Origin of the sequence: Phenylobacterium sp. (assembly GCF_030693625.1) — a bacterium.
Taxonomy (GTDB): domain Bacteria; phylum Pseudomonadota; class Alphaproteobacteria; order Caulobacterales; family Caulobacteraceae; genus Phenylobacterium; species Phenylobacterium ferrooxidans.
On the sequence record NZ_JAUYAF010000004.1, the window covers coordinates 1 to 54,340 of the forward strand.

At 69.0% G+C, this 54,340-nt stretch carries 46 protein-coding genes and 1 pseudogene; 22 read left to right on the forward strand and 25 right to left on the reverse strand.

Annotated elements, in window-relative coordinates:
- Window positions 1-255: 255 nt before the first annotated feature.
- On the forward strand, window positions 256-1,791 hold the full coding sequence (locus tag Q8N10_RS00505) for a YifB family Mg chelatase-like AAA ATPase (protein WP_304775665.1): 1,536 nt from the start codon (window positions 256-258) through the stop codon (window positions 1,789-1,791).
- Here Q8N10_RS00505 and Q8N10_RS00510 read toward each other — a convergent pair.
- From Q8N10_RS00510 to Q8N10_RS20985, 4 genes and pseudogenes are all read right to left on the reverse strand, one after another.
- Entirely contained in the window at window positions 1,774-2,199 is a 426-nt protein-coding gene (locus tag Q8N10_RS00510; RefSeq protein WP_304775668.1) for a hypothetical protein, read from the reverse strand. The genes Q8N10_RS00505 and Q8N10_RS00510 overlap by 18 nt on opposite strands.
- Window positions 2,200-2,268: 69 nt before the next feature.
- A complete protein-coding gene (locus Q8N10_RS00515) occupies window positions 2,269-2,631 on the reverse strand; it encodes a hypothetical protein (RefSeq protein ID WP_304775671.1) in 363 nt (120 codons plus the stop codon).
- 171 nt (window positions 2,632-2,802) lie between these two features.
- Window positions 2,803-3,180: a hypothetical protein gene (locus Q8N10_RS00520; RefSeq protein WP_304775672.1), complete on the reverse strand. Its 378-nt coding sequence runs from the start codon at window positions 3,178-3,180 to the stop codon at window positions 2,803-2,805.
- Between the two features lie 124 nt (window positions 3,181-3,304).
- A pseudogene (locus Q8N10_RS20985) lies at window positions 3,305-3,475 on the reverse strand (response regulator transcription factor); the annotation flags it as partial.
- Between the two features lie 221 nt (window positions 3,476-3,696).
- Between Q8N10_RS20985 and Q8N10_RS00525 the strand changes: the two are divergent.
- Together Q8N10_RS00525 and Q8N10_RS00530 are read left to right on the forward strand one after the other, a co-directional pair.
- Window positions 3,697-5,193: a response regulator gene (locus Q8N10_RS00525; protein WP_304775674.1), complete on the forward strand. Its 1,497-nt coding sequence runs from the start codon at window positions 3,697-3,699 to the stop codon at window positions 5,191-5,193.
- A 39-nt stretch (window positions 5,194-5,232) separates the two neighbouring features.
- Entirely contained in the window at window positions 5,233-6,963 is a 1,731-nt protein-coding gene (locus Q8N10_RS00530; RefSeq protein WP_304775675.1) for an MFS transporter, read from the forward strand.
- On the opposite strand, the gene Q8N10_RS00535 is transcribed toward Q8N10_RS00530, so the two are convergent.
- The 3 genes from Q8N10_RS00535 to rlmN form a co-directional block, all read right to left on the reverse strand.
- A complete protein-coding gene (locus Q8N10_RS00535) occupies window positions 6,960-7,793 on the reverse strand; it encodes a serine protease (protein WP_304775677.1) in 834 nt (277 codons plus the stop codon). The two genes, Q8N10_RS00530 and Q8N10_RS00535, sit on opposite strands and share 4 nt — an antisense overlap.
- 7 nt (window positions 7,794-7,800) lie before the next feature.
- Window positions 7,801-8,229: a DUF350 domain-containing protein gene (locus Q8N10_RS00540; protein ID WP_304775679.1), complete on the reverse strand. Its 429-nt coding sequence runs from the start codon at window positions 8,227-8,229 to the stop codon at window positions 7,801-7,803.
- A gap of 69 nt (window positions 8,230-8,298) precedes the next feature.
- Window positions 8,299-9,480 (reverse strand): 23S rRNA (adenine(2503)-C(2))-methyltransferase RlmN, encoded by a 1,182-nt coding sequence (gene rlmN / locus Q8N10_RS00545; RefSeq protein ID WP_304775708.1) that lies wholly within the window; start codon window positions 9,478-9,480, stop codon window positions 8,299-8,301.
- A 171-nt stretch (window positions 9,481-9,651) separates the two neighbouring features.
- Between rlmN and Q8N10_RS00550 the strand changes: the two genes are divergently transcribed.
- The 4 genes from Q8N10_RS00550 (at window position 9,652) to Q8N10_RS00565 (ending at window position 13,223) form a co-directional block, all read left to right on the forward strand.
- On the forward strand, window positions 9,652-10,653 hold the full coding sequence (locus Q8N10_RS00550; protein WP_304775681.1) for an NADPH:quinone oxidoreductase family protein: 1,002 nt from the start codon (window positions 9,652-9,654) through the stop codon (window positions 10,651-10,653).
- A gap of 67 nt (window positions 10,654-10,720) precedes the next feature.
- Window positions 10,721-11,575, forward strand: coding sequence for an SDR family NAD(P)-dependent oxidoreductase (locus Q8N10_RS00555; protein WP_304775684.1), 855 nt, complete (start codon window positions 10,721-10,723; stop codon window positions 11,573-11,575).
- 3 nt (window positions 11,576-11,578) lie between these two features.
- The gene (locus Q8N10_RS00560; protein ID WP_304775686.1) at window positions 11,579-12,304 is read left to right on the forward strand and encodes a 2OG-Fe(II) oxygenase family protein; all 726 of its coding nucleotides are present in this window, start codon (window positions 11,579-11,581) and stop codon (window positions 12,302-12,304) included.
- Window positions 12,305-12,353: 49 nt separating this feature from the next.
- Window positions 12,354-13,223, forward strand: coding sequence for a DMT family transporter (locus Q8N10_RS00565; protein ID WP_304775710.1), 870 nt, complete (start codon window positions 12,354-12,356; stop codon window positions 13,221-13,223).
- 159 nt (window positions 13,224-13,382) lie between these two features.
- Here the strand turns inward: Q8N10_RS00565 and Q8N10_RS00570 are convergent, their stop codons facing one another.
- On the reverse strand, window positions 13,383-13,802 hold the full coding sequence (locus tag Q8N10_RS00570; RefSeq protein WP_304775688.1) for a YkvA family protein: 420 nt from the start codon (window positions 13,800-13,802) through the stop codon (window positions 13,383-13,385).
- Window positions 13,803-13,862: 60 nt separating this feature from the next.
- Between Q8N10_RS00570 and Q8N10_RS00575 the strand changes: the two genes are divergently transcribed.
- Both Q8N10_RS00575 and Q8N10_RS00580 read left to right on the forward strand, forming a co-directional pair.
- The gene (locus Q8N10_RS00575) at window positions 13,863-14,645 is read left to right on the forward strand and encodes an SDR family NAD(P)-dependent oxidoreductase (protein ID WP_293497509.1); all 783 of its coding nucleotides are present in this window, start codon (window positions 13,863-13,865) and stop codon (window positions 14,643-14,645) included.
- A 215-nt stretch (window positions 14,646-14,860) separates the two neighbouring features.
- Window positions 14,861-17,566 (forward strand): PAS domain S-box protein, encoded by a 2,706-nt coding sequence (locus Q8N10_RS00580; protein ID WP_304775691.1) that lies wholly within the window; start codon window positions 14,861-14,863, stop codon window positions 17,564-17,566.
- Window positions 17,567-17,569: 3 nt separating this feature from the next.
- Here Q8N10_RS00580 and Q8N10_RS00585 read toward each other — a convergent pair whose 3' ends face one another.
- Window positions 17,570-18,763: an alanine racemase gene (locus Q8N10_RS00585; protein ID WP_304775692.1), complete on the reverse strand. Its 1,194-nt coding sequence runs from the start codon at window positions 18,761-18,763 to the stop codon at window positions 17,570-17,572.
- A complete protein-coding gene (locus tag Q8N10_RS00590; protein ID WP_305663840.1) occupies window positions 18,760-20,265 on the reverse strand; it encodes a helicase HerA-like domain-containing protein in 1,506 nt (501 codons plus the stop codon). Before Q8N10_RS00590 ends, Q8N10_RS00585 begins: the two co-directional genes overlap by 4 nt.
- Window positions 20,266-20,495: 230 nt before the next feature.
- Here Q8N10_RS00590 and Q8N10_RS00595 point away from each other — a divergent pair, with 230 nt between their 5' ends.
- The gene (locus tag Q8N10_RS00595) at window positions 20,496-21,617 is read left to right on the forward strand and encodes an AI-2E family transporter (protein ID WP_304780237.1); all 1,122 of its coding nucleotides are present in this window, start codon (window positions 20,496-20,498) and stop codon (window positions 21,615-21,617) included.
- 201 nt (window positions 21,618-21,818) lie between these two features.
- Window positions 21,819-26,660: an NAD-glutamate dehydrogenase gene (locus Q8N10_RS00600; protein ID WP_304780240.1), complete on the forward strand. Its 4,842-nt coding sequence runs from the start codon at window positions 21,819-21,821 to the stop codon at window positions 26,658-26,660.
- On the opposite strand, the gene Q8N10_RS00605 is transcribed toward Q8N10_RS00600, so the two are convergent.
- The 4 genes from Q8N10_RS00605 to Q8N10_RS00620 all read right to left on the reverse strand — a co-directional run bounded on the left by Q8N10_RS00605 (window position 26,657) and on the right by Q8N10_RS00620 (window position 32,085).
- Entirely contained in the window at window positions 26,657-27,964 is a 1,308-nt protein-coding gene (locus Q8N10_RS00605; RefSeq protein ID WP_304780243.1) for an Hsp70 family protein, read from the reverse strand. The genes Q8N10_RS00600 and Q8N10_RS00605 overlap by 4 nt on opposite strands.
- A gap of 149 nt (window positions 27,965-28,113) precedes the next feature.
- The gene (locus tag Q8N10_RS00610) at window positions 28,114-30,402 is read right to left on the reverse strand and encodes an NADP-dependent malic enzyme (RefSeq protein ID WP_304780246.1); all 2,289 of its coding nucleotides are present in this window, start codon (window positions 30,400-30,402) and stop codon (window positions 28,114-28,116) included.
- A 120-nt stretch (window positions 30,403-30,522) separates the two neighbouring features.
- Entirely contained in the window at window positions 30,523-31,167 is a 645-nt protein-coding gene (locus Q8N10_RS00615; RefSeq protein WP_304780248.1) for a glutathione S-transferase family protein, read from the reverse strand.
- Window positions 31,168-31,470: 303 nt separating this feature from the next.
- Entirely contained in the window at window positions 31,471-32,085 is a 615-nt protein-coding gene (locus Q8N10_RS00620) for a TetR/AcrR family transcriptional regulator (RefSeq protein WP_304780251.1), read from the reverse strand.
- A 206-nt stretch (window positions 32,086-32,291) separates the two neighbouring features.
- Here Q8N10_RS00620 and Q8N10_RS00625 point away from each other — a divergent pair, with 206 nt between their 5' ends.
- The 3 genes from Q8N10_RS00625 to Q8N10_RS00635 all read left to right on the forward strand — a co-directional run bounded on the left by Q8N10_RS00625 (window position 32,292) and on the right by Q8N10_RS00635 (window position 35,349).
- Entirely contained in the window at window positions 32,292-32,912 is a 621-nt protein-coding gene (locus Q8N10_RS00625; protein WP_304780254.1) for a glutathione binding-like protein, read from the forward strand.
- Window positions 32,913-33,100: 188 nt separating this feature from the next.
- On the forward strand, window positions 33,101-33,868 hold the full coding sequence (gene dapB, locus Q8N10_RS00630) for a 4-hydroxy-tetrahydrodipicolinate reductase (protein WP_304780753.1): 768 nt from the start codon (window positions 33,101-33,103) through the stop codon (window positions 33,866-33,868).
- A 35-nt stretch (window positions 33,869-33,903) separates the two neighbouring features.
- A complete protein-coding gene (locus tag Q8N10_RS00635; RefSeq protein WP_304780256.1) occupies window positions 33,904-35,349 on the forward strand; it encodes an amidase family protein in 1,446 nt (481 codons plus the stop codon).
- Here the strand turns inward: Q8N10_RS00635 and dut are convergent.
- Both dut and coaBC read right to left on the reverse strand, forming a co-directional pair.
- Window positions 35,346-35,861 carry a dUTP diphosphatase gene (gene dut, locus Q8N10_RS00640; protein ID WP_370690220.1) on the reverse strand — a complete coding sequence of 172 codons (516 nt, stop codon included), beginning with the start codon at window positions 35,859-35,861 and terminating at the stop codon, window positions 35,346-35,348. The genes Q8N10_RS00635 and dut overlap by 4 nt on opposite strands.
- Window positions 35,792-36,985, reverse strand: a complete 1,194-nt coding sequence (gene coaBC, locus Q8N10_RS00645) for a bifunctional phosphopantothenoylcysteine decarboxylase/phosphopantothenate--cysteine ligase CoaBC (RefSeq protein WP_304780262.1) — start codon at window positions 36,983-36,985, stop codon at window positions 35,792-35,794. The genes dut and coaBC overlap by 70 nt, the downstream gene beginning before the upstream one ends.
- 120 nt (window positions 36,986-37,105) lie before the next feature.
- Here coaBC and Q8N10_RS00650 point away from each other — a divergent pair, with 120 nt between their 5' ends.
- Window positions 37,106-37,648: a hypothetical protein gene (locus Q8N10_RS00650; protein WP_304780264.1), complete on the forward strand. Its 543-nt coding sequence runs from the start codon at window positions 37,106-37,108 to the stop codon at window positions 37,646-37,648.
- A complete protein-coding gene (locus Q8N10_RS00655; protein WP_304780267.1) occupies window positions 37,641-38,138 on the forward strand; it encodes a cupin domain-containing protein in 498 nt (165 codons plus the stop codon). Before Q8N10_RS00650 ends, Q8N10_RS00655 begins: the two co-directional genes overlap by 8 nt.
- A gap of 103 nt (window positions 38,139-38,241) precedes the next feature.
- Here the strand turns inward: Q8N10_RS00655 and ubiB are convergent, their stop codons facing one another.
- Window positions 38,242-39,747, reverse strand: a complete 1,506-nt coding sequence (gene ubiB, locus Q8N10_RS00660) for a 2-polyprenylphenol 6-hydroxylase (protein WP_304780271.1) — start codon at window positions 39,745-39,747, stop codon at window positions 38,242-38,244.
- A gap of 3 nt (window positions 39,748-39,750) precedes the next feature.
- Window positions 39,751-40,509, reverse strand: a complete 759-nt coding sequence (locus tag Q8N10_RS00665) for a class I SAM-dependent methyltransferase (RefSeq protein ID WP_304780274.1) — start codon at window positions 40,507-40,509, stop codon at window positions 39,751-39,753.
- Between the two features lie 89 nt (window positions 40,510-40,598).
- Between Q8N10_RS00665 and mutM the strand changes: the two genes are divergently transcribed.
- The 6 genes from mutM (at window position 40,599) to dnaA (ending at window position 46,284) form a co-directional block, all read left to right on the forward strand.
- A complete protein-coding gene (mutM, locus tag Q8N10_RS00670; protein WP_304780277.1) occupies window positions 40,599-41,462 on the forward strand; it encodes a bifunctional DNA-formamidopyrimidine glycosylase/DNA-(apurinic or apyrimidinic site) lyase in 864 nt (287 codons plus the stop codon).
- A gap of 147 nt (window positions 41,463-41,609) precedes the next feature.
- Window positions 41,610-42,470, forward strand: coding sequence for a TraB/GumN family protein (locus tag Q8N10_RS00675; protein ID WP_304780281.1), 861 nt, complete (start codon window positions 41,610-41,612; stop codon window positions 42,468-42,470).
- 30 nt (window positions 42,471-42,500) lie between these two features.
- On the forward strand, window positions 42,501-43,277 hold the full coding sequence (locus Q8N10_RS00680) for an enoyl-CoA hydratase (RefSeq protein WP_304780283.1): 777 nt from the start codon (window positions 42,501-42,503) through the stop codon (window positions 43,275-43,277).
- Between the two features lie 173 nt (window positions 43,278-43,450).
- Window positions 43,451-44,035, forward strand: a complete 585-nt coding sequence (locus Q8N10_RS00685) for a GDSL-type esterase/lipase family protein (RefSeq protein ID WP_304780286.1) — start codon at window positions 43,451-43,453, stop codon at window positions 44,033-44,035.
- A 104-nt stretch (window positions 44,036-44,139) separates the two neighbouring features.
- Window positions 44,140-44,409 carry a 30S ribosomal protein S20 gene (gene rpsT, locus Q8N10_RS00690; protein ID WP_293497186.1) on the forward strand — a complete coding sequence of 90 codons (270 nt, stop codon included), beginning with the start codon at window positions 44,140-44,142 and terminating at the stop codon, window positions 44,407-44,409.
- A 411-nt stretch (window positions 44,410-44,820) separates the two neighbouring features.
- A complete protein-coding gene (gene dnaA, locus Q8N10_RS00695) occupies window positions 44,821-46,284 on the forward strand; it encodes a chromosomal replication initiator protein DnaA (RefSeq protein ID WP_304780289.1) in 1,464 nt (487 codons plus the stop codon).
- A gap of 309 nt (window positions 46,285-46,593) precedes the next feature.
- Here dnaA and pnp read toward each other — a convergent pair whose 3' ends face one another.
- The 7 genes from pnp to infB form a co-directional block, all read right to left on the reverse strand.
- Window positions 46,594-48,726, reverse strand: coding sequence for a polyribonucleotide nucleotidyltransferase (gene pnp, locus Q8N10_RS00700; RefSeq protein WP_304780291.1), 2,133 nt, complete (start codon window positions 48,724-48,726; stop codon window positions 46,594-46,596).
- A 245-nt stretch (window positions 48,727-48,971) separates the two neighbouring features.
- Window positions 48,972-49,241 carry a 30S ribosomal protein S15 gene (gene rpsO, locus Q8N10_RS00705; protein ID WP_304780294.1) on the reverse strand — a complete coding sequence of 90 codons (270 nt, stop codon included), beginning with the start codon at window positions 49,239-49,241 and terminating at the stop codon, window positions 48,972-48,974.
- A 3-nt stretch (window positions 49,242-49,244) separates the two neighbouring features.
- Window positions 49,245-50,189: a tRNA pseudouridine(55) synthase TruB gene (gene truB / locus Q8N10_RS00710; protein ID WP_304780297.1), complete on the reverse strand. Its 945-nt coding sequence runs from the start codon at window positions 50,187-50,189 to the stop codon at window positions 49,245-49,247.
- Between the two features lie 9 nt (window positions 50,190-50,198).
- The gene (gene rbfA / locus Q8N10_RS00715) at window positions 50,199-50,606 is read right to left on the reverse strand and encodes a 30S ribosome-binding factor RbfA (RefSeq protein WP_304780300.1); all 408 of its coding nucleotides are present in this window, start codon (window positions 50,604-50,606) and stop codon (window positions 50,199-50,201) included.
- Between the two features lie 90 nt (window positions 50,607-50,696).
- Complete coding sequence (locus Q8N10_RS00720; protein WP_304780303.1) at window positions 50,697-51,488, reverse strand: dienelactone hydrolase family protein; 792 nt, start codon at window positions 51,486-51,488, stop codon at window positions 50,697-50,699.
- A 35-nt stretch (window positions 51,489-51,523) separates the two neighbouring features.
- Window positions 51,524-52,030, reverse strand: coding sequence for a DUF2939 domain-containing protein (locus Q8N10_RS00725; RefSeq protein WP_304780305.1), 507 nt, complete (start codon window positions 52,028-52,030; stop codon window positions 51,524-51,526).
- Between the two features lie 181 nt (window positions 52,031-52,211).
- Window positions 52,212-54,340: translation initiation factor IF-2 (gene infB, locus Q8N10_RS00730; RefSeq protein ID WP_305663841.1), on the reverse strand; the 2,129-nt coding region annotated here is incomplete at its 5' end.

A 54,340-nucleotide genomic window follows, 5' to 3' on the forward strand; every position in this document is an offset into this window, starting at 1 on the left:
TCGGCCAGCAAGGCTCGACCCGACGGCGTCAGACGGGCATTCTTATGGACGTTCATCCGGGGTCTCCCGGTTAGAGGTTGGAGCTTCGCAACCCCACTCTCTCAACCCGATCCCGGGTGAACAACCTTCATAGCTTCGACATCTAGGCCACGGAAACCCCTCATCTTCTCCATAGGTTCCTTTTTTGTTCTTGATCCGACCCGCGCGGCGTGATGGGGTTGTGGATAAAACATGCTCAAACCGGGGACGTGAGCCATGGCAGCACGGGTCGTCACGCTGGCGTTTCAAGGGGTTGAGGCGCGGCGCGTCGATGTCGAGGTGCAGCTCACCGGCGGCGAGTTCGCCTTCATCGTCGTCGGCCTGGGCGACAAGGCGGTGGGCGAAAGCCGCGAACGGGTGCGGGCGGCCTTCTCCGGCCTTGGCCTGGCGCTGCCGGGCAAGCGGATCATCGTCAACCTGGCGCCGGCCGACCTGCCCAAGGAGGGCAGCCACTACGACCTGCCCATCGCCCTGGCCGTCATGGCCGCCATGGGCATCATTCCCCCCGACCGGCTGACCGAGTGGGCGGCAATGGGGGAGCGCTCCCTCGATGGCCGCATCGTCCAGGTGGCCGGCGCCCTGCCCGCCTCGGTGGCGGCCGGGGCCCTGGGCCTGGGCCTCATCTGTCCGGAGGCCTGCGGGGCCGAAGCCGCCTGGGCCGGAGACACCCAGGTCCTGGCCGCCCCCTCTCTGATCTCGCTGGTGAACCACTTCCGCGGAACCCAGATGCTGGGGCCGCCCAAGCCGGGCGCCATCCTGGACGGCGAACGGGTTCCGGACCTGAAGGACGTCAAGGGCCAGGAGAACGCCAAGCGCGCCCTGGAGATCGCCGCGGCGGGGGGCCACAACCTGTTGTTCACCGGACCTCCCGGCTCGGGCAAATCGATGATGGCCGCCCGCCTGCCTGGCCTCCTGCCCCCGCTCTCGCCCGCCGAGCTGCTGGAGACCTCGATGATCCACTCGGTGGCCGGCTTGATCGCCAAGGGCGAACTGACCCGAGCGCGCCCGTTTCGGACCCCGCACCACTCCGCCACCATGGCGGCCCTGACTGGCGGCGGCGTCCGGGTGAAGCCGGGCGAGGTGTCGCTGGCCCACAACGGCGTGCTGTTCCTGGACGAACTGCCGGAGTTCTCGGCCCAGGCCCTGGACTCCCTCCGGCAACCCCTCGAAACCGGCGAGGTGGTGGTGGCCCGCGCCAACGCCCACGTGCGCTATCCGGCTCGCTTCCAGCTGGTGGCCGCCCAGAACCCCTGCAAGTGCGGCCATGGCGGGCCTGGACGCGGCGCCTGCGGCCGCGCGCCTCGCTGTCAGACCGACTATCAGATGAAGGTCTCGGGCCCCTTCCTCGACCGCATCGACCTGCAGATCGACGTGCCCCCGGTCAGCGCCGCCGATCTCGCCCTGCCCGCGCCCACCGAAGGCACCGCCGAGGCCGCCGCCCGCGTGGCCCAGGCTCGCGACCTGGCCGCCGAGCGCGCGACGACGTCGGGCCATGAGCACGCCGCCCCGGTCAACGCCCGGGCGGAGGGGGAATGGCTGGAGACCATCGCCGAGCTTGATCCGCAGGCCAAGGCCCTGCTGGCCAGGGCCGCCGAGGCCAATGGCCTGACCGCGCGGGGCTGGACGCGCACCCTGCGGCTGGCCCGCACCATCGCCGACCTGGAGGGGGCCGGGCCGATCAAGCGGGTGCACGTCGCCGAGGCGCTGATCTATCGGCGGGTCGGCGCGGGCGGCCTAAGCCCGGTGGGCTAACCGTTCGCGGTGCATGTTCCAGGCGCCGACGGCCAGCGCCCCCAGCACCAAATAGCTCCAGATCACCAGGCCCCGGAAATAGGCCAGGGTGCGGACCCCGGGATCGACGGCGATGGCGACGTGGGTGATCACCGCCAGCAGCTGGAAGGCCGCGGCGAACAACAGCCAGTTTCGGTCGGTGGTGGCCGCGAACCAGACCAGCAGCAGCATGAACATCCCGTCCACGATGAAGACCCCCCACTGGGGGTCCATCAGACTGTTGCGGTAGGCGAGCGGAGTCAGGATCCAGGCCGCCAGGTTGGCCAGGGCGATGGCCCGCTCAGGCCCCTTGCCCCGCCACAGGGCGAAACCGGAGACCAGCAGCATCAGGGCGATCCAGGTCTGCTGCGCGAGGGTGGCGAAGACCAAAGGCGTCGGGCCCCCAGCGACTGAGGGCCCGACCTTGGCAGAAGTCGGCCTTGGCTTGTAGCGGTGTGTTCAGGCGGCGCGCGCGGCCCGGGCCACGGCGCGCAGGGTCGGGGCGGCGTCGCCCGCCATCTGCGGCTTGGGCAGGGAGTCGCCGTACATCACGGCGCCCAGGCCCATCTGCTTCTGGGCGAGGCTGAGTTCCATGTGGGTCTCGCAGATGGCGCGCCGCGCCGTCGCCAGGGCGGCGAGGGCCTCACTGGCCCGCTCCACGGCGCCCTGGCCGATCAGGGCCGAGATGCCGGCTTCGGAGCGCAGGCCCGGCATGATGCCGGCCAAGGCGGCGGCCTTGGCCAGGGCGAGGTCAATGGCGGCTTCGGCTTCGAAGAGGCTGGCGGCGACCTGGTCGGCCACCAGACGGCGTTGCTTGAGCATGAGGGATCTCCTGCACGCCGGGCGACCCGGCGCGGTGCTGCTAAAACGAATGGGGTTTGGGGGTTAGCTAGGCGAGGTCTTGCAGGGCGCGGAGGCCGGCCAGCATGCCCCCGAAGGCCAGCGCGGTGATGATGGCGATCAGGCCGATCAGCCCCAGTCGGACGGCGGGGGTCAGGGCATTTCGGCCGATCCCTCCGGCGGAGGCTGAAAGCCCTCGTCCAAGAGCGCCCAGGTCATGCAGAGGATTTCCCGCAGGACCATTTCCGGGGGCTTGAAGCGCGACATCTTGCGGGTGGCCGAGACCAGGTCGCGAGCCATCCCCGCCTTGACCGGACAGCCCGCCAGATCGGCGAGCTGCCGCTCCAGCTGGCTCCAGGTGAAGCTCGGGGTCGGATACGCCTCGTCCTCCAGCGCCGGCCAGCGGGCCTCGAAGGCCTGCACCTCCTGGCCCAACCGCGTCACCCGGTTCACCGCCGCCCTCTGCTCCTGGCCTTCCCAGTCCGGCTGGGACGGGTCCACCTCGAGCAATGCTTTCATCCAGTCGGCCATCGGCCTGTCCTCCCCTGTCGCCCCGAGAAGGCGCTGCGGGAGGTCGGCTGTCTGTCCTGATCGGATCGTGTCCTGACGCGATCAGGACACCGCGGTCGTGGTCGACCAGGCGCCGCGCGGCGGTGTAGCGGTCATCGACCCCCAGCTTGCGCCGCGCGCGGTCGCAATAGGTGTCGACGGAGGTCTTGGACATGCCCAGTTCACGGGCGATCTGCTTGGAACTCAGATGTCGGTCCACCAGGCGAAGACATTCCCGCTCGCGCGGCGTGAGGAGTTCGACGGGGTCCTCGGTCATTTCCAGTGCTCGCCCATAAGGTGGATAGTTAAGAGCGGGCCCGAACCTGCGTCCAGCCGTAACGGTGCAGATGCGCCAGTTTCGCTTATCGATCAGTCATTTGCGGCCTGCGGGCGGCCAACTCACATACCGCCGTTCGCTACGCCAGAAAGTTGCATCCGTCGCGCGGGGCGGGGCGGGCGCTTGACCGCCCGTTAAGCCGCGCGGGCTAGGCTGCTTCCATGGCCCGCAAAACCCCGACCACCCCCGCCCCCGACGCCCGCGTCAGCGCCGAGCAACTCGCCTCGCTCAGCCACGAGTTCCGCACCCCGCTGAACGGAGTGCTGGGGATGGCGCGCCTGCTGGAGGGCACCGGCCTCACGGCCGAACAGCGGGCCTATGTCGCCGCCCTGCGGGACTCCGGCGAACACCTTCTGGCCCTGGTCAATGACGTGCTCGACTTCGCCAAGCTGGGCGCCGACAAGATCGAACTGCATCCGGCCACCATGGACGTGGAGGGCCTGCTGCGCTCGGTGAGCGAACTGCTCTCGCCGCGCGCCCAGGAAAAGGGCCTCGAGGTCGCCTGGGCCGCCCCTCCCGGCATCGGCCAGGCTCTGGCCGACGAGGGCCGTCTGCGCCAGATCCTGCTCAACTTCGCCGGCAACGCCGTGAAGTTCACCGAGACCGGCGGGGTCCTGCTGAGCGTCACCGAGCGCGACGGCTCGCGCCTGCGCTTCAGCGTCTCCGACACCGGCCCCGGGGTCACCCAGGCGGCGCGGGAGAAGATCTTCGAGGCCTTCGCCCAGGCCGACCCCTCCTATGACGGCGCCCAGCTGGGCGGCGCGGGCTTGGGCCTGGCCATCGCCCGCAAGCTGGCCGCGGCCATGGACGGCGAGGTGGGCGTGGAAGACGCCCCCGGCGGCGGCGCGCTGTTCTGGTTCGAGGCGGCCTTCCCCCGCATCACGGCGCTCGGCGAGGCGCCCCTGGCCGGCCGGACGGTGGGCGTGCTCTCCCCCAACCCGGTGGTCGCCGAGGCCGCGCGCCGCCAGATCGCGGCCGCCGGCGGCAAGGCGGTCATTGGCGAGGGCAAGCAGGCCCAGGTCCTGCTGGTGGACCACGCCCTGGCCCCCTCCTGCCCGCCGGACTCCCGCCCCGCCATCATCCTGCTGCCGCCGAACGAACGGGCCCGCATCGAGACCTACCGGGCCCAGGGCTTCGCCGGCTACCTGATCAAGCCCCTGCGCCGCGCCTCCCTGGCCGAGCGGGTCCTGGCCGTCCTGGGCGAAGGCGCCCAGCGCGCCGACGCCGTCGAGGACGAACGGATCGCGCCGGCCATCGCGCCCGGCGCGCGGGTGCTGCTGGTGGAGGACAACGCCATCAACGCCCTGCTGGCCCGGACCCTGCTGGCCCGCGAGGGCTGCAAGGTCGACCATGCCGGCGGCGGCGAGGACGCCATGGCCGCTCTCAAGGTCGGCCGCTACGACCTGATCCTGATGGACATGCGCATGCCCGGCATGTCGGGCCTCGACGCCACGCGAGCCCTTCGCGCGTCGGGCCTCGACACCCCGGTGGTGGCCCTCACCGCCAACGCCTTCGAGGACGATCGTCACGCCTGCCTGGCGGCGGGGATGAACGACTTCCTGGTCAAGCCGCTGGCCCCGGACGCCCTGCGCGGGATCCTGGCCAGGCTGACCCGCGGCGGCTGGACGGAAACCCCGGACCGCGCCAAGGTCGGCTAGGTCGGGGCCTGCCCCGACGACGATCCGGGGGAGGCCGCCATGACCATCGAAGCCGCGCCGAAGCGCAGCGCCTGGAGCGCCATCAAGGTCTATGGCGAGCGCCGCGCCCTGGTCATGCTGGCCCTGGGCTTCGCGTCCGGCCTGCCCAACCTGCTGATCTTCGACACCCTGTCGGCCTGGCTCCGTGACGCCGGGCTGAGCCTGGAGGTGATCGCCTTCTTCAGCCTGGCGACGCTCGCCTATTCTCTCAAGCTGCTCTGGGCCCCGATGATCGACCGGGCGGCCATACCGGGCCTGACCCAGTGGCTTGGCCACCGCCGCTCCTGGATGCTGGTCTGCCAGGCCCTGATCATGCTGGGCCTGTGGCTGATCTCTGGGGTGGATCCCAAGACCAGCCTCGGCCTGATGGCCGCCTTCGCGGTGTTCGTGGGCTTCACCTCGGCCACCCAGGACATCGTCATCGACGCCTGGCGCATCGAGGCGGCCGACACCGAGAAGCAAGGCGCCATGGCGGCCGCCTACCAGTGGGGCTACCGCATCGCCATGATCGTGGCCGGCGTCGTTCCGCTGGCCATGTCCGACGTGGTGGGCTGGAGCCTATCCTACGCCCTGATGGCCGGCCTGATGGTGGTGGGGGTCGCAGGCGTGCTGGGGGCGCCGCGCGAGGCCAAGCACATCCTGCGGGATATCGACTTCCAGGGCGTCGCGGGGGTTCCGTGGCGCGACGGGATCGAGTGGGTCATTCGCCTGGCCATCGTCCTGCTGGGCGCCCTGATCTTCGGCTCGGGCCTGGCGGGCAACGCCACCGTTCTGCAATCGGTCACCACCGCCATCGGCCAGCCCCAACTGGGCGACGCCATCAAGGCGGCCTGGGAAGCCAAGCCCTTCGGGGTGTTCGCGCAGGTCGGCGGCATCCTCACCGGCGTGGCCCTGATCGTGGTGGCCGCCCTGCCGATCCCCGGCGCGCCGACCAGACCCGGCCGCTACCTGTCAACGGCGCTGGGGGCGCCCTTCATCGACTTCTTCCGCCGCTACGGCGACGTGGCGGGGCTGATCCTGGCCCTGATCTGCGTCTACCGCCTGAGCGACTTCGTGCTCAACATCATGAACCCGTTCTACATCGACCTTGGCTTCGACAAGCTGCAGATCGCCGAGGTCCGCAAGGTGCTGGGCGTGGTGATGTCGGTGATCGGGGTGGGCCTCGGCGGCTTCTGCGTCGCACGCCTGGGCCTCATGCGCTCCATGGTGATCGGCGCCTTCGCTGGCCCCATCTCCAACCTGGTCTTCGCCTGGCTGGCCTTCCAGGGCCCCAACCTCTGGGCGCTCAGCGTCGCCATCGGGGTGGACAACATCGCCTCGGGCTTCGCCGGCACCTGCCTGATCGCCTACATGTCCAGCCTGACGGGCGCCGGCTTCACCGCCACCCAGTACGCCATGTTCTCGTCCTTCTACGCCCTGCTGGGAAAGCTGGTGGCGTCCCAGTCGGGCAAGGTGGTGGAGGGCTCGGCCAAGGCCGCCGACCAGGGCGGCATGTTCGCGGGGCTCAAGGGCCTGTTCACCGGCCTGCCGCCGGAGACCTTCGCCAGCGCCATGGAGAAGTCCGGCGTGACGCCCGCCGCCCTCGGCTCCGGCTATGTGGTGTTCTTCGTCTATTCCGCCCTGCTGGGCGTGCTGGGGATCATCCTGGTCTTCATCGTCGCGGCGCGGACCGCCGACATGCCGGCCGGCGGGACAGAGGCCGACCCCGAACCCGAACCCGAACCGGCCTAGTTCGTCGACAGACAGATCACCTGGGCCACCCGCAGGTCGCGGCGCAGGGCGTCGGCGACGCGGCCGTAGTTGTCGGTGGTGACGCTCTCGCCGACCGCGAAGCTGGCGGGACGTTCGTGGGCCTCGGACATGGCCGCGCCAAGCGTCTCAGGCGCGGTGGTGTAGATGCGGCCCCGGCGGGGGGCCTCGGCCACGGTCACCCCGATCACCCGGCCCGCGCTGTCGAGGGCCGGCGCGCCCGACAGGCCAGCCAGCGTGCCCTTCAAACCGTCGGTGCGACCGGTCTCGGCCCAGACCAGCACCGGCTCGGTGCGGGCGCCCCGGCCCCGCACCACCAGGTTCTCACGCCCCAGCAGCCGCGAGGTGGCCTCGCCGGACTGGCCCTGGGGGAAGCCCGGATGATAGGCGCGGTCGCCCCGGCGCAGCTTCTGGTCGAGGCCCAGGGGCAGCGGCGGCGCCCCGCCCTCGGTGGTCAGGATCGCGGCCTCGCCCCGCTGGTCGATGCGGACCTTGGCGGCCACGCCGCGGCCCTCGGCCACCACGATGGCGGCCTGGGTGCAGCCGTCCACCACGTGGCGGGCGGTGACCCAGACCCCGCGCTCGGCCACGGAAAAGGCGGTCCCCAGCCCCGGCTCAGCCTGGGCGGGGACGTCCACCACGATGGAGGGATCAAACGGCGAGGCGGGCCCCAGCGGCACGCCCTCTTCCCCGGGCACCGGCGGCGGCGGCGGCGGGGCGTCGGCGCGCTCCTGCCGGCCGACCGCGGCGATCAGCAGCGCCAGCACCACAGCCGCATAGACCAGCCAGTCCGGCAGCTTGGGGAAGAGCATGGCCCCCTCAGCCCGCCACGGCGGCGGCGAGGATCAAGGCGGTGGCGAGCTTGGCGCCCACCAGCAGGGCGGCGGCGGAGATCTCGCCTTCCTGGATTCGCTGGGGCAGGCCGCGCAGCAGCATGTCCACCAGGCGGAAGATCAGCAGTTGCACCACCACCGTCGAGGCGCCCCAGATGCCGATCTCGATCAGCGATGTGGAGGCCGTCAGCGACACCGCCAGCGGGATGGACAGGCCGATCATGACCCCCCCAAGCGAGAGGGCTGCGGCCGAGTTCCCCTCGCGGATCAGGGCGATCTCGCGGTGTGGGGTCAGCAGCACGTAGAGGACGCTGCCGAGGAACAGGATCAGGACCGTCAGCCCCGCATGCAGCAGGGTGATGGGAAAGCCGGTGGCGAAGGCCTGGATCTCAGGCGACTGGAGCTCTGGCGGCATCGGGATCCTTGGGCGAGGAACTGGCGGTCCCCATCGTTAGCATGGACTTTTCGGCGAGGCGAAAACCGTTCAGGCGGCGGGCGAGTCCAGGACCTCGGGCTCCGCCACGGCCTTGCGCCGGGCGCTGGCGCGGACCTTCTCGCTCTCGCTCTTCAGCTGACCGCAGGCCGCCAGGATATCGCGCCCGCGCGGGGTGCGGATCGGCGAGGCGAAGCCGGCCCGGTTGAGGATGGCGGCGAACTTCTCGATCGCCCCCCAGTCGGAGCAGACATAGTCGGTCCCCGGCCAGGGGTTGAAGGGGATCAGGTTGATCTTGGCCGGGACGCCCTTCATCAGCTTCACCAGGGCCAGGGCCTCGGCGGGACTGTCGTTGACGCCCTTGAGCATCACATATTCGAAGGTCACCCGACGGGCGTTGGACAGGCCCGGATAGGCGCGGATCCCAGCCATCAGCTGTTCGATCGGGTACTTCTTGTTGAGCGGCACCAGCACGTCGCGCAGCGGATCGTTGGTGGCGTGCAGGGAGATGGCCAGCATGGCCTGGGTGCGGTTCCCCAGCGCCTCCAGCTCCGGGACCACGCCCGAGGTGGAGACCGTGATCCGCCGCCGCGAGATGGCGATGCCCTCGCCGTCCGAGATGATGTCGATGGCGTCGGCGACGTTGTCCAGATTGTAGAGCGGCTCGCCCATGCCCATGAAGACGATGTTGGAGAGCCGGCGATCCTCCTTGGGAGACGGCCATTCGTCCAGGTCGTCGCGGGCCACCTGAACCTGGGCCACGATCTCGGCGGCGGTCAGGTTGCGGACCAGGGCCTGGGTGCCGGTGTGGCAGAAGGTGCAGTTCAGGGTGCAGCCCACCTGGGACGAGACGCACAGCGCCCCGGCCCGGCCAACGTCGGGGATGTAGACGGTCTCCACCTCGATGCCCGGCGCCATGCGGATCAGCCACTTGCGGGTGCCGTCCTTGGACACCTGGCGCTCGACGATCTCAGGCCGGGTCAGGGTGAAGGCCTGCGCCAAGACCGCGCGGGTCTCCTTGGCGATGTCGGTCATCGCCTCGAAGTCGGTGACCCCATAGTGGTGGATCCAGCGCCACATCTGGTTGGCGCGCATCCTGGCCTTGGGCGCCGGGACCACGTCGGCGGCGATCAGCGTCTCCACCAGGCCCTTGCGGGTCAGGCCGCAGAGGTTCGGCTTCGTCGGAGCGGCCGCCACCGAGGCGGCGCGCGAAAGGTCGAGGGTGAAGCCCAAGGGGAGGAACTCGCTGGCTGGAAGCTCGCCAATATAGGGCCTGGCGCCTCCCACGCCAAATCGGCCCATCGCCGCGCAGGGTCAAACAAATGTTCGGCGCCGGACTTCCGCCCAGGGAAGGGCTGCGCTAGCGTCCGCCAACTTTCGAAAAACGATGTCCGGGAGACGATGATGAAGGCGCTGCTGAGCAAGACCACCGGGGGCCCTGAGACCCTGTCCTACGAGGATGTGGACTCCCCGGAAGTCCGTCCCGGCTTCGCCGTGATCAGCACCAAGGCCGTGGGGATCAACTTCCCCGACGTGCTGATGATCGAGGACAAGTACCAGATGAAGCCGCCCCGGCCCTTCTCCCCCGGCGGAGAACTGTCGGGCGTGGTCAAGGCGATCGGCGAAGGCGTCACCAATGTGAAGGTCGGCGACCGGATTCTCGCCAACACCGGCTGGGGCGGCCTGGCCGAAGAGGTCCTGCTGCCGGCCAACCGTCTGTGGCACATCCCCGACAGCATGCCCCACGACGTGGCGGCGGCCTTCATCCTCACCTATGGCACCAGCTATCACGCCCTGAAGGACCGCGGTCACCTGAAGGCCGGCGACACCATGCTGGTCCTGGGCGCCGCCGGCGGCGTCGGCCTGTCGGCCGTGGAGCTGGGCAAGGCCATGGGCGCCCGCGTCGTGGCCGCCTGCTCGTCCCAGGAGAAATGCGACCTGGCCATCAAGCACGGCGCCGACGCGGGCGTCGTCTATGGCCGCGGCCCCTTCGACCGCGACGGCCAGAAGGCGCTCGGCGCGCTCTTCAAGGAAGCCGGCGGCGAGAACGGCTTCGACGTGATCTATGACGCGGTCGGCGGTGACTATGCCGAGCCCGCCCTGCGCTCCATCGCCTGGGAGGGCCGCTATCTGGTGATCGGTTTCGCCGCCGGCGACATCCCGAAGATCCCGCTGAACCTCACCCTGCTCAAGGGCTGCGACATCGTCGGCGTCTTCTGGGGCACCTGGACCACCAAGAATCCGGAACTGTTCGCCAAGTCGGTGGAGGAGCTGCTGGAGCTCTATGCCCAGGGCAAGGTGAAGCCCCACGTGTCGGAGCGCTTCCCGCTCTCCAAGGGCGCCGACGCCATCGCCCACCTGGGCAGCCGCAAGGCCATGGGCAAGGTCGTGGTGACGGTCGACTAGGCCGGCGCCTCTCGACGCGGCGACCACCGCGCTTTAGTGATCGCCGATCATATAAGGGGAGAGCGCAATGGCGGGACGTCTTGAGGGCAAGGTCGCGGTGATCACCGGGGCCGCCTCCGGCATCGGCCTGGGCACGGTGGAGCTGTTCGTGTCCGAGGGCGCGTCCGTCGTCGCCGCCGATATCCAGGACGAAAAGGGCGCCATGCTGGAGAAGCGTTTCCCCGGCAAGGTCGCCTACGCCCACTGCGACGTGACGCAGGAGGCCGAGATCGAGGCCGCCCTGAAGCTCGCCAAGAGCGAATTCGGCGGCCTCGACATCCTGTTCAACAACGCCGGCATCTCCGACCGGATGACCTCCATCGCCGAGATCACCGCCGACGGCTGGAGCTGGATCTTCGACGTCCTGGTGCGCGGCCCGGCTCTGGGCATGAAGCACGCCGTGCCCCTGATGCTGGAGCGGGGCGGCGGCTCGATCATCAACACCGCCTCCATCGCCGGCCTGCAGGCCGGCTGGGGCCCCATCGCCTATTCCAGCGCCAAGGCCAGCGTCATCCACATGAGCCGCGCCGCCGCCGCCCAGCTCTCGCCGCAGAAGATCCGCGTCAACGCCATCTGCCCGGGCCTGATCGCCACCTCGATCTTCGGCGCCTCGCTGGGCCTGCCCCGCGAGGTGGCCGACCAGATGGCCGCCCGCGTCGCCGACAACGCCGCCAAGGTGCAGCCGGTGCCTAAGGCCGGCATGCCCGAGGACATCGCCAAGGCCGCCCTCTACCTGGCCTCCGACGACTCGGCCTTCGTCTCGGGGACCCACATCGTGGTGGACGGCGGCATCACCGTCGGCGGCCGCCATGCCTGGGACGCCACCGCGGGCTCGCCCTTCGCCGCCCTGTTCGGCGACGCCCTGCCCGGCGCGACGGCCTGAGGCTTGGCCCGGGCGCTGCAACTCAGCCGGGGCCTCGACTCCGCCAGGCTGCGCCCGGCCTTTGAGCGCTTCGGCCGCCTGCACCTGCCTGGCATCCTTCCAGTCCGGGACGCCCAGGCGATCCATGCGGCCCTGATCGCCGCGCCCTACCACCGCTCCCTGACCGCCTCGGGAAAGAGCTACGACATCGCCCTCGACACCCTGGCCGCCATGCCGCCCGAGCGCCGGGCGGAGCTGGAGGCGGCGATCCTGGAGGGGGGCAAGACCGGCTTCCAGTATCAGTTCGACGCCTGGCGGCTCTCGGACCTGATGGAGGCCGGCCAGCGCACCGGCGGCGCCCTGGCGCCCCTCGAGGCGGTCTATGATCTGATCAACAGCGAGGGGTTCCTGGCCTTCATCCGCACCCTCACCGGCGACCCCCGCTGCGCCTATGCCGACGCCCAGGCCACCCGCTACCGGCCCGGCGACTTCCTCACCGCCCACGACGACGACGTGGCGGGCAAGAAGCGGCTCTACGCCATGGTGCTGAACTTCACGCCGGCCTGGCGGCCCGACTGGGGTGGACTGCTGGCCTTCCACGACGCCGATGGCCATGTCAGCGAGGCCTATACGCCTACCTTCAACGCCCTGAACATCTTCCGCGTCCCCCAGCAGCACGCGGTGACCCAGGTCGCCAGCTTCGCGGGCGCGGAGCGGCTCTCCATCACCGGGTGGATTCGTGAGCGCTGACGCCCCGGCCAAGCCCGGCCTGTCCCCCAACCTGCACGGCGCCCTGTGGATGGTGGCCTCGGCCCTTGGCTTCACCGCCATGACCACCCTGATCAAGTATCTGGGGGACGACTACGCCGCCTCGCTGCAGACCTTCTACCGGCAGTTCTTCGGCTTCCTGATCATGCTGCCGGTGATCCTCAAGCACCGCGGCGCGGCCTTCGCCACCACCCGGCCCGGCATCCTGATCTTCCGCTCGGCGGCCGGCACGGTGGGGATGATCCTGTCCTTCTACGCCTTCCAGAAGATGCCGCTGGCCGACGCCAACGCCCTATCCTTCACCCGCACCCTGTGGCTGGTGCCGCTGGCCTTCTTCGTGGTGCGCGAGCCGGTCGGTCCGCTGCGCATCGGGGCCGCCGTCGTCGGCTTCCTGGGTGTCCTCATCATGCTGCGCCCCGGCGGGGGCGATGAGTTCGTCATCGGCCTGCCGGCCATGGCCATGCTGGCCTCGTCCTTCCTCTTCGCCCTCACCATCACCGGCATGAAGGTGATGACGCGCGATCATGCCCCCATGGTGCTGCTGGTCTGGTCGGCGACGCTCGGCCTGGTGCTGGCCGTGCCCGGCGCATTCCTGACCTGGCGTTGGCCAGAGCCTGTCGACCTGGCCCTGCTGGCGGCCATGGGCGTGCTGGGGACCATCACCCAGGGCTGCTACATCAAGGGCATGTCCATCGGCGACGCCGGCGCCATGGCCCCCATCGACTATATCCGCCTGGTCTTTACGGTGATCGTCGGCTTCGCCCTGTTCCAGGAGGTCCCGGGGATCTGGACCATCGTCGGCGCGGCCGTGGTGGTGGTCTCCACGCTCTTCATCACCTGGCGCGAGCACGTGACCAGCAAGGCCAAGATGGCCGCGGCGGCGCTGGTGGAGCCCGTCTAGAGCCTGATCCGTTGAGGCGGAATCGCTTCGCGATTCCGCCGATGCGGTGAATCAGGCTCCAGATATAAGCGAGAGCATGATTCACGCCTGAGCCGGGACCGCTGCGCGGTTCCGTCTCAAGCGATCATGCTCTAGGTCGTCATTGGGAACCGGGGCGACCTACCGCCCCATCCGCTCCAGGAAACCCTTGGCCGCCGCGCGGTGCCGAGGCTTCAGGTTCTTGCCCACCACCGCCATCATGGCGGCGAAGACCGCCGCGTCGTCGGTGAAGCCGATCACGCCCAGGATATCGGGGAGCGCGTCGGTGGGCAGGACGAAATAGGCCAGCGCCGCCATCATCAGGCCCTTGGCGGCCTTCGGGGTCGCCGGGTCGCGGGCGCAGTACCAGACCGACAGGGCGTCGTCGGCGAAGGGGATCTTGGCCGCCACCTTGCGGAACTTGGGCCAGAAGCCCTCCGCCACCCGCTGCTCATTGACCTTCTGCACCGCCGGGACCAGGGCGCGCTTGGGGTCGACCTCAGACCTTGGGTCGAAACCGTCGGCATTGACGTCGGGTGACGCTTTTGACTTGGAGCTCATCGGGCTAAAGCCTCGGGGGAAACAAGATCTGATCTAAACAGAACCGGGAGCGACGCGTCCATGAAACTCAATTCCTCTATCGCCGCGGTTGTCACCGGCGGCGCCTCGGGCCTCGGCGAAGCCACGGTCCGCCAACTCGCGGCCCAGGGCGTGAAGTGCGCCATCTTCGACATGAACGAAGCCAAGGGCGAAGAAGTCGCAAAAGAAGTCGGCGGCATCTTCTGCAAGTGCAACGTCACCTCCGAGGAAGAGGTCGACGCGGCCTTCGCCAAGGCCCGCGCCGCCCACGGCCAGGAGCGCATCCTCGTCAACTGCGCCGGCACCGGCAACGCCATCAAGACCGCCGGCCGCGACAAGGCCACCGGCGAGACCAAGCACTTCCCCCTCGACGCCTTCAACCTGATCATCCAGATCAACCTGGTGGGCACCTTCCGCTGCATCGCCAAGTCGGCCAAGGGCATGCTGGACCTGGAGCCCCTCGAGGACGGCGAGCGCGGCGCCATCGTCAACACCGCCTCGGTGGCGGCCGAGGACGGCCAGATGGGCCAGGCGGCCTATTCGGCTTCCAAGGGCGGCGTGGTCGGCATGACCCTGCCCATCGCCCGCGATCTGGCCAGCGAAGGTATCCGGGTCAACACCATCCTGCCCGGCATCTTCGACACCCCGCTGATGCGCGGCGCCCCGGAAGCGGTGAAGCAGGCCCTGGCCAACTCCGTGCCCTTCCCCAAGCGCCTGGGCCAGGCCGACGACTACGCCCAACTGGCGCTGACCATGATCACCAACGGCTATTTCAACGGTGAGGACGTCCGCCTGGACGGCGCGATCCGGATGGCCCCGCGCTAGAGCCCTTTCCGATCTGATTGCTTCAATCAGATCGGATAAAAGGGCTCTAATTCAAAACGTTAGAGCATTTTTCGATCCGATAAACGTTTCACACTTATCGGAAAATACTCTAGGCGGAACACCCTGCGGCGGAGGGAACCTGAAGCCAAGCTTTACGTTCCCTCCGGTTAGGGGTTCGGTATGCCCGGAACCCTGAGTGGGGGCATTGTCGCGTCATGATGGGTCGGTGGGCGCAGCGCTTCGCAGTCGCGATCGAGCGCCCTCTCGTCGGCTATCCGGCGGCGCTCGCCGCCGTCGCCGCGGCCGTGCTGGTGCGCGCCGTGGCCGGCCTGGTCATGACCTCGCCCCCCAACTTCATGGCCTTCTTCCCCGCCGTGCTCTTCGCCACCCTGGTGGCCGGACTGCGGGGCGGGCTGCTGGCCACGGCCCTGAGCGCCGGCGCGGTCTGGCTGCTATGGATCCCCAAGACCACCCTGGAGGAGACCTGGCGGTCGCAGCACGTTCAACTCCTGCTGTTCGTCGTCACCGCGGGCCTCACCGTGCTCATCGCCAAGGCCATCCGTGTGGCCGTCCTGCGCGGCGCGGCGGCGGAGGAGCGGTTCCGCATCTTCCAGGAACAGGCCCTCGACGGCTTCGTGATCATGGAGCCGGTCCGTGAGGCGGGCCAGGTGGCCGATTTCAGATGGACCTACGCCAATCCCGCCGCCGAACGAATGGCGCCTGGAGGCCAGGGCCTCACCGGGCGTCGGGTGAGCGAGGTCTTCACCGGCCAGACGGCCAGCGACATGATCGAACGCCTGCGCCTGGCGCTCGACAACGGCGTTCCCGACGACCTGGACGTCCGCCGCGTCATCGACGGGCAGGAACGCTGGATGCGCTCGAGCGCCATGCGGCTGGGCGATGGCCTGGCGGTCAACTTCCACGACATCACCGACCAGCGCCGGGCCGAGGAAGAGGCGCGCCGCAGCCGCGACGAGTTCGAGCACATCGCCAACGCCGCCCCGGTGATGATCTGGATGAGCGGGGTCAATATGGGCGCCATCTGGTTCAACGCCTCCTGGCTGGCCTTCACCGGCCGGCGCATGGAGGAGGAGTTGGCCCGCGGCTGGCTGGAGGAAGTTCACCCGGAGGACCGCCAGCGCGTCCTGGCCACCTATGACGAGCACTTCGCGGCCCGAAGCCGAGCCCGGCTGGAATACCGCATCCTGCGCCACGACGGGGTCTACCGCTGGATCGATGAGGCCGCGGCGCCGCGCTTCGACCGGGACGGCAAGTTCCTGGGCTATATCGGGTCCTGCTCGGACATCACCGACCGCAAGGCCGCCGAGACCCAGCTTCGCGGCGGCGAGGCCCGGGTCCGGGCCCTGGTGGACTCCCTGCCCCAGCTGCTCTGGTCAGCCCGCCCCGACGGGGATTTCGACTATCTGAGCCCGCAGTGGGTGAACTTCACCGGCGTCCAGGCGGCCGCCCACACCGGCGAGGGCTGGCTGCACGCCGTCCACCCCGACGACCGCGACGACCTGCGGGCGGCCTGGTCCCAGGCCATCCAGGGCGGATTGCCCTTCGACCTCGAGCATCGCCTGCGCCGCCATGACGGGGTCTGGCGCTGGTTCACCACCCGAGCCTCGGCCGTCCGCGAGGAGGACGGCTCGATCCGCCGCTGGTTCGGCTCCTCCTCCGACATCACCGAGATCGTCGAGGCCCGTCGCCATCTGGAGGAGCGCGTCGCCGAACGCACCCGCGAACTGGAGGCCAGCCTGGAGGAACGCGCCCGCGCCGAGGCGGCGCTCGCCCAGGCCCAACGCCTGGAGACCGTCGGGCGGCTGACCGGCGGGGTGGCCCATGACTTCAACAACCTGCTGACCGTGGTGATCGGCGGCCTCGACATGATCCTCAAGAACCCGGCCGACACCGCCCGGGTCAAGCGCCTGTCGGAGGCGGCCCTGGCCGCCGGCCGCCGCGGCGAGCGCCTCACCCGGCAGTTGCTGGCCTTCTCACGCCGCCAGGAGCTGAAGCTGGAGGTCATGGATGTCGGCGCCCTGATCGAGCAGGTCGAGCCCCTGGTCCGCCGCGCTGTGGGCGAGGCCATCGAGCTGAGCGTCGACTGCGAGGCCGGCGTCGGCGCGACCCGCCTGGACCCGGCCCAGTTCGAGGCCGCCCTGCTGAACCTGGTGGTCAACGCCGCCGACGCCGTGGAGGGTAGCGGCAGGATCAACATCCACACCCGCCGCGTGACCCTGGCGGACGGCGAGGTTTCCGGCGCCTCGGCCGGCGAGCACGTGGCGGTCAGCGTTTCCGACACCGGGGCCGGCATGAGCCCGGAGGTGATGCAGCGCGCCTTCGAGCCCTTCTTCACCACCAAGGACGTCGGCAAGGGCACGGGGCTTGGCCTGGCCCAGGTCTACGGCTTCATGAGCCAGTGCGGCGGCGCGGTGGCCATCGACTCGCGCCCCGGCGAGGGAACGACGGTCACCCTCTACGTCCCCGCCATCGACGCGGTTCCCACCGTCGACCCGGTCCGGCCAGTCACCGACGACAGCTGGGCGGCGGGAACCGCCATCCTGCTGGTGGAGGACGACGCGGCGGTCCGCGCCGTCACCGAGAGCCTGTTGCAGGAGATGGGCTGCGAGGTCACCACCGAGATCGACGGGCCCTCGGCCATGGCCCGCCTGCAAACCGGCCAGGCCTTCGACCTGCTGATTTCCGACATCGTCATGCCCGGCGGCATGAACGGCGTGGAGTTGGCGAGCTGGACCCACGTCCATCGCCCCGACCTGCCTATCGTGCTCACCACCGGCTATGCGGGCGACCAGTTCGCCAATGGCGCGACAGAGATCACCTGGCCCGTGGTGCGCAAACCCTTCCGCGCCGAACAACTCAGCGCCGCCGTGCGCGACGCCCTGGGCCGAGTCCCGAGCTAGCGCCTACTGGGAAGCGCCGCGGCCCTCGACCCTCACCAGGTCCACCAGCACGTCGCCGCGCACCATGTGCAGGAGGTCGTAGCGGTCGATGGTGGGGTCGCAGTGGGGGGCCGTGAACTCGACTCTGTCGCCACGGCTCACCGTCCGATGTTTCGGCCGCGTGACCATGCCGTGCTCGTCGCCGAAGAAGCGGTACTTCGATCCCGCCCAGTCCTCCCCCAGAGGCTCCGGATCGGGCCCATCTGTGGCGAAGGCCTTGAGGCCGGCGTCCACCGTCACCCAGCGTTCTGCGTTGGCGCTGATCACCCGGCCCTGGACCATCAGGCTTGTCTCAAAGGTCCCGTCCTCGTCAGATCCCAAGGCCTCGCGGTACTCCCGGTCCATGAAGGCGTAGGAGCCGGCCTGGATCTCGTTCAGCACCCCCTGGGCCGCGTCGGCCGAGAAGGTCCCGGTGCCGCCGCCGGTCATCAGCGTGATCTCATGGTCCTGCGCCCTCAGGGCCGACGCCACCTCCGACAGCTTGCCGATGCCGTCGGCCACGGCGGCGGTGCGGGCGTTGGCCCCGCTCATATGCTGCCAGTGACCGCCGTAGCCCTGCACCCCGATGAGCTTCAGCGAGGGCTGGGCGGCCAGCGCCGCCCCAACCGCCACGGCCTGCTCGACGCTGGCGACACCCGTGCGGCCCATGCCCAGATCGACATCGATGACCACCCGCACCGTGACGCCTGCGGCCTGCGCCGCCTGGCCGATCTCGGTGGCGCCGTCCGGGTGGTCGACGGTGATGGCGAAGTCCGGGTCGAGCCCCGCCAGCTTCGCCGCCCGCGCCGCCGAGGGGGCGCCGGCCAGGGACGAGGTTATCAGGATGCCGCGAATCCCCGCCGCCGACAGGGCCTCGGCCTCCCCCAGCTTGGCGCAGCAGACCCCCACGGCGCCGGCGGCGAGCTGTCGCCGGGCCAGGGCCGCGCACTTGTGGGACTTGGCGTGGGGCCGCAGGGCGAGACCCGCCGCCTTGGCCCGCGCTGCCATGCAGGCCACGTTTCGGTCAAAGGCGTCGAGGTCGATGACCCCGGCCGGGGTCGGTATCCGCCAGCGCGAGCCCGGCTGGCCGATCAGGGCCAGGGAGAGGGCGGTGGATGGCCGCTCGGCCAGGGCGCCGAGGTCGGCGGCGATGACCTCCAGGGGACGTTCGGCGCTCATCGGCGGCTCCGCTTCAGGCCGCCCATCAGGCCGCGCATGATCTCGCGGCCCGCCGTGCTGGCCACGGTCCGCAGCAGTTGCTTGGCGAAGGTCTCGCCCATGGACTGGCGGTTCGAGGCGCGCGCCGCCGGACGCCGGGCGGGTGGGGGCTCATCTCCCCAGGGCGCCGTGGCTGGCTCAGCCCGGCGTGTCTGCACCGGCGGGGCCGCAGCGGCTTCGGCCGCGGCCGTCGCGCGGGCCGCCAGCTTCTCGAAGGCCGAGTCACGATCCTGGGCCTCGTCATAGAGGCCGCGCACCGGGCTGGCCGCCATCACCGCGGCGCGCTCAGCCGGAGTCAGGGGGCCAAGCCGCGAGGCGGGCGGCCGGATCAGGGTCTTCTGCACCATGGTGGGCGCCCCCTTTTCGTCCAGCACCGAGACCAGGGCCTCCCCGACCCCCAGGGCCTGGATCGCCTCGGCGGTGTCGAAGGCCGGGTTGGTCCGGAAGCTGTCGGCGGCGGCCTTCAGGCCCCGCTGGTCGAGGGGGCTGTAGGCCCGCAGGGCGTGCTGCACCCGGTTGCCGAGCTGGCCCAGCACGGTCTCGGGGATGTCGGCCGGGTTCTGGGTGACGAAATAGACTCCGACCCCCTTGGAGCGGATCAGCCGCACCACCTGCTCCACCTTTTCCAGCAGCGGCTTGGGGGCGTCGCGGAACAGCAGGTGCGCCTCGTCGAAGAAGAAGGCCAGACGCGGCTTGTCGGGATCGCCGATCTCCGGCAGCTCCTCGAACAGTTCGCTCATCAGCCACAGCAGGAAGGTGGCGTAGAGCCTCGGGCTGGCGATCAGCTTGTCGGCCGCCAGGATGTTCACATAGCCGCGCCCCGAACCGTCGGTGCGCATCAGGTCCGAGAGCCGCAGGGCCGGTTCGCCGAACAGGTTCGCGCCCCCCTGGTCCTCCAGCGTCAGCAGTTTGCGCTGAATGGTGGCCACCGTGGTCGTGGAGACATTGCCGTAGCGGGCGCCCAGTTCCTTGGCGTTCTGGGAGGTGTAGGTGAGCGCCGCCTGCAGGTCCTTCAGGTCCAGCAGCAGCAGGCCCTCCTCGTCGGCGGCGCGGAAGACGACGGAGAGCACGCCTTCCTGGACATCGTTGAGCTCCAGCATGCGGGAGATCAGCAGCGGGCCCATCTCGGAAACCGTGGCGCGGATCGGGTGGCCCTGCTCGCCGAACAGGTCCCAGAACACCACCGGGGCGGCGGCCGGGCGCAGCTCCAGGTTCATCACCTTGGCCCGGGCCAGCATCTTCTCATTGGGGGTCCCGGCCGCGGCGATGCCGCAGAGATCGCCCTTCACGTCGGCGGCGAAGACCGGCACCCCGGCGTCCGACAGACCCTGCGCCAGGGCCTGCAGGGTCACTGTCTTGCCCGTGCCCGTGGCCCCGGCCACCAGGCCGTGGCGATTGGCGCGGTCCAGCCGCAGGGTCTCGAGGTGGTGGGAAAACCCGATCAGGACGCCGTCGTCGGCCATGGAATGCTCCTTGGAATTCGGGGGCCACGCTATCGTCAGCCGCGCGCCGCATCCACGCCCAAGCGCAAACAATCGCACCGGGCCAGATTGTTTCGCCGATCCGGTCTGATCTGGCCCAGCCTTGCCGCTTGCGCGGTGATTCGCGCGAAGAACGCACCATCGTCCCCGGAAAATCAGGCTAGAGGTCACCGTCATTGACGACGCCCGCGACCCCGAGGACAGTCGGCCCCATGCCCGCCGCCGAACCGACCACCAACGTCTCCCGCACCTGTCTCGTCATCCTGGCGGTGATCGCCAGCGGCGCCACCATCTACTGGCTGGCCGACATCCTCACCCCCCCGGCCATGGCCATGTTCCTGGCCATCGTCATCGACGGGTTCGCTCGGGTGCTGAAACGCCGGCTCCCCTGGATGCCGACCCGCGCCGCCATGCCTCTGGCGGTGACGGTCTCGATCCTGCTGTTCGGCACCGCCCTGTTCGTCATCGCCGACAACGGGGCCAGCTTCGCCACCCAGCTTGTGACCTATGTGCCCAAGCTCAACACGCTGATCGCCCAGGTGGCCACAGTGGCCGGGATCGACGCGGCGCCCACTATCGACCAGCTTTTCCGCCGGCTCGACCCCAGCAAGTACCTCGGCGACGTGGCCCGGGGCGTCCAGGGCTTCGCCTCCAACGCCCTCTTCATCCTGATCTATCTGGGCTTCATCATCGCCTCGCGGCACGCCTTCGAGCGCAAGATGGTGGGCATGTCCGACAACCGGGCCCGACGCCACGAGGCCCTGGAGGCCTTCCAGCGCATCCGTGACGGGGTGGAGCAGTACCTCTGGGTCCAGACCGTCACCGGCCTGATGATCGCCGGCGGGTCCTGGCTGGTGATGGCGGTGATCGGCCTCGACAACGCGGTGTTCTGGGCCTTCCTGATCTTCATCGCTTCCTACATCCCGATCATCGGCGGGGCGGTGGGCATTCTCGCGCCACCCCTCTTCGCCCTGATCCAGTTCGAGCCCTATTGGCCCGCCATCGTCCTGTTGGGGGTGCTGCAGCTCATCCAGTTCGTGGTCGGCAACGTGGTGCTGCCGCGCATGCAGGGCGACAGCCTGAACATCGACCCGGTGGTGGTCCTCCTCAGCCTGGCCTTCTGGGGCGCGATCTGGGGCGTGGCCGGCATGTTCCTGTCCACGCCTCTGACGGTGATGGCCATGGTGATCCTGGCCCAGTTCGACGGAACCCGCTGGGTCGCCGTGCTGTTGTCGGCCGATGGGGAGCCCGGAAAACTGCGAGACCGAAAGCAGGGCCTCGCGCCTGACGAAACGCCGAAACCGAAACGCGGCCGCAGCGTCACGCAAGCGTGAGGCGGGCCGCAAGACCGGGGTCTTAAACTTGGCCATTCAATGCCTATCTGAGTGTGGCTCGGGCAAGACCCGACACCTCGACGCCCGCTTTCTCAGCCCCCGGGCGCCACGAGGACCGAGTGTTCCGCCACCCCCCCCAGGCGGAACAAGGCGCCGCCGGACACTCTCCTCCGGCGGCGTTCTCGTGTCCGGAGCCCGCCGATGACCCGTCGCTCGAAGTCCGCCAACGCCCTCACCAAGGCGTTCCTGGCCCTGACGCCGGAAAACGGCGCCAGCAGAGCCTTCATCGACCAGGCCGCCGCCGACGCGGCCCCGGACGAACTGCCCGAGCTGCCGATCGAGGAGCTGGCCGCCGCGCTGGCCGATTTCTGGGCCTTCGCCGAGACCCGCAGAAGCAAGGCGCCGACGATGCGTCTGGTGCACGGGGAGGCGGGCCTCGACCGACTCGAGATCGTGCAGGACGACACCCCCTTCCTGGTGGACAGCGTCATGGGCGAGATCGCCGACCAGGGCCTGTCGGTGCGGGCCATGTTCCATCCCGTGGTCAGCGTCGCGCGCGACCGCAAGGGCGCAAGGAGCGAGACGGGCCCCTTGCGCCGGGAATCCATGATCCAGGTCGTGCTGGAGACCGTGGGCGAGGACCGCGAGGCCGCCCTGATCGCCGGCCTGAAGACCACCCTGGCCGACGTTCGGGTCGCGGTCGGCGACTTCCCCGCCATGCTGGCCCTGATGGCGCGCGCCATCTCCGAACTGGAGGCGGCGCCCAGGAGCGAGGTGCGCGACGAGGATGTCGCCTTCCTGTCCTGGCTGCACAACGAGCACTTCGTCTATCTCGGCGCCCGAGTCTACGAGTACCCACGCCTGAAGAACGGCGACTACGCGCCCGAGGAACCCCTTTATCAGCCGGAAGACGGACTGGGCGTGCTGCGCGATCCCGAGCGCACCGTCCTGCGCCGCTCGTCGGAGCCCGCGGTCCTCACCTCCCAGATCCGCTCGCGGATGACCGATCCGCCGGTGACGGTGGCCAAGTCGAATGTTCGCTCCCGGGTCCATCGGCGCGGGTACATGGACTATGTGGGGGTCAAGCGGTACGGAGCCGACGGCAAGCCCTGCGGCGAGGTCCGTTTCGTCGGCCTGTTCACCTCCGAGGCTTATGACGAACCGGCCCACGACGTGCCGCTGCTGCGCGCCAAGGTGGCTCACATTCTCGCCAAGGCGGGCGCCGCCCCGGGCGGCCACAACGAAAAGCGCCTGCGCAACATCGTCGAGAACCACCCCCGCGACGAGCTCTTCCAGGCCAGCGAGGCTGACCTGCTGGCGACCTCCCTGGCCGTCCTGCACCTCTATGACCGACCGCGCGTGCGGGTGTTCGAACGCCGCGACCCCTATGACCGCTTCGCCTCGATCCTGCTGTACGTGCCCCGGGAGCGCTACGATTCAGAGCTGAGGACCAAGGCTGGCGAGATGCTGGCCCGCGCCTATGGCGGCCGTGTCTCGGCCTACTATCCCCACTTCTCCGACGCGCCCCTGGCCCGGGTCCACTTCATCATCGGCTTCACCCCAGGCGCCCATCTGGAGCCCGATCTGAAGGCGGTCGAAAGCCAGATCGCCGCGGCCAGCCGCACCTGGGAGGACCGCTTCGACGCCGCGGTCCGGGCCAGCGGCCGCGCGACGGCCGAGGTCACCGATATCCTCACCCGCTACGCCCAGGCCTATCCTGCCGGCTACCGCGACCGCTATGACGCTGCCGAGGCCCTGGCCGACCTGGCGGTGATCGACAGCCTGGAGGCCGACGAGCCGGTCCGTGTCCGCGCCTACCGGCGGGCCTCCGACGGCAAGACCCAGTTCCGGTTCAAACTCTACCGCCCCGGAGCGCCGGCTCCGCTCGCCGACGTCCTGCCGATCCTCGAGAACATGGGCCTGAAGGCCATGGTGGAGACCGGCTATCCCGTCACCCGCGCCGGCGCCCCGCCCGTCTGGGTCCACGACTTCGAGCTGAACGACGAGCGCGGCGAACACCTGGTCTTCTCCGAGGTGAAGGCCGCCTTTGAATACGCCTTCGTCGCCGTCTGGAGCGGCAAGACCGAGAACGACGGCTTCAATCGGCTCGTGCTGGAACTCTCCATCACCTGGCGCGACGCCGCCCTGATCCGCGCCCTGGCCCGTCACCGCCAGCAGTCGGGGCTCGATCCCAGCCAGCGGGTTCAGGAAGAGGCGCTGTCCAACCACCCCGGCGTCGCCCGCCTCATCCTGGATCTCTTCCGCACCAAGTTCCATCCGGCCATCAAGGCGGGGCTCGAGGCCCGCCAGACGCAGGCGGACGCGGTGATGGCCGAGATCATCGAGGCCCTCCAGCTCGTCGAAAGCCTGGACGACGACCGGGTGCTGCGGCGCCTGGCCCTGCTGGTGGGGGCCATCAAGCGGACCAACTACTACCAGCCCAATGCCGACGGCTCGTCCAAGCCCTACATCAGTTTCAAGGTGGCGTCGGGCGAGCTGGCCGACCTCCCCCTGCCCAAGCCGTTCCGCGAGATCTTCGTCTGGGCGACCCATGTCGAGGGCGTCCACCTCCGCTTCGGTCCGGTGGCCCGAGGGGGGTTGCGCTGGAGCGACCGGCGCGATGACTTCCGCACCGAGGTCCTGGCGCTGGCCAAGGCGCAGAACACCAAGAACGCCGTCATCGTCCCCGTCGGCTCCAAGGGCGGCTTCTATCCCAAGCAGCTTCCCAAGGGCGGGACGGCCGACGCCGTGCGCGCCGAGGGCATCCGGGCCTATACGACCTTCCTGCAGGGCCTGCTGGACATCACCGACAACCTGACCCCGGACGGCAAGGTCATCCACCCTGAGTACGTCGTGGTTCACGACGCCGACGATCCCTATCTGGTGGTCGCCGCCGACAAGGGCACCGCGACCTTTTCCGACATCGCCAACGGCATCGCCGAGTCCTACGGCTTCTGGCTGGGGGACGCCTTCGCCTCCGGCGGGTCGGCGGGCTACGACCACAAGGTGATGGGCATCACCGCGCGGGGCGCCTGGGAGGCGGTGAAGCGCCACTTCCGCGAACTGGGCAAGGACATCCAGACCGAGCCCTTCACCGTCGTGGGCGTTGGCGACATGTCGGGCGACGTGTTCGGCAACGGCATGCTGTTGTCCCCCGCCACCCGGCTGCTGGCGGCCTTCGACCACCGCCACGTCTTCCTCGATCCCGATCCGGACCCGGCGACAAGCTACGCCGAGCGGGCCCGTCTGTTCGAGCTGCCGCGGTCCTCCTGGGAGGACTACGACCGCCAACTGATCTCCAAGGGTGGCGGGGTCTTCCCCCGCAGCCTGAAGTCCATCCCGCTCTCCGCCGAGGTCCGGGCGATGCTCGAGATCGACGCCGACAGCGCCACGCCGGCTGAACTGCTCTCGGCCATCCTCAGGGCGCCGGCCGAACTGCTCTATCTCGGCGGCATCGGCACCTATGTGAAGGCCCGCACCGAGGGCCACCTGGAGGTGGGGGACAAGACCAACGACGCCCTGCGGGTCAATGGCGCCGACCTGCGGGTCAAGGTCGTCGGCGAGGGCGCGAACCTGGGCTTCACCCAGGCTGGCCGTATCGAGTTCGCCCTCAAGGGCGGCAGGATCAACACCGACGCCATCGACAACTCCGCCGGGGTCGACAGCTCCGACCATGAGGTCAACATCAAGATCGCGACGGGGATTCTTGAACGAACAGGCGTTCTGACCCGACCCAAGCGCGACAAGCTGCTGAAGTCGATGACCGATGACGTGGCCGCTCACGTCCTGGCCCACAACTACGACCAGACCCTGGCCCTGTCCCTGATGGACCTGGACGCTCCCGGCGAGCTGGAACCCCACGCCCGCTTCATGTTGTCCCTGGAGTTCGCCGGCCGCCTGGACCGCACGGTGGAGGGCCTGCCCGACGCCGCGGTCCTCGCCGCCCGCGCTGAGTCCGGCCTGGGCATGACGCGGCCCGAGGAAGCCGTCCTGCTGGCCTATGGCAAGCTGGAGCTGTCCCATGACATCGTCGCCTCCCGCGCCCCCGACGACCCGCACTTCGAGGCGGTGCTGGAGGGCTATTTCCCCAAGGCGCTGCGCAAGTACGACGACGCCCTGCGCAAGCACCGCCTGCGCCGCGAGATCATCGCCACCGTGGTGGCCAACGATGTGATCAACCGCTGCGGACCGAGCCTGCCGTCGCGGCTGATGGCGGCGGCCTCCTGCGACCTGCGCGCCTTCGTCGCGGGCTACGAGGCCGCCAAGGCGGTGCTGGGCCTACCCGCCGTGTGGGACGCGGTGGCCGCCCTCGATCCCGAGATCCCGGGCCAGACCCCGGCCGCGGGCCAGATGGCCCTGTTCCGCCGCCTGGCCTTCACCCTGCGCGGCGAGACCTTCTGGCTGGCGCGCCGGGCCGGGCGCACGGGCGCCAGCGTGGGGGACCTGATCAAACGCTATGGCCCCGGCACCGCGACCCTGCGCAAGCTCGGCCCCCAGGTGCTGTCGGAGGTCGAGCAGACCCGCACCGCAGCCCAGATCGCCAAGCTGGTGGAGGCCGGAGCGCCCGAGGCCCTGGCGGCCCAGGTGGCTAACCTGCAGCCCCTCACCACCGCGGTGGATCTGGTGGACCTGGCTGAGGCCTCGTCCTGGGCTCTGCCCAATGTGGCGCGCCTCTATCACCAGACCGGGGCGGTCTTCGCCTTCGACCGCCTGCGTGCCGCGGCGGGCGGTTTCACGGCCGGCGACGCCTTCGAGCGCACCGCCGTGCGCCGCCTGCTGGAGGACCTGCTGGCCGAGCAGGCGGTTCTGACCCGCTCGATCATGACCTTCGCCGCCAGTCCCCAGGCCGGAGAGACCCCGGAAGCCGCCCGCAAGGCCATCGCGTCCTGGACCGCCCTGCGCCGTGACGCCGCCGAAGCCGCGGCCAAGTCCATCGCCGAGATCGAGGCGGCCGGCGGCGGCTGGACCTTCGCCAAGCTCACCATCGCCAACGCCGCCCTGCGCGAACTGGCGGCGAGCGCGACGACGGAGAGGAAGGCCTAGGCCGAAAGCTCCGCCCGGCGGCACCAGCGGTCCAGGTCCCGTTCCCGGCCCATGAGCGCCAGGCCCGAGGCGATGGATTCCAGTTCGCTGCCGCTCTCGATCCGCGACGGGTCAAACCGGCGATGGAAGATGGCGCGCACCGCCGGCACCAGGGACGAGCCGCCGGTGAGGAAGATGCGGTCGATCTGCCCCGGTTGCAGCCCCGCCTCGGCCAGGGCCTCGTCGACGGCGGTCTCGATCAGGCCAAGCTCCGGCGCGATCCACGCCTCGAACTCCCCGCGGGGCACGTCGCGAACGATCTCGATGCTGCCCGCCTCAAAGCGGAACTGGGCGCTGGTGTCCCGCGACAGGGCCTCCTTCAGCCGGCTCACCGAGCGGTACAGCAGGTAGCCGTAGTTCTCATCCAGGGTCTCCACCAGCCGGGCGATCTTGTCGGGTTCGACCGCCTCGCGCACCAGCTTGCGGATCTCGCGCATGTCGCGGCTGGCCCGCATCAGGGCCAGCTGGTCCCAGCGGGCGAAGGTGGAATAGTAGCGGTTGGGGATCGGCAGGGTCTTCCCGAAGGAGGTGTAGCTGCTCCCCTTGCCCAGCTCCGGCGACACCAGATGGTCGATGATCCTGTAGTCGAAGGCGTCCCCCGCCACACCGACCCCCGACCGCCCCAGCGGCGTCGAGGTGATCTCGCCGTCCTGGCGGGAGAAGCGAATGATCGAGAAGTCGCTGGTGCCGCCGCCGAAGTCGCCCACCAGCACCGTGGCGTCCTCCTTCAGCTCGCGGGCGAAGAAGAAGGCGGCCCCGACGGGCTCGTAGGCGTAGAGGATCTCCTTGAACCCCAGCCGCGCGAAGGCCGTCTCGTAGCGCCGCAGGGCCAGCTCCGGATTGGGCGCGCCGCCGGCGAAGGTCACCGGCCGGCCGACGATCACCCGGTCGGGCAATTCCGCGAGCCCCGCCCCCGCGTGGTCGCGCATCTTCAGCAGGAAGGCCGAGAGCAGGTCCTCGAACTGGTAGCGCCGCCCGAGAATCTGGGTCTCGGTGAAGCTCTCCGAGGCGGCGAAGCTCTTGAAGGACTGGATGAAGCGGGTCTCCAGCGGGTCCTCGACATAGGCCTCGATGGCCCAGGGGCCCGCCTCCACCGTGCGGTCGTTGGGCCGGTCGGGGGGCGCGTGGAAGCTGATCGCCGAGCGGAAGGCGAAGAGCTCCCCCTCCGGCGCGGGGAAGGTGACGAGGGTCGCGGGCCCGGCGTCGCCGGCCAGGGCCACAACCGTATTGGTGGTGCCGAAATCGATGCCGATCGTACCGGCCATGGCGCGCGCTCCGTCTTTGCTTTGTCGCGTGACGGGCGCCTGAACCGGCATCCACTTCGGGCTGTCACGCTTCGGCGGGTGAGAGACGACGGATCGCCACCCACCCAACGGCGCGCGACCCGCTTAGTTCGTGAGGCCGGCCCGACGCATCAGGTTTGAGCCTCCACCAGGTCCTGCTCATAGGCCGCCACGGTGGCCATCTGCAGGATGCGGCTGACCGAGGCCGAGAGCGGGCAAATCTGCACCGACTTCGACAGCCCCAGCAGCAGGGGGCCAATGACGGTCGCCCCGCCCACGGCCTGAACCAGCTGGGTGGAGATGGCCGCCGAGTGGATGGCCGGCATGATCAGCACATTGGCCGGACCGGTCAGGCGCATGAACGGGTAGTTGACTCGCTTCTCGGGATCCAGCGCCAGCTCCGGCGGCATCTCGCCCTCATACTCGAAGTCCACGTCCATCTCGTCGAGCATGGCCACCGCCTCGCGCACCTTTTCGCTGCGCTGGCCCATGGGGTTGCCGAAGGTGGAATAGGACATGAAGGCCACGCGCGGGGTGTAGCCCAGCACGCTCACCGTGCGGGCCGCCTGCAGGGCGATCTCCACCAGCTCGTCGGCCTCCGGCATCTCGGTGACGTTGGTGTCGGCGATGAACAGGGTGTGGCCCTTGGCCAGCACCACGCTCATGCCCATCACCCGGCCGTCGGGGGCCGGGTCGATGACCTGCAGCACCTCCTCCAGCACCTGGTCGTAGGAGCGGGTCACCCCGGTCACCATGCCGTCGGCGTGGCCCAGCGCCACCATGGCGGCGGCGAAGGAGTTGCGGTCCTGGTTGATCAGCCGCTGGACATCACGCTTCAGGAAGCCCTGCCGCGCCAGCCGGCCGTAGAGATACTCGACATATTCGGGATTGCGGTGCGACAACCGGGCGTTGATGATCTCCAGTCCGCTGTCCTTGGGATCCAGGCCGGCGGCGACCATGTTCTCCAGCACCAGGTCCTCACGTCCCACCAGCACCGCCTGGCCGAGGCCGGCGCTCTGGAAGGCGTAGGCGGCGCGGATCACGCTGGGCTCCTCGCCCTCGGCGAAGACGATGGTCTTCTTCGGCGCCGTTTGCACCGTGCCCTGCAGCTTCTGCAGGAAGGCCGCGGTGGGGTCGAGGCGCTGGGCCAGCGAGGCCCGGTAGGCGTCCATGTCCTCGATGGGCCTGCGGGCCACGCCGGAGTCCATCGCCGCCTGGGCCACGAAGGGCGGGATGTACCAGATCAGCCGCGGATCGAAGGGCGAGGGGATGATGTATTGCGGGCCGAACTTGAGCTGCTGGCCGTGATAGGCCGCGGCCACCTCGTCGGGCACATCCTCACGGGCCAGCTGCGCCAGGGCGTTGGCGCAGGCGATCTTCATCTCCAGGTTCACCCGGCGGGCGCGCACGTCCAGCGCCCCGCGGAAGATGTAGGGGAAGCCCAGCACATTGTTGACCTGGTTGGGATAATCGCTGCGGCCGGTGCCGACGATGGCGTCGGGACGCACGGCGTGCACCTCCTCGGGCAGGATCTCGGGGTCGGGGTTGGCCATGGCGAAGATCAGCGGATTGGGCGCCATCTTCATGATCATGTCCTGGGTCAGGACTCCCTTGGCCGACAGGCCCAGGAAGACGTCGGCGCCCACCAGGGCCTCGGCCAGGGTCCGGGCGTCGGTGTCCACCGCGTGGGCCGACTTCCACTGGTTCATGCCCGCGGTCCGGCCCCGATAGATCACCCCGGTGTTGTCGACGGCGATGCAGTTGTCATGGCGCACCCCCATGGCCTTCATCAGGTCCAGGCTGGCGATCCCCGCCGCCCCGGCCCCGCAGAGCACCACCTTGACGTCCTTCAGCTCGCGGCCAGTGATGTGGCAGGCGTTGATCAGGCCCGCGCAGGAGATGATCGCTGTGCCGTGCTGGTCGTCGTGGAAGACCGGGATATCCAGCAATTCCTGCAGCTCGGTCTCGATGCGGAAGCACTCGGGGCTCTTGATGTCCTCGAGATTGATGCCGCCGAAGGTGACCCCGATGTTCTTGACCACCGTGATGACCTCATCCGGATCGGTGGCCGAGACCTCGATGTCGATGGAGTCGACATCGGCGAAGCGCTTGAAGAGCACGCTCTTGCCCTCCATCACCGGCTTGGCGGCCAGGGCGCCAAGATTGCCGAGGCCCAGGATCGCCGTGCCGTTGGAGATCACCGCCACCAGGTTGCCCTTCGACGTGTAGTCGTAGGCCAGCTCCGGGTTCTCGGCGATGGCCAGGACCGGCACCGCCACGCCTGGCGAATAGGCCAGGCTTAGGTCGCGCTGCGTCGCCATCGGCTTGGTGGGCACAATGGCGATCTTGCCGGGCGTCGGGTCCCGGTGGAAGCTGAGGGCTTCCTCATCGGTGAAGGTACGTTTTTCGGCGTCGCTCATAGGGGCGGCGTGTCCTTGGGCGCTGAGGTCTCGGGAACGGAAGGGCACCAACCTACAGAGGCCGGCGCCCTGAAACAACCTGCCGCGGGCCAATGCTTCGCCCGACAGGGTCGCGGCCGATCAGCCCGCGCGGCGGGCCGCCAGCGCGGCCTGCATCTCGGCCAGCACCTTGGCGGCGCCCGGCTCCTGCTGCACGCGGCTCCAATAGGCGGCGACCTTGGTGTGCTTGGCGAGCAGGTCGCCCTTGCGGAACACCATGCCGAACACACCCACGAACATCAGCATGGGGACCAGGGCGCAGTCGGCGGTGGTGAGGCTGTCGCCCACCGCGTAGGTGTCTTCGGTCATGAAGACGTTGAGATGCTCCAGGCCGCTCTCCAGCTTGACGAAGGCGTCGTCGACCACCGCGGCGTCTCGGGTCGCGGGGTTCATCTGCCCAAACAGCGCGCCGCCCGAGGCCATGACATAAAGTTCCGCCACCCGGGCGATCAGCCGGCCGCGGGCGATGTCAGCCGGCTTGGCGGGGCGCAGCTTAGCCTCCGGATAGGCGTCGGCCAGGTATTCGACGATGGTGTCGCTCTCCGGGATCACCGTCCCGTCATCCAGCACCAGGGCCGGCAGCTTGCCCATGGGATTGATCGCCAGATACTCGGCGCTCTTGAGGTCCGCCGGATGGGCCAGGATCTCCACGGGCAGGTTCTTGGCGTAGATCGCAACCCGCGGGCGCGCGGCGAAGGGCGAGAGTTCGGCGGAGTAGAGCTTCATGACGTGTTCCTCGGCGCCTCTTCGAAGCGGGCGCGCTGCGGGGGTGTTCATAGTCAGGCGTGGCGAGCTAGGCCAGTGCGCCACCAACTCCGCTCAATCCCGGCGAAGGCCGGGACCCAGATACATCCCGGACCATCGATCGGATCCCGTTCGTGTGGTTCCTGTGGTTTGTGGACAATCTGATGGGCCTCACAGGCCGCGCGGCCTGCAGAATTGGGACGACGAACCACACGAACCACACGAAAATTATCGCAGCGTCGGTCCTTGATGCGTCCTGGCCTTCGCCGGAAGGCGCGGATGGGGCTACCGTCCTGCGCGCCCGCAGATCAGGTCCACCACCGAGGCCCCCATGGCCCGCAGGGTCGCCAGGTCGCCGCCGGCCCGGGCGCGGACGGCCATGCCGTTCAGGACCCCGGTCGCCACCCGCGCCATGCCGGCCGCGTCGCTGGAGCCGGGAAGGTTCCCCACCTCCATGGCGCGGCGGATGCGGCCCTCGAAGGCCGCGTCGATCTCGGCCAGGGCGGCGGCGAGGACGGCGCGGACGTCAGGATCATCCACCGCCTCGGTCACCGCCGTTCCAACGAGAAAGCAGCCGCGGGGCCCGGCCTCGCCGCGCATATAGATGGCCGCCGTCGCCTCATACACCCGGGTCAGCGCTGTGCGCAGGTGGTCCTCGGGAGCAAAGGCGGCGGCGAGGCTGACGTTGATCTCGGCCCGGGATTTCTCCAAGGCCTGGATATACATCGCCTTCTTGTCCCCGAAGGCGCCGTAGAGGCTAGGCCGGTTCAGGCCCGTGGCGGCGGAGAGATCATCCAGGGACGTCGCCGCATATCCCGTATTCCAGAAGGCGGCGCGGGCCTGGTCCAGGGCCACGGCGGGATCGTAGGTGCGCGGACGGCCGCGGGGGCGGGGCTCCATCTGTACCACTTCGAATCAAATTCCTGAGGCGATTAATTTACTACCGTTAAGGACTTTAATGCCCGGCGCCAGCGGGTATTTCGGCCACGCGACGGGTGAGGAAATCGCCCGCCGCGCGAACTCGTTTCTGTACCATTTCGCACGAAACTATTGACGCGTATTATTTTGTATCGGACGGTACGTAACTCAACCGACCGGAGGCCGTCATGGACCTGTACTTCTCGCCCCTCGCCTGCTCGCTCGCCTCGCGCATCACCATCTATGAGGCGGGCGCGGAGAGCGCCGTCGCCCTCCAGCGGGTCGACACCAAGACCCAGACGACCGCCGACGGCGCCGATTACCGCGCCATAAATCCCAAGGGGATGGTTCCGGCGCTGCGGACACCCAGCGGGGACGTTCTCACCGAGAACGCCGCCATCCTGCCCTTCATCGCCGACCAGTTTCCGGGCGCGAACCTCGCCCCGGCCAGCGGCATCGAGCGCTCGCGCCTCGCCCAGTGGCTCAGCTTCATCGGCTCGGAGCTGCACAAGACGGTGTTCACCCCCCTGCTCAGCCCCAAGGCCAATGACGGCGCCAAGACCTATGCCCGTGAGGCCGCGCCCGGCCGCCTGGCCTATCTCGACGCCCACCTGGCCGGCCGCGACTACCTGCTGGACCGCTTCAGCGTCGCCGACGCCTACCTGACGGCCGTCCTCAACTGGGGCCCGTTCGTCGGCGTCGACCTGGCGACCTGGCCCAATGTCGCCGCCTACTATGCTCGCGTCACCGCAAGGCCCCACGTGGCCCGCGCGATGCAGGAGGAGATGGGGCTGTTCAAGGCGGCGTAGGCTTTCCACCACGTCATCCCGGCCGCAGCGAAGCGGAGAGCCGGGGACCCAGGGGCCACGCTCCCCGCCCCTGGGTCCCGGATCGGCCTGCCGGCCGTCCGGGATGACGGGAAGTGTTCTTGACCCAACCCTCACCCACGCGGGACAAGCGATGTACGCACTTCCGTAGATCGCCCGGAGAGACCCCGCTGACCGCTCCCATCCGCATCGCCATCGCCGGCGCGCTCGGCCGCATGGGACAGGCGATCGCCGCCGTGGTGGAGGGCCGCGACGATGTCGTCCTGGCCGCCCGCTTCGACCGGCCAGACGTCACGGCGCAGGGCCTGGTCAGCCGCGACGAGGCCCTGGCCGCCTGTGACGTGGTGATCGATTTCACCACGCCCGCCGCCTCCGTGGCCCTGGCCCAACACTGCGCCCAGCGCGGCGGCCCGGCCCTGGTGATCGGGGCGACGGGCATCTCCGATGAGGACGGCGCCCTCATCGACGCCTGCGCCGCCGCGATCCCCATCGTGCGGGCACGCAACTTCTCCCTGGGGGTCAACATGCTGATGAGCCTGGTGACCCAGGCCGCCAAGGCTCTGGCCGCCAGCGACTACGACATCGAAGTCTTCGAGGCCCACCATAGGCGCAAGGTCGACTCACCCTCGGGCACCGCCCTGATGCTGGGAGAGGCCGCCGCCGAAGGCCGGGGCGTGAACCTGAACGACGTGGCCGACCGGGGCCGCGACGGCATCCATGGCCCACGCAAGACCGGCGACATCGGTTTCTCCGTCCTGCGCGGCGGCGACATCATCGGCGAGCACTCGGTGATCTTCGCGGCCGAGGACGAGATTCTGACCCTGAGCCACTCGGCCCGCGACCGCGGCCTGTTCGCCCGCGGCGCCGTCCAGGCCGCCCTGTGGGTCGGGAGCCAGCCCAAGGGCGCCTACAACATGCAGGACGTCCTCAAGGGCTGAAACGAAGAGTTTTTTACCGGTAAGGGACGACGCGCATGGCTGAAGACATCCTCCTCCAGGACGCCACGAGCCAGCTCGGCGCCCTGCAGAGCAAGCGCATCTCCTCCGAGGAGTTGCTGAAGCTGGCGCTCGGCCGCCATGAAAAGCTGCACAAACGCCTGGGCGCCGTGGTCAACGCTGACCTCGCCCACGCCCTCGAGCGCGCGCGCTCCATCGATGACACCCGGGTGAAGGACGGCGCCCTTGGCCCCCTGGCCGGCCTCCCCATGACCCTGAAAGACACCCTGGACGTTCAGGGCATGCCGGCGTCGGCGGGCCTGGACCGCTTTCGCCATCGGATCTGCGAGGACGCTGACGCGGTCTCCGGGGCGCGGCGGGCCGGGGCGGTGATCTGGGGCAAGACCAATGTGCCGGTCATGGCCGGGGACTGGCAGAGCTACAACGACCTCTACGGCGCCACCAGCAACCCCTGGGACCTCGAGCGCACCAGCGGCGGTTCGTCGGGCGGAGCCGCCGCGGCCCTCGCCGCCGGCATCACCCCCCTGGAGATCGGCTCCGACATCGGCGGCTCGCTGCGGGTGCCGGCCAGCTTCTGCGGCGTCTTCTCCCACAAGCCCACCTGGGGCCTGGTCTCGCAGATCGGCCACGTCCCGCCCCATCCGGGCGCCCACGCCGAGCGCGACCTCAACGTCATCGGCCCGATGGCCCGCTCGGTCCGCGACCTGCGCCTACTGCTGTCCCTGATCGCAAACGGCCCGGTGGCCGCCCGAGCCCCGGCGGCCGATCTCACCAAGACCCGGATCGGGGTCTGGATCGAGGCGGACGACTTCCCCCTGGACGGTGAAGTCCGCACCGTTCTGGAGGCCTTCGTCACCCAGCTCGCCGAGGCCGGGGCCGAGATCGAGATCATCTCCAGCCCGGTCCCCACCGACCAGCTGATGGGCGCCTACCAGGTGCTGTTGGGCTCGATCATCGGGTCGGACATGCCCGAGGCCCAGCGCAAGCAGATGGCCGCCATGCGCGGCGTCTCCAAGCTGGCCGTCACCCTGGGCGCCGACGAGCGCTCGGCCCTCGCCCAGGTGCGGGCCTATACCGCCACCCACGCCGAGTGGCTGGAGGCTGACGAGGTCCGCTGCCGCCTGCGCAACGGGCTCAAGACCGTGTTCTCCAAGTACGACGTGATCCTGGCCCCGGTCAGCCCGGTGCCCGCCTTCCCGCACAACCATAAGCCCTTCAACGGCCGCAGGCTGTCGCTCTCGGACGGCCGGACCATTCCCTATGGTGCCATGTTGAACTGGATCGGCCTGGCGACCGCCTGCTACCTGCCGGTCACCACCGTCCCCGCGGGCCACACGCCTTCGGGCCTTCCGGTCGGCGCCCAGCTGATCGGCCCCCAGGGCGGCGACGCCAAGACCCTGGCCGTGGCGCAAGCCATCGACGAGAACATCCGCGGCTTTGTGGCTCCGGCGATGGATTTCTAAGTTGCGCCCGTCGACCCGAATCCGCCCGTCCCGCGCGCCGTCTCGTCGAGGTCGCTGACCTCGGCCACGGAGGCCTGAATCACCGGCGCGATGACCATCTGGGCGATGCGGTCGCCGCGGCGAACGGTGAAATCTTCTGCGCCGAGGTTGATCAGAATGACCTTCACCTCGCCGCGATAGTCGGAGTCCACGGTGCCGGGCGTGTTCAGGCAGGTGATCCCCGACTTCAGCGCCAGGCCCGAGCGCGGCCGCACCTGGCCCTCGAAGCCACGGGGGATCGCCATGGCCAATCCGGTCGGCACGGCGTGGCGGTCGCCGGGGCAGATCACCAGCGGTTCGTCCTTCGGCACCGCCGCCCGCAGGTCCATGCCGGCGGAGTCTGCGGTCTCATAGGCCGGCAGGGGCAGTTCCAAATTATGCGCCAGGCGCTTGATGGGCAGGTTCAAGACAGCTCCTGTGCCATGCGCGCCGCCAGCTTGCGGGCGACGTCGGACTTCGCGGTCCGCTCCCATCGCTCGATTCCCTGGGGCGTGACGATGGAAACCGCATTGTCGTCGCCCCCCATGGTGCCGGCGATGCTGACGTCATTGGCGACGATCCAGTCGCAGCCCTTTTTCGCCAGCTTGGCCTGGGCGTAGGCCTCGACATTGTCAGTCTCGGCGGCGAAGCCCACCACCAGCTTGGGGCGGGGGAACCCGTTGGCCAGCGTCGCCAGGATGTCGGGGTTCTCCACCAGCTTCAGGGCGGGGGGACCCTCAGAGCCCTTCTTCATCTTGGAGCCGGCCTCGACCTCAGGGCGCCAATCGGAGACCGCCGCCACGCAGACGGCGATATCGGCGGGCAGGGCGGCCTCGCAGGCGGCCAGCATCTCGCGGGCCGTCTCCACGTCCACGCGCCGGACCCCCAGAGGGGTGGGCACGGCCACGGGCCCGGCCACCAGGGTGACGTCGCACCCCAGTTCGGCCAGGGCGGCGGCGATGGCGAAGCCCTGCTTGCCGCTGGAGCGGTTGGTGAGCACCCGGACCGGATCGATGGGCTCGGCGGTGGGGCCGGCCGTGACGATGGCGCGCTTGCCGGCCAGGGGCTTGGCGGCGGGGCCCTCCAGGGCCTTCATGATGGCGGCGAAGATCTCCGGCGGCTCAGCCAGGCGGCCTGGCCCGAACTCGCCGCAGGCCATGGCCCCCTCGTCGGGTCCGACAAAGGCGACGCCATCAGCGGCCAGGGTCGCCCGGTTCCGCTGGGTGGCTGGGTGGTTCCACATGCGCACGTTCATGGCCGGGGCCATCAGCACCCGCTTGTCGGTGGCCAGCAGGGTGGTGGAGGCCAGGTCGTTCGCCAGGCCGCCCGCCGCCTTGGCCATCAGGTCGGCGGTGGCCGGCGCCACCACCACCAGGTCGGCGGAGCGGGAGAGCTGGATGTGCCCCATCTCCGACTCGTCATCCAGCGAGAAGAGCTCGGAATAGACGCGATCTTCGCACAGGGCCGACAGGCTCAGCGGGGTGACGAACTGGGCGCCGGCGGCCGTCAGGATCGGCCGGACCGCGACGCCCGCCTTGCGCAGCAGCCGCACCAGTTCCAGGGACTTGTAGGCCGCGATCCCGCCGCCCACGATTAGGAGAATTCGCTTTTCCGACAAGGCTTCGCGCCCCCCAGGTGATGGTCCCCGGTCATAGGCCAAACAGACCGACTGGACAAATCCGGGAAGTTGTTCTTAATTTGTTCCAAGCTTCACTTGGCCGTGCAGGGAGAGAACACGATGGCTGGGTTCAAACTTTGGCTCAGCGCGGGCGCCGCGCTGGTTTTGCTGGCCGCCTGCGAGCGACCCTCGGCGGTGGCGAGCAAGGCCTCCGACTCCTCGGCGCCGGCGGCCTCCGCCTCTGACAATGGGCGCGACGCGAGCACGAACGTCCGCGCCGAGCGTCGCGACGAGGCCGTGCCCCAGGTGGACGGCAAGCCCATGTGGTCGGCCAGCCGCCAGGGCACCGCCCAGGAGAACGCCGCCAAGAGCTTCGAGCGCAACGGCGAGGACTTCGGCGCGAGAGACCTCGACGCCTTCGTGAAGAAGGCCCACGCCTTCGTCGACCATCCGCCAGCCGGAACCCAAACCCTGAAGCGGTCGAACGGGGACACCCTGTTCTACGACCCCAAGGGCAATGTCTTCGCCGTGGCCAACAAGGACGGCGCCCCGCGCACCATGTTCAAGCCCGACGAGGGCGCGGCCTATTGGGATGAACAGAAGGCCCGCGAGGCCCGGCGCGAGACCGCCCGCTCCGAACGGCGCAATAGCGACGATGGATAGGCGCATCGTCCGCACCCGCGACCTGGACTGGTCGTCCCGGCCATCTGGCCGCCATCCGTTCAATCCGGCCTCGGAAATGAAATTGGTTCCGCTGGGGGACCAGACCGGCATGAAGCGGGTGCTCACCAACCTCATCCGCCTGCCGCCGGGCAAGGAGAGCTTCATCGCCCACAGCCACGCCGTGGAGGAGGAGTTCATCTTCGTCCTGGAGGGCGAAGGCGAGATGATCCTCGACGGGGTGGCCCACGCGGTGGGCCCCGGCGACTTCGTGGGCTTCCCCACCGATGGGGTGGTGCACGGCTTCCGCAATACGGGGCCTGGCGACCTGCTCTACCTTACGGCGGGGGAACGGGCGCGGGTGGAGGTGGCCGAGATGCCCAGCATCGGCAAGACCGCGCTCTTCCGCCCCGGACGCATCACCATGTTCGGAGAGGGCGGTGTCGAGGAGCTGACTCCCGCGGAATGGGAAGCCAGATCCCGGCTGCCCTAGAGCATTTTCCGATAAGTGTGAAACGGTTATCGGATCGAAAAATGCTCTAACTTTTTGAATTAGAGCCCTTTTTACTGACTGCTTAATCAGATCGGAAAGGGCTCTAGCGCAGCCAGACCGCCAGCAGGAAGACCGCCGCCGCGGTCACCGCGCCAAAGGCGAACCAGCGGGCCGGGTGGGCTTCCTCGACCTCCACCACCGCCACGGCGGGCTGCGGCGGGTTTTCCAGCAGGCGCGCCAGGTTGCGCAGGGCCGATAGCCCCTCCTCGGCGAACCGCTTGGCCTTGGCTGCCGGGGACAGCTCCCGCAGCATCCAGCGCCGCACCACCGGATCGGCGGCGGCCCAGATGTCGTGCTCGGGGCAGATCCGGCGGGCGACCCCCTCTACGGTCATCATGGTCTTCTGCAGCAGCACCAGCTCGGGCCGCAGCTTCATGTCGAACAGCGCGGTGATCTCGAAGAGCTGGATCAACACCCGGCTCATGGAAATCTCATTGGCCGGTCGGCCGAACACCTGCTCGCCCACCGCCCGCAGGGCCTGGGCGAAGGCCGCCGGGCTGTGGGCGGCCGGGACGTAGCCGGCCTCGAAGTGGACCTGGGCGACCCGGTCGTAGTCCTTCTCCAGGAAGCCCCAGAGGATCTCGGCCAGGTAGCGCCGCTCCGGGGCCCCCAGCCTTCCAATGATCCCGAAGTCGACGGCGGTGACCTTGTCCGGCGCGGCGACGAACAGGTTCCCCTCGTGCAGGTCGGCGTGAAACACCCCGTGGTCCAGGGCCTGGGCCAGGAAGGCGCGGATCAGGTTGTCGGCCAGGGCCTGGCGGTCGAGGCCGGGCAGGGTCAGGGCCGCCTCGTCGGAAAGTGCTACGCCCGGCGCCCATTCCTGGGTGAGGACGCGCTTGCCGACCCCCTCCCAGACGATCCTCGGGGTCGACATGTAGCCGTCGCGGGCCATGACGCCCGCCAGCTCATCGGCGCCGGCGGCCTCGAGGCGCAGATCCAGCTCCAGCTCGGTGGCGCGGACGACGGTCGCGGCCAGCGCCCGGGGCTCCAGCCGCCGGGCGGCCGGGCTCCAGCGCTCCACCAGCCGGCCGGCGAGCGCCATGACCTCAGCGTCCTGGGCGACGCGCAGGGCGATGCCGGGACGCAGCACCTTCACGGCGACCTTGCGGCCATCCAGCAGGGTGGCCGGATGGGCCTGGGCCAGGGAGGCGGCGGCCACCGGCGGTTCGAAGCTGGCATAGAGGCTGTCGAGCCGCCGACCCAGGGTCAGCTCCACCTCGCGGCGGGCCTGGTCGGTGGGGAAGGGATCGAGCTTGTCCTTCAGCCGGGCGAGGTCGAGGGCGAAGGTCTCGCCGAAGATGTCGGCCCTCGTGGAGAGAAGTTGACCCAGTTTGATGGCCACCGGGCCCAGCCGTTCCAGGGATCTGGCGAGCCGTTCGCCGGGGCGGCCGATACGGGAGGACGGTCCGGCGGCGATGCGCGACAAATTTGCGAGGAATTTCAAGCCCGGCGGATAGAGAGCGTCCAGTTCACGCGGCAGGAGCGCATCGTTGCGCGCCAGCAGGAGACCGGCCGACATTAGCCGACAAGTGGCCGTCAGGGTCCCCACCGATCAGACAGCCCAACCATGGTGCAGGGCCGCGACCCCGCCGGTGAAGTTGGTGTAGCCGGCCCGGCTGAAGCCCGCCCGGGTGATCAGGTCCACGAAGCTTTTCTGGTCGGGGAAGCGGCGGATGCTCTCCACCAGGTACTGGTAGGAAGCGCGGTCCTTAGCGACCAGCTCGCCGATGGCCGGGATCACCTTGAAGGAGTAGGCGTCGTAGGCGCGGCGCAGGGCCTCGGTGGCCGGCTGCGAGAACTCCAGGCACAGGAACCGGCCGCCCGGCTTCAACACCCTGCGCGCCTCGCGCAGGGCCGCAGAGATGTCGGTGACATTGCGGATGCCGAAGGAGATGACATAGGCGTTGGCGCTGGCGTCGCGCAGCGGCAGGCGCTGGGCGTCGCCGACGCTCCAGGTGATCTCCGGCTCTCCGCCCCGTTCGCGGCCGGCGGCGATCATCTCGGCGTTGTAGTCGATGATGTGGATGGCCGCGTCGTCCCCGCCCCGGCGCAGCTGGGCGGCCCGCGCCATCTTGGCGAAGCGCCGGGCCATGTCGCCGGTGCCCCCGGCGCAGTCGATGATCACCTCGCCCGGCTGCGGGTTCAGGCGCGCGGCGGTGGCGTCCTTCCAGAGCCGGTGCACGCCGGCGCTCATCAGGTCGTTCATCAGGTCGTAGCGGCCGGCGACCTTGTCGAAGACCCCGCGCACCAGGCGCGGCTTCTCGGCGGGGTCCACGTCGCGGAAACCGAAGGTGGCGGCAGGTCCTGTCATGGTCCTGGGTCTTAGACCGCAAGGCCGGCCCGCGCCAGCCTCGCGGCCACCGCCTTGAGCGCGCGCCCGACCCATGCCACTTCACGGTCATGCCTGAACTTCCCGAGGTCGAGACCGTCCGCCGCGGACTGGCGCCCGTGCTGGAGGGCCAGAGGCTCTCCCGCGTGGAGGCCCGCCGCGCCGACCTGCGCTTCCCGTTCCCCGAGGGCTTCGTCCAGCGCCTGACCGGGGCGACGATCCAGCGCCTGGAGCGCCGGGCGAAATATCTGATGGGGGAGCTGGATCGCGGCGAGACCCTGGTGATGCACCTGGGGATGAGCGGCCGCTTCGAGATCGCCCGGCCCGAGGGGACGATCCGCCCCGGCGAGTTCGTCTACGCCCAGGACCCCGACCCCAAGCACGCCCACGTGGTGTTCGACACCGAGGCTGGCGGCCGGGTGACCTATTACGACCCCCGCCGCTTCGGCTACATGGCGCTCATTGAGACCGCCAAGCTGGAAGAGCACCCCTGGTTCGCGGGTCTCGGCCCCGAACCGCTGTCGCCCGCCTTCAACGCCCAGGGACTGAAGGCCGCCTTCGCCGGTCGCAAGCAGGGCCCAAAGACCCTACTGCTGGACCAGCGGGTGGTGGCGGGCCTGGGAAATATATATGTGTGCGAGGCGCTGAACCGGGCGCGGATCTCGCCCTTCAAGCCCGCAGGCACGATCGCGGCGAAGAAACTGCCGGCCCTGGTCACCATCATCGGCGAGGTTCTGGAGGAGGCGATCGAGGCCGGCGGCTCCACCCTGCGGGACTATGCCTCGGCCGACGGGGCCCTGGGCTATTTCCAGCACCGCTTCCGCGCCTATGGCCGCGAGGGCCAGCCCTGCCTGAATGACGGCTGCACCGGCGTCATCGCCCGACAGGTCCAGGCGGGACGCTCGACCTTCTTCTGCCCCGTTTGCCAGAAATAGCGCGCTTTTCCCGTCATCCCGGACGCCGCTAGGCGATCCGGGACCCAGGGGCGGTGCGCGCCGCCCCTGGGTCCCGGATCTCCGCTGCGCTTCGGCCGGGATGACGTGATGGTGGCGCCGGCTCCTCCTCCCCCCTAGATTCCCCACATGTTCAAGCTTGGCCTGCTCGCCCTGACGGCGTTCCTGTTCGCCGGCCCCGCCCTGGCCAAGCCGCCGGTCTGGGTGGTGCGCGACGCCGATTCCGAGGTTCTGATCTTCGGCTCAGTGCACGTCCTGCCGCCGGGCCTGGACTGGCGCCCCCCCAGGCTGGACCAGGCGCTCACCCAGGCCGAGGACCTGTGGTTTGAGCTGCCCATGGGCCAGGCCACCGAGACCGAGATCGCCGGGCTGGCGGCGTCCAAGGGGGTCCTGCCCAACAACCAGACCCTCAGCGCCCTGCTCTCGCCGACCGGCGCCCAGGCCCTGGTCAGGGCCAGCCAGAAGTACGGCCTCGCCCCAGGCTTCCTGGACCGGCTGGAGCCCTGGTTCGCCGAGGTGGCCCTGGCCGGGGCTGAGTTCCGCGCCGCTGGCGCCAGTACGGACTCCGGCGTGGAGAAGTCGGTGAACGCCACCGCGCCGGCGAGCGCCCAGCGGATGGCCTTCGAGACCGCCGCCCAGCAGATCGCCCTGTTCGACGAGGCGCCGGTTCCGGCCCAGCTGGCCTCCCTGGAGGACAGCCTGGCGCAGATGGACCGCGATCCGGACGCCTATGACCGGCTGGTGGCCGCCTGGATGGCCGCCGACACCGCCGCCCTGGAGAAGGACGCCCTGGCCCCGCTGAAGACGGCCTCGCCGGCGCTCTATGCGCGTCTGGTAAGTGACCGGAACGCCGCCTGGACCCGGGTCCTGGATCAGAGGCTGAAGGGCAAGGGCCGCACGGTGGTGGTGGTGGGCGTCGGCCACCTGCTGACCGCCGATGGCGTCCCGGCCCGGCTGCGGGCGCTTGGCTATTTCGTCGAGGGGCCGTAATCGGGTCTCCACCCTTATGAGGAGCCGGCCATGGCCTATGAAACCCTGATCGTCGAGACCACGGATGCGGTCACCCTGATCCGGCTGAACCGGCCCGAGGCGCTGAATGCGCTCAACAGCCAGCTCCTGTCGGAGTTGACCGCCGCCCTGGACGCCGCCGAGGCCGACGACGGCGTCCGCTGCCTGGTGCTCACCGGCTCGGACCGCGCCTTCGCCGCCGGCGCCGACATCAAGGAGATGGCCGACAAGACCTATGCCCAGATGTTCGCGGCTGACTTCTTCGGCGCCTTCGCGCGGCGGATGGAGCAGTTCCGCAAGCCGGTGATCGCCGCGGTGGCGGGATACGCCTTGGGCGGCGGCTGCGAACTGGCCATGCTGTGCGACTTCATCATCGCCGCCGAGACCGCCAAGTTCGGCCAGCCGGAGATCAATCTCGGCGTCGCGCCCGGCATCGGCGGCACCCAGCGCCTGACCCGCTTCGTCGGCAAGTCCAAGGCCATGGACATGATCCTGACCGCCCGGATGATGGACGCCGCCGAGGCCGAGCGCTCGGGCCTGGTGTCCCGCGTCGTGGCCCCCGACAAGTTGATCGAGGAGGCCATGGCGGCCGCCGCCAAGATCGCCGGCCAGTCGCCCCTGGCGGTGATGATGAACAAGGAACTGGTGGAGGCGGCCTATGAGACCACGCTCTCCACCGGTGTGGCCCTGGAGCGGCGCCTGTTCCACTCGCTCTTCGCCTTCGACGACCAGAAGGAGGGCATGGCCGCCTTCGTCGAAAAGCGGAAGCCCACCTTCAAAGGGTCGTAGGCCCACCTTGTTCGGGTGGTTCGTGTGGTTCGTGGACCCTTTGAGGGGCCTGCAGGGCCGCACCGTCATGAGATTTGGAACCACGAACCACACGAACGGCACGAACGGGTCTGGTTCTGGAGGCCCGGTGATGAATCTGGGTCCCGGCCTGCGCCGGGATGAGCGGTGTTGAGATGCGGCTGATCGCCTTCGGAGAGAGCTTCGTGGTCGGGGCCGGGGATCCCGACCATCTGGGCTGGGTGGGGCGGGCGATCGCCGGCCGCCGCGAGATCAGCCTCTATAATATGGGCATCCGGCGCGAGGCCTCCGACCAGCTGTTGGCCCGATGGGAGGCCGAGGCGCGGCTGCGGCTGGTGGACTATGAGCCCATGCGGATTGTCTTCTCCTTCGGCTGCAACGACAGCCATCTGGTGGCCGGGGGCCCCAGGGTGGCTGTCGCCCAGACCCTGAAGAACGCGCGCGCCATGCTGACGGCGGCACGCGCCCTGGCGCCGGTGCTGATGGTCGGGCCGCCCCCGGTGGTCGATCCTGGGGTCTGCGCCCGCGCCGAGGCCCTCAACGCCGCCCTGCTGGCCCTGTGCGCCCGGCTGCAGGTCCCCTTCATCGACGTCTTCCAGCCCCTGATGGCCGGCGGCCTGTGGCAGGCCGAGGCCGCAGCCTGGGACGGCGCCCATCCGGGCGCGGCCGGCTATCAGCAGATGGCCGACCTGGTGGGCGCGCACCCGGCCTGGCGGCGATTCACGCAAGCTGCGGAATAGCGTCCGAGCCGCATTGACCCGCAAGGAACCTTCCCGTATATCCGCGCCTCCAATTTACCCGCCCGAGCGCAGGTTCGGGCGCGAGCCGTTTTGAGAGCTGAAGCATGGCCAATACGCCTGGCGCCAAGAAGGCCGTTCGCAAGATCGAACGCCGCACCGAAGTCAACAAGGCCCGCCGCTCGCGCGTGCGGACCTATCTGCGCAAGTTTGAAGAGGCCCTGACCTCGGGCGACGCGGCCGCCGCCAAGGCCGCCTTCGTCGAGGCCCAGTCGGAGCTGATGCGCGCCGTCACCAAGGGCGTCGTGCACAAGAACACCGGCTCGCGGAAAGTGTCCCGCTTGGCCGCTCAGCTCAAGAAGATGGCCGCTGCCTAAGGTCGCGGCGCCGGGCGTATAGCCCGGCAGCTATCTAGCTGAAATAACTCGCTATTCTGACGCACCCGCTGGTCGAAAGACCGGCGGGTGTTTTCGTGCGCTGCAGCATTTCATTCACGCCCCTGCGACGAATCTTCTCAGTTAACGGAGGGTCGAAATCAGGATTCCCTTGCCGCGCGAGGGGTCGATTTGAGTCAACGAAAATATCGACTTGAGCTGCGAAGAATCTGCGTTGACCCCCCCGGCTCCCTGACTAGTGTTCAGGTCTTAAGCGCGTTCTTCCATCCCATCTCGGATGAAAATCAGCGGCGGGAGGAGTCTACCTTCTCGCCGGCTAAGAACTTGTGTTTGTTGAACAAAGATCCGGTAAGGCGCGGGGCCTCAGACCGGGCGGGCAGGTGATGGTTGGTGATGACGATGACGACCGGGGGCATTGCGGGCGAGATGGCCGAGGCGACGGCTGGCGCCGTCTGGACGAAGACTTGCGTGGCGCTGAAGCGCGAGCTGGGTGAAGCCACCTTTGGCTCCTGGCTCGGCCAGGCCGCCCTGCGCGAGCGCGGTGAGGATGTGTGCCTGGTGGCCGCCACCGGCGTGGCGCGGGACTGGATTCGCCGCCATGCCTGGCGCAGGATCGGCGAACTGTGGGCGCAGAACGATCCGATGGGCCGCGCCCTGGACCTGAAGTCCCGCATGGAATTCGACCAGGCCGCTCCGGCCTCGCCCATGGTCACGGCTGCGTCCCCCGTGGCGGCTGTGGCCGTCGCGCGTGCGGAAACCGGTCTCACCGGCAATGTCATCGAAATCGAGGTCGACCTGACCGCGCCCCGGGCGGCGCGTCAGCAGGGCCTGCAGGAGCGCTTCTCCTTCGACACCTTCGTCGCCGGCCCCGCCAACGAGTTCGCCTTCGCGGTCGCCCGCCGGGTCGCCTCCTGGGCCGACGGCCACTTCAATCCCGTGCTCTTCCACGGCCCCTACGGCTTCGGGAAGACCCACCTGCTGAACGCCATGGCCTGGGAGGCCATGCGGACGGCGCCGGGCAAGCGCGTGGTCTATCTGACCGCCGAGCGCTTCACCTCCACCTTCGTCAAGGCCGTGCAGGACCGCCAGACCGCGGCCTTCAAGGAGGAGCTGCGCAACGCCGATCTGCTGCTGATCGACGACGTGCAGTTCGTGGCCGGCAAGACCTCCACCCAGGAGGAGCTGTTCCACACCCTGATGGCGCTCATCGAGGACGGCCGCCGGGTGGTGATGACCGCCGACCGCTCGCCGGCCGAGCTGTCGGAAATGGAGCCGCGCCTGCGCAGCCACCTGCAGGCCGGCCTGGTCTGCGGTATCGAGCCCGCCGACCGCACCCTGCGTCTGGGCATCCTGGAACGTAAGCTGGCCACCCTGGCCGGCCAGGGGCGCTTTGTCCCCTCGGCCAAGGCCGAGGTGCTGGAATTCCTCGCCGACCGCTTCACCGACAGCGTGCGCGAGCTGGAGGGGGCCTTGAACACCCTGGTGGCCCGGGTGGGCGGCGAGGTCGCCCGCCTGTCCCTGGACGAGGCCCAGGCCATCCTGCGCCCCAACCTCTCCTGCACCGAGAAACGGGTGACGGTGGACCAGATCCAGAAGGCCGTGGCTGAGCACTACGGCCTCAAGCAGGCCGACATGATCTCCGAGCGCCGGGCCCGCGCCGTGGCCCGCCCGCGCCAGGCGGCCATGTGGATCGCCAAGCAGATCACCACCCGCTCCCTGCCCGACATCGGCCGCCGGTTCGGCGGCCGCGACCACACCACCGTCCTGCACGCCGTGCGCCGCATCGAGGCCCTGAAGGCGGACGATCCCGTGTTGGCGCGCGATCTCGACACCCTGCTGCGCAAGCTGCGCAGCTAGACTTCAGCCAAATTCCAGGTTGAAACGAAGGCCCGCCACCCCGGCGGGCCTTTCGCTTTGGGGAAAGCATCTCCTCTCCCCGTTCAGGGGGAGGGGGTAGGGTGAGGGGGCGCGCAGCAAGGCTGCGCGTCGCGGCCCCGGAGTGACAACGGAATTTCAGAAAGCGCCCTCACCCTACCCTCTCCCACAAGTGGGAGAGGAGGCGCTGACCTCTGGCCGCCTACGGGGAAGCGGCCGAACTACGCCCAAACAAAAAGGGGCGGCCGCATCGCTGCGGCCGCCCCTTCGATGTCTCAGAGACTTAGGCGCTTACGCGTCTTCGCCCTGCTTGGCCGAGAGGTCTTCGCCGGTTTCCTGGTCGACGACCTTCATGGACAGGCGGGTCTTGCCGCGATCGTCGAAGCCCAGGAGCTTGACCTTCACGGTCTGGCCCTCGGTCAGGACGTCGGAGACCTTGGCGACGCGGTCGCTGGAGATCTGGCTGACGTGCACCAGGCCGTCCTTGGCGCCGAAGAAGTTCACGAAGGCGCCGAAGTCGACGATCTTCACGACCTTGCCGGTGTAGATGGCGTTCAGCTCGGGCTCCGAGGCGATGGAGCGGATCCATTCCTTGGCGGCGTCGATCTTGGACTGGTCGGAGGCCGAGACCTTGATGGTGCCGTCGTCCTCGATGTCCACCTTGGCGCCGGTCTTTTCCACGATTTCGCGGATGACCTTGCCGCCCGACCCGATGACTTCACGGATCTTGTCGACCGGGACCTTCATGGTCTCGATCTTCGGGGCGAACTCGCCGAGTTCCTGACGCGGGGCTTCCATGGCCTTGGCCATCTCGGCGAGGATGTGCTTGCGGCCACCCTTCGCCTGTTCCAGCGCCTGCTTCATGATCGCTTCGGTGATGCCGGCGATCTTGATGTCCATCTGCAGGGAGGTGATGCCGTCCTCGGTGCCGGCGACCTTGAAGTCCATGTCGCCCAGGTGGTCTTCGTCACCCAGGATGTCCGACAGGACCGCGAAGCCGTCCGATTCCAGGATCAGGCCCATGGCGATGCCGGAGACCGGCTTCTTCAGGGGCACACCCGCATCCATCAGGGCCAGCGAGGAGCCGCAGACCGAGGCCATCGAGGACGAGCCGTTGGACTCAGTGATCTCGGAGACCAGACGGATGGTGTAGGGGAAGTCTTCCTGCTTGGGCAGCATCGGCCGGATGGCGCGCCAGGCGAGCTTGCCGTGGCCGACTTCGCGGCGGCCAGGGGCGCCCATGCGGCCAGTTTCACCCACCGAGAAGGGGGGGAAATTGTAGTGCAGCATGAACTTCTCGTAGTACTTGCCTTCCAGGGCGTCGATCAGCTGCTCGTCGTCGCCGGTGCCCAGGGTGGCCACGACCAGGGCCTGGGTTTCACCGCGGGTGAACAGGGCCGAACCGTGGGCGCGGGGCAGGACGCCCACTTCCGAGACGATCTGGCGGACCTTGTCGACGGTGCGGCCGTCGATGCGGATGCCGGTGTCGAGGATGTTGCGACGCACGACGTCGGCTTCGAGTTCCTTGAACACGCCGCCGAGCTTGTCGGGGCCGATGCCGGCGGGGTTGGTGTCGGACTTGCCGAACTTTTCCGTCGCCTTGGCCTTGGCCTTGCCGACCGCGTCCTGGCGTTCGCCCTTGGCCACGATCTTGTAGGCGGCGGCCAGGTCCTTGCCGATCAGCTTCTTCACTTCGGCCTTGATGGCGTCGGTGTCGTCGGGGGTGAAGTCGAAGGGCTCCTTGGCGGAGTGCTCGGCCAGTTCGATGATCGCGTCGATCACCGGCTGGATGCCGGCGTGGGCGAACATGACGCCTTTCAGCACTTCGTCTTCGCTGAGCTCCTGGATCTCGGACTCAACCATCATGACGGCTTCGTTGGTCGAGGCGACCACGAGGTCCATCGCCGATTCCTTCATCTCGTCGAGAGTCGGGTTCAGGATGTATTCGCCGTTGACGTAGCCCACGCGGGCCGCGCCGATCGGGCCCATGAAGGGGGCGCCGGAGATCACCAGGGCGGCCGAGGCGGCCACCAGGGCGACGATGTCGGGATCGTTTTCCAGGTCGTGGGCCAGCACGGTGCAGACCACCTGGACTTCATTCTTGAAGCCCTTGACGAACAGCGGGCGGATCGGACGGTCGATCAGGCGGCTGGTGAGGGTTTCCTTTTGGCTGGGCGCGCCCTCGCGGCGGGGGAAGGAGCCCGGGATCTTGCCCGCGGCGTAGAACTTCTCCTGGTAGTTCACGGTCAGCGGGAAGAAGTCCTGACCCGGCTTGGCGCTCTTGGCGTAGACCGCGGTGGCCAGCACCATGGTCTCACCGTAGGTGGCGAGAACGGCGCCGTCGGCCTGGCGGGCCATGCGGCCGGTTTCCAGGGTCAGCGTCTTGCCGCCCCACTCGATGGTCTTGCGTTTGATATCGAACATTTTGCTTCTTTCTCATCCCGCGGGCGCATTCCCGGCGGGGGCGGACAGGGCGGGGGGTTCCCGAGATCCTCTCCAGTCAAACAGGCGGGGGTGAGGATCACTGTGGAACCCTCGGCGTGTTTGGGCGCCCACCGAAAGGGGCGGCCCGGACCGCTTTTGATCCTCCGGCCTGTCGCGGAGGAAGCGGGAAATCATGGAGCCTGATACGCAAAGCCCCCGCTTTCGCGGGGGCTGGACTTGGTGTCCTAGCGGCGCAGACCCAGCTTCTCGATGATGGCCTGATAGCGACCGGTGTCGGTGCTCTTCAGGTGGTCGAGAAGTCGGCGGCGCTGGGAAACCATCTTCAGAAGGCCCCGGCGCGAGTGGTTGTCTTTCTTGTGAGCCTTGAAGTGCTCGGTCAGGTTCGCGATCCGCTCCGTGAGGATCGAGACCTGCACTTCAGCGCCACCCGTGTCCGCTTCGGAGCGGCCGTGGGTCTTGATAAGCTCGGCCTTACGTTCAATCGTAATCGACATCGGTCAGTCTCCGCTCTTGGTCAGATGAAAGACTCGCGATGGCTCGAGCTTGCCTGCGCGCATCTCGCAGAGCGCCACCATCATCCCCTCCGACAGCACTGAAACGGTTCGAGAACCCAGGGTGAGCTGGGCTTTCAGGGCTTCAACCTGTCGGGGAACGAGAACGATGGGCCGTCCCTGCTTAAGTCTGAAAGCGTCTTCGGCGGTCACGGCCAGCTCCGGGATGTCGTCCAGGGCGGTCTCGACCGGAAGCAATGCGTCCAGATGGCCGGGCTTATGCCCCAAATCCTCAAGCAATTCCAGTGTTATCGCCCGGTCTTCGGAGAAGGCCCCGACCCGGGTGCGGCGAAGCGCGCTGACATGGGCGCAGGCTCCCAGCATTTCCGCCAGATCCCGCACGATGGCGCGCACATAGGTGCCCTTGCCGCAGCTGACCTCGATCTCGACATGGTCGGGATCAGGAGCCTCCACCACGCGGGCGGAATGGATGGTGACGATGCGGGCCGCAAGCTCCACCTCATGGCCGGCGCGGGCCAGGTCATAGGCCCGCTCGCCGTCCACCTTGATGGCCGAGAAGATCGGCGGGACCTGGGAGATCTCGCCCACGAAGGCCGGAAGCTTCTCTTCCACCTGCGCCACGGTAGGCCGCACGTCGGAGGTGGCCGTGGTCACACCCTCGCGGTCAAAGCTGGCGGTGGTGCGGCCCCACTCGATGATGAAGCGGTAGGTCTTGTCGGCGTCCATCAGGAAGGGGACGGTCTTGGTGGCTTCCCCGAGCGCGATGGGCAGGATGCCGGTGGCCAGGGGGTCCAGGGTGCCGGCGTGACCCGCTTTCTGGGCGTTGAACAGCCGGCGCACACGGCCGACCGCGCTGGTGGAGGTCAGGTCATAGGGCTTGTCGAGGCAGATCCAGCCCGAGACCGGATCGCCCTTCTTGCGTCGCGCCATGTTGGAAAATCAGTCCTGGTCGGAGGGATCGGCGGCGAGGTCCTGGGCGACCTTGGGATCATCAAACAGCGCGTTGATGCGGCTGGCCTCGTTGAAGGTCTCGTCGTGGACGAACTTCAGGTCGGGCGTGAACTTCATCTCGATGGCGCGGCCCAGGCAGCCACGCAGGAACTTGGCGTGGCGGTTCAGCGCGTCCACCACCACCGAGTACTTCTGGCCCCCCAGGGGCTCGACGAAGCAGATGGCGTGGCGCAGGTCCGGGCTCATACGCACCTGGGTGACCGTGATGGGCACACCGGCCAGGTCCGGGTCCTGGATTTCGTGCTCGCGCATCACCTCCACCAGGGCATGTCGGGTGAGTTCGCCGGCGCGCAGTTGGCGCTGGCTCGGGCCGGCGGGCTTTCCGGGACGTTTCATGGCTCTACCTTCTAGGGCCTGGCCCACGGATCGGACGTGGGGCTCAGGGAAGCCGGCGCTTCTAGTGGTCCCGCGGGCTCAAGTCCACCCCTAGGCCCCGGTCCGGTCCTTGAAGAAGGCGATCACCCGCTGCTCGGCGGCCTTGGTGGGGCCGTCCTCCTTCAGGTGCAGGGTCAGGACCGAGTGCGGCGCCATCTGGGCCGGGGCGGCGTCGGCGTCCGACAGCTCGATGGCCTCGAAGCGGTCGCCGAACTCTCGGCGGAAGGTCTCGAACCTGGCGTCGGGGACGAAGGTGTCGCTGGTGAAGCGCAGGCCGATCATCGACAGGTCCTCGTCCTCGAACCGCTGCCGGGCGCAGGCGATCTCCTTGGCCGAGACGCCGATCCCCGCCCCTCGCTTGGGGTTCTTGCCGGCCAGCGGCAGGGACGGCTGGGACAGGACCGGCGCCACAACGGCCGGCTCGGTCATCATGGCCAGGGCGAAGTTGCCGGTGAAGCACATGCCCACGGCGCCCACCCCCTTGCCGCCGCAGTCGGCGTGGGCCTTACGGGCCAGGGCGCGCAGCCAGTCGACGATGGGGCTCGACTTGTCGGTGGCCCAGGCGTTGAATTCGCGTCGGATGCAGATCGTCCAGGCGATGGTGGAGAGCGCGTAGCCTGGGCTGACAGGGCGGCCCGGATCGCCGAACAGGCTGGGGCAGTAGACGGTCATGCCCGCTGCCGCCACCCGGTCAGCGAAGGCGATCACCAGCGGGTGCAGGCCCGGCATCTCATGGATGATGATGACCGCAGGGCCGGAGCCGCGCCGGTAGACGTCGCGCTTGCGATGGCCGTCGTCGAACTCGAACGTCTCGTAATCGCTCAGCGCGGCTTCGTAGCCCATGGCGTTCCCCCACCCTTTGGCGGGAGCCTAACCCGCTAGAGCTTGATGCGCAGGCTGGAAATCTCGCCCTCGAAGCCCGACAGCTTCCAGACGCCGTTGTCCTGGCGGAAGATCAGCACACAGGGGCCGTCCTTGGACTTGGTGGCGCACACCCGGCCGTCGTCCATGGTCTTGAGCGAGCCGGCGATGGCGACCCGGCTGGGGAGCGGCTGGCCGGGCTTGTAGCCGTAGGACTCCGCCACCTTGTGGAACACCTGAGGCTGGACCAGGGCGTCGCCGGCGATGTCGGCCAGGGCCGGGGCCAGCATGGCGCCCAGGGCCTGCCAACCCTTGTCGACCTTGGGACCGCGGGCCTCGGCGGTCAGGCGGGCGGAGATTTCCTGCTTGAGCGCCTCGCGGTCGACATGGGCGTCGAAGGCCGCCTGGTCCTCGTCGCGAATGGAGACCAGCAGGGCGTGAACGTCGCCGGCGGCGTCCAGGCGCTGAGCCGTGGCGCAGGCCGAAAGTCCCATCGCCAAGGCGATCATCAGAAAGAAGCGCATCGTCGTCTCCGCTTGGGCCCACTGACAGGTGGGCGAAAAATGGGGTGTCTTGATGGCCTTGGCGAGGGGCTATTGGCCGGCCTGCGCGAACTTCCGCGCCGCGAGCGGGGCGCCGGACATCAAAAGAGCCTCCCCGTTTCCGGGAAGGCTCTGATGAATCTCAGGCCTGGGCCAGGCGCCGCTAGAGGCTGCGCTTGACCTCTTCGAGGCTGAAGCACTCGATGGTGTCGCCTTCCTTGATGTCCTGGAAGCCCTGGAAGAACATCCCGCACTCCTGGCCGGCGTTGACCTCGTTGACCTCGTCCTTGAAGCGCTTGAGCGTCTGCAGGGTGCCGAGTTCGAGGACCACGATGTCGGCCCGGATGATGCGGACGCGGGCGCCCTTGCGGACCGTGCCCTCGGTGACGCGGCAACCGGCGACGCGTCCGACCTTGGTGATGTCGAAGACCTGGAGGACTTCGGCGTTGCCGAGGAAGGTTTCGCGCTGTTCCGGCGCCAGCATGCCCGAAAGCACGCCCTTGATGTCGTCGATCAGGTCGTAGATCACCGAATAGTAGCGGATCTCCACGCCCTCACGCTCGGCGAGCTGGCGGGCCTGGCTGGAGGCGCGGACGTTAAAGCCGAGGATGGGCGAGTTCGCCCCCTTGGCCAGCATGACGTCGCTCTCGCTGATGGCGCCGGCGCCCGACAGGATGATCCGCGCGCGGACCTCGTCGGTGCCGAGCTTGTCCAGCGAGGACACGATGGCCTCGGCGGACCCTTGCACGTCGGCCTTGATGATGACCGGCAGCTCGGAGATCTTCTTGTCCTGCAGCTTGGCCATGAAGTCGGCCATGGTGACGCCGCCGGCGACCGGCGAACCGGCCTTTTCACGCTTCACGCGGGTGCGATAGGCGGTCAGCTCGCGGGCGCGGGCCTCGTTCTCCACCACCGCGAAGGGTTCGCCCGGCGAGGGCGTGCCGTCGAGGCCGAGGATTTCCACCGGCACCGAGGGGCCGGCTTCATCAAGCTGCTCGTCGCGTTCGTTGAAGAGGGCGCGAACCCGGCCGAAGCTGGAGCCGGCCACGACGATGTCGCCACGCTTCAGGGTGCCACGCTTGACCAGCACGGTGGAGACCGCGCCGCGGCCCCGGTCCAGCTTGGCCTCGATGACCGTGCCGTCGGCGGTGCGGTCAGGATTGGCCTTCAGGTCCATGACCTCGGCCTGAAGCAGGATGCCTTCGATCAGGTCGTCGAGGCCGAGCTTCTGGGTCGCCGAGACCTGGATGGCCTGGGTGTCGCCGCCCAGGCTTTCCACGACGATCTCGTGCTGCAGCAGCTCGTTGATCACCCGTTGCGGATCGGCGCCGGGCTTGTCGATCTTGTTGATGGCCACGATGATCGGCGCGCCGGACGCCCGGGCGTGATGGATGGCCTCGATGGTCTGGGGCATAACGCCGTCGTCGGCGGCCACCACCAGGATGACGATGTCGGTGACGTCGGCGCCGCGGGCCCGCATCGCCGAGAAGGCGGCGTGGCCGGGGGTGTCCAGGAAGGTGACCGCTTGGCCGCTTTCCAGGCGCACCTGATAGGCGCCGATATGCTGGGTGATGCCGCCGTGTTCGCCCTTGGCCACGTCGGCCGAGCGAAGGGCGTCGAGCAGGGAGGTCTTCCCGTGGTCGACGTGACCCATGACAGCCACCACCGGGGGTCGCGACACGAGGTGATCGTCGAGATCCTCGTCGCCGATGAAGCCTTCTTCGACGTCGGCTTCGGACACGCGGCGAACGGTGTGGCCGAACTCGGTGGCCACCAGCTCGGCGGTGTCGTTGTCGATGACGTCGTTGATCTTCAGCATCACGCCCTGACGCATCAGGAACTTGATGATCTCCACGCCGCGGGTCGCCATGCGGTTGGCGAGTTCCGCCACGGTGATGACGTCGGGAATGATGACTTCGCGCGCAGCGCGGGCCGCTTCCTGGCCGCCGCCCTTGCGCTTCTCGCGTTCACGCTCACGGGCCCGGCGAACCGAGGCCAGGGAGCGCATGCGTTCGACGGCGCTCTCGTCATCCCCGGCCACGGCCTGGATGGTGAGACGGCCTTCGCGGCGCTGCTGGGCGCCCTTGACGCGGGAGATGGCCTTGGTGGGGGCCGCATTGGCCTTGCGGCGCGTATCCTCTTCATCGTCACGACGGGCGATGGTGTCGCCGCCGCCGGGCCGCGGGGCCTGGCGGGTGGCGCGCTGAACCTCAGGCGTGGCGGGCGGGGCGTTGGGCGTCGGACGCCCGGCACCAGGACGCGCGCCGCCGGGGCGGGCGCCGTCGCGAGGCG

Bases quoted from the DNA above. Each gene is read 5' to 3' on its own strand.
- Q8N10_RS00505 (WP_304775665.1), top strand. From the start codon at position 256: ATGGCAGCACGGGTCGTCACGCTGGCGTTTCAAGGGGTTGAGGCGCGG.
- Q8N10_RS00515 (WP_304775671.1), bottom strand. From the start codon at position 2,631: ATGCTCAAGCAACGCCGTCTGGTGGCCGACCAGGTCGCCGCCAGCCTC.
- Q8N10_RS00520 (WP_304775672.1), bottom strand. From the start codon at position 3,180: ATGGCCGACTGGATGAAAGCATTGCTCGAGGTGGACCCGTCCCAGCCG.
- Q8N10_RS00525 (WP_304775674.1), top strand. From the start codon at position 3,697: ATGGCCCGCAAAACCCCGACCACCCCCGCCCCCGACGCCCGCGTCAGC.
- Q8N10_RS00530 (WP_304775675.1), top strand. From the start codon at position 5,233: ATGACCATCGAAGCCGCGCCGAAGCGCAGCGCCTGGAGCGCCATCAAG.
- Q8N10_RS00535 (WP_304775677.1), bottom strand. From the start codon at position 7,793: ATGCTCTTCCCCAAGCTGCCGGACTGGCTGGTCTATGCGGCTGTGGTG.
- Q8N10_RS00540 (WP_304775679.1), bottom strand. From the start codon at position 8,229: ATGCCGCCAGAGCTCCAGTCGCCTGAGATCCAGGCCTTCGCCACCGGC.
- Q8N10_RS00550 (WP_304775681.1), top strand. From the start codon at position 9,652: ATGAAGGCGCTGCTGAGCAAGACCACCGGGGGCCCTGAGACCCTGTCC.
- Q8N10_RS00555 (WP_304775684.1), top strand. From the start codon at position 10,721: ATGGCGGGACGTCTTGAGGGCAAGGTCGCGGTGATCACCGGGGCCGCC.
- Q8N10_RS00565 (WP_304775710.1), top strand. From the start codon at position 12,354: ATGGTGGCCTCGGCCCTTGGCTTCACCGCCATGACCACCCTGATCAAG.
- Q8N10_RS00570 (WP_304775688.1), bottom strand. From the start codon at position 13,802: ATGAGCTCCAAGTCAAAAGCGTCACCCGACGTCAATGCCGACGGTTTC.
- Q8N10_RS00575 (WP_293497509.1), top strand. From the start codon at position 13,863: ATGAAACTCAATTCCTCTATCGCCGCGGTTGTCACCGGCGGCGCCTCG.
- Q8N10_RS00580 (WP_304775691.1), top strand. From the start codon at position 14,861: ATGATGGGTCGGTGGGCGCAGCGCTTCGCAGTCGCGATCGAGCGCCCT.
- Q8N10_RS00585 (WP_304775692.1), bottom strand. From the start codon at position 18,763: ATGAGCGCCGAACGTCCCCTGGAGGTCATCGCCGCCGACCTCGGCGCC.
- Q8N10_RS00590 (WP_305663840.1), bottom strand. From the start codon at position 20,265: ATGGCCGACGACGGCGTCCTGATCGGGTTTTCCCACCACCTCGAGACC.
- Q8N10_RS00595 (WP_304780237.1), top strand. From the start codon at position 20,496: ATGCCCGCCGCCGAACCGACCACCAACGTCTCCCGCACCTGTCTCGTC.
- Q8N10_RS00600 (WP_304780240.1), top strand. From the start codon at position 21,819: ATGACCCGTCGCTCGAAGTCCGCCAACGCCCTCACCAAGGCGTTCCTG.
- Q8N10_RS00605 (WP_304780243.1), bottom strand. From the start codon at position 27,964: ATGGCCGGTACGATCGGCATCGATTTCGGCACCACCAATACGGTTGTG.
- Q8N10_RS00610 (WP_304780246.1), bottom strand. From the start codon at position 30,402: ATGAGCGACGCCGAAAAACGTACCTTCACCGATGAGGAAGCCCTCAGC.
- Q8N10_RS00615 (WP_304780248.1), bottom strand. From the start codon at position 31,167: ATGAAGCTCTACTCCGCCGAACTCTCGCCCTTCGCCGCGCGCCCGCGG.
- Q8N10_RS00620 (WP_304780251.1), bottom strand. From the start codon at position 32,085: ATGGAGCCCCGCCCCCGCGGCCGTCCGCGCACCTACGATCCCGCCGTG.
- Q8N10_RS00625 (WP_304780254.1), top strand. From the start codon at position 32,292: ATGGACCTGTACTTCTCGCCCCTCGCCTGCTCGCTCGCCTCGCGCATC.
- Q8N10_RS00635 (WP_304780256.1), top strand. From the start codon at position 33,904: ATGGCTGAAGACATCCTCCTCCAGGACGCCACGAGCCAGCTCGGCGCC.
- dut (WP_370690220.1), bottom strand. From the start codon at position 35,861: ATGGGAGCGGACCGCGAAGTCCGACGTCGCCCGCAAGCTGGCGGCGCG.
- Q8N10_RS00650 (WP_304780264.1), top strand. From the start codon at position 37,106: ATGGCTGGGTTCAAACTTTGGCTCAGCGCGGGCGCCGCGCTGGTTTTG.
- Q8N10_RS00655 (WP_304780267.1), top strand. From the start codon at position 37,641: ATGGATAGGCGCATCGTCCGCACCCGCGACCTGGACTGGTCGTCCCGG.
- Q8N10_RS00665 (WP_304780274.1), bottom strand. From the start codon at position 40,509: ATGACAGGACCTGCCGCCACCTTCGGTTTCCGCGACGTGGACCCCGCC.
- mutM (WP_304780277.1), top strand. From the start codon at position 40,599: ATGCCTGAACTTCCCGAGGTCGAGACCGTCCGCCGCGGACTGGCGCCC.
- Q8N10_RS00675 (WP_304780281.1), top strand. From the start codon at position 41,610: ATGTTCAAGCTTGGCCTGCTCGCCCTGACGGCGTTCCTGTTCGCCGGC.
- Q8N10_RS00680 (WP_304780283.1), top strand. From the start codon at position 42,501: ATGGCCTATGAAACCCTGATCGTCGAGACCACGGATGCGGTCACCCTG.
- Q8N10_RS00685 (WP_304780286.1), top strand. From the start codon at position 43,451: ATGCGGCTGATCGCCTTCGGAGAGAGCTTCGTGGTCGGGGCCGGGGAT.
- rpsT (WP_293497186.1), top strand. From the start codon at position 44,140: ATGGCCAATACGCCTGGCGCCAAGAAGGCCGTTCGCAAGATCGAACGC.
- dnaA (WP_304780289.1), top strand. From the start codon at position 44,821: ATGACGATGACGACCGGGGGCATTGCGGGCGAGATGGCCGAGGCGACG.
- pnp (WP_304780291.1), bottom strand. From the start codon at position 48,726: ATGTTCGATATCAAACGCAAGACCATCGAGTGGGGCGGCAAGACGCTG.
- rpsO (WP_304780294.1), bottom strand. From the start codon at position 49,241: ATGTCGATTACGATTGAACGTAAGGCCGAGCTTATCAAGACCCACGGC.
- truB (WP_304780297.1), bottom strand. From the start codon at position 50,189: ATGGCGCGACGCAAGAAGGGCGATCCGGTCTCGGGCTGGATCTGCCTC.
- rbfA (WP_304780300.1), bottom strand. From the start codon at position 50,606: ATGAAACGTCCCGGAAAGCCCGCCGGCCCGAGCCAGCGCCAACTGCGC.
- Q8N10_RS00720 (WP_304780303.1), bottom strand. From the start codon at position 51,488: ATGGGCTACGAAGCCGCGCTGAGCGATTACGAGACGTTCGAGTTCGAC.
- Q8N10_RS00725 (WP_304780305.1), bottom strand. From the start codon at position 52,030: ATGCGCTTCTTTCTGATGATCGCCTTGGCGATGGGACTTTCGGCCTGC.